The sequence below is a fragment of the Pseudomonas sp. V98_8 genome, assembly GCF_029967975.1.
In the GTDB taxonomy this organism is placed as follows: Bacteria; Pseudomonadota; Gammaproteobacteria; order Pseudomonadales; family Pseudomonadaceae; genus Aquipseudomonas; species Aquipseudomonas umsongensis.
In genome coordinates, this window is sequence record NZ_JASCAE010000049.1 from 1 (window position 1) to 57,671 (window position 57,671).

Genomic DNA, 57,671 nt, shown 5'->3' on the forward strand with positions numbered 1-57,671 from the left:
CCGCCCCGCTCCCACAATGATTGAGCTGTGTCAGAAGCAATTTGCTGATGCAGTGTTGATCCGGCAACAGTTGAGGACGTCATGGTATTAGCGCCGGCCAGTAAATCCACGCGCCAGCCTCCGGCATGGACTGTGCAATCGCTCCTTGCACGAACATCATTTTTTCTGCCCAGCCAAGGAGCTGTTTCCATGACCGAACACCAGGTAATCAACCCGCTGTCCATCGGCACTGACTACGAAGCGCTGGCCGCCCGGTATCGCCCGATTTTCCAGCGAATCGCCGAAGGGGCCCTCCAACGCGAGCAGTCGCGCACCCATGCCCCATGAGCCGATCCAATGGCTCAAGGACGCTGGCTTTGGCGCAGTGCGGGTGCCCGTTGAATACGGCGGTGGCGGCGCCTCGCTGCCGCAGCTGGTTGAATTACTGATCGAACTGGCCGAGGCTGACTCGAACATTCCACAGGCATTGCGCGGTCACTTCGCCTTTGCCGAAGATCGCCTCAATTCCCCGCCTGGCACGGCCCGGGACATTTGGTTCAAACGGTTTGTAGACGGTGACGTCGTCGGTTGCGCCTGGACCGAAATCGGCAACGTGGCGATTGGCGACGTCATCACCAAGGTGTCGCTCCACGGCGAGCAATGGCGGCTGAACGGCGAGAAGTTCTACAGCACCGGCAGCCTGTTTTCCGACTGGATCGATGTGTATGCCCAACGTAGCGACACCGGTGGCGACGTGATTGCCGCGGTGCGCACGCGCCAGCCTGGGATCGTGCAAAGTGACGACTGGGACGGGTTCGGCCAGCGCACCACGGGCAGCGGCACGTCGCGCTTTGTCGACGCCGAGGTGGACGCACAAAACATCATCGACTTCGCTACGCGCTTCAAATACCAGACCGCGTTTTATCAGTTGGTGTTGCTGGCAACACTGGCCGGGATTGGCCGTGCAGCGTTGCGCGATGTGTCCCGGCAGGTGCGCGAACGCCAACGCATCTACAGCCATGGCAATGCCCAGCGCGTCAGTGAGGATGCGCAGGTCCAGCAAGTGGTCGGCGATATTGCCGCGTGGGTGTATGCCGCCGAGGCCGCCACTTTACGGGCGGCGCAGCCGGCACAACAGGCTTATCTGGCGAGGTTCGCCGGCGATGAACAACGGGAGCATGCGGCAAATGTCGCAGCGGAAATCGAATCGGCGAAAGCACAGGTGGTGGTCACGGAGTTGATCCAGCGCGCGTCCACGCAGTTGTTCAATGCGCTGGGGGCTTCGGATATTCGCCAGGGCAAATCGCTGGATCGGCACTGGCGCAATGCGCGTACCGTGTCGTCGCACAATCCGGTGATCTACAAGTCGCGGATTGTCGGAGACTGGGAAATCAACCGGACCGAGCCGCCGTTCGTGTGGCAGATCGGCAATGGGCCTGACCGTAAAATCTGAGCCCGATCCCCGTAGGAGCTGCCGCAGGCTGCGATCTTTTGATCTTGCCCCCTCAAAAACAAGATCAAAGATCGCAGCCTGCGGCAGCTCCTACAGGGGGTTGCGTCAGCGCGGTCGCAGCAAGAGTTGGATATGGGTAAGATACCGGCCCTTCCCTGCAGCCCTTCGCTGCCCCCCGCCGATTAAGCCGATTCCATGCCTTTCGAACTCAGCGTTGACCTCACAACCCTGGCCATCCTGGCCATTGTCGCTTTCATTGCCGGTTTCATCGACGCCATCGCTGGCGGCGGCGGCCTGTTGACCACCCCGGCCTTGCTGACCGCTGGCCTGCCGCCGCACCTGGTGCTGGGCACCAACAAACTCAGTTCGACCTTTGGCTCGGCCACGGCCAGCTTCACTTTTTACCGCCGCAAGTTGTTCCACCCCAGGCAGTGGACACACGCCATCGTCGGCACCCTGGTCGGAGCACTGACCGGTGCGGTCGTCGCTCATTACTTGCCGGCCGAATGGTTGAACAAGATGCTGCCAGTGATCGTGTTCGCCTGTGGCCTTTATCTTTTGTTCGGTGGCACGCCCAAGGCGCCGCTGGACAGCAACGCCCCGATCAGGAAAAAGTGGCAATCGACCCAAGGCTTCAGCCTCGGCTTCTACGATGGCGTGGCCGGTCCCGGTACAGGCGCGTTCTGGACCGTCAGCAGCCTGCTGATGTACCCGATCGACCTGGTGAAAGCCAGCGGCGTGGCGCGCAGCATGAACTTCGTCAGCAACATTGCGGCGTTGTCGGTGTTCGTGTTTTCCGGGCAAGTGGACTGGATCATCGGCCTGAGCATGGGCCTGTCGGTGATGGTCGGGGCGTTCTTCGGCGCCCGCACCGCCATCAGCGGCGGCGCGAAGTTCATTCGTCCGGTGTTCATCACCGTGGTGTTGGGCCTGACCGTCCGGCTAGCCTGGCAACACTGGTTCAGCGTGGCCTAAGCGCCGCGCCACGTAGACGTCGATCAGGTAGCGGGCGATCGAGCGTGAGGCCGGCAACGGCGGTAGATCATGCACATTGAACCACTGGGCGTCTTCGATCTCGTCCTCCTGGCAGACGATCTCGCCACCGGCGTATTCGGCATGGAAGCCGAGCATCATCGAGTGCGGGAACGGCCAGCACTGGCTGCCCAGGTACTGGACGTTCTTCACTTCGATCTGCACTTCTTCACGCACCTCGCGAATCAGGCAATCCTCAGCCGATTCGCCAGGTTCGGCAAACCCTGCCAACGTGCTGTAGACCCCGGCGACGAAGCGCGGCGAGCGTGCCAGCAGCACCTCATCGCCACGGGTCACCAGCACGATCATGCTTGGGGAAATCCGCGGATAGCTGCGTAAATCGCACGGCTGGCAATACATCGCCCGCTCACGCGGCACCTGGATCATGGCCTGGCCGCAGTTGCCGCAAAAACGGTGCTCGCGGGCCCAGGTGCCGATCTGCGCCGCGTAACCCAGGACCTTGAACACCGTGTGATCGCCTTCGAGCATGAACGCCCGCAAGCCTTTCCAGTTACAGCCCGGCACCTCGCTGTGGGCGCGCAACTCCAGCAGATAGACAGGTTCGCCATCCAGATGGCCAATACCGTGCTCGGCGAGTATCGCCAGGTCCTGGCGCTTGAGCCATTCCCGGGGGAACAATGCGCCGTTGTCATCGAACAAAAAGCCTTCGGGGCTGCGCGCTACCGCCCAGCCGCCGGGCTGGTCGGTGTCCAGTACTGCCGTGGTCCAGCGTGGAGTCATTTTTCAATCAATCCAGAAATTCGGGTTTCTGTTTGCTCATATGGGCGGCCATGGCCACGCGCAGATCGGTCGATTGCAGCATGGCGGCGTTCCAGGTGGCGACGTATTCCAGGCCGTCGTCGATGCGATGATCGCGCATATAGCTGATCATCTCCTTGGTGCCAGTAACGGCAATCGGCGACTTGCTCGCAATCTCGCGGGCGATGCCCATGACGCCGTCGAGCAGGCTGGCGGTATCGCTGTAGACGCGATTGACCAGGCCCATGCCTCGCGCTTCTTCGGCGCCGAAAATGCGACCAGTGTAAGCCAGTTCACGCAGCATGCCGTCCCCGATGATCCGCGGCAAGCGTTGCAGTGTACCGACGTCAGCAGCCATGCCGATATCGATTTCCTTGATCGAGAATTGCGCGTCTTCGGCGGCGTAGCGCATGTCACAGGCGGCAATCAGGTCGATGGCACCGCCCAGGCAATAACCCTGGATGGCCGCGAGCACCGGTTTGCGGCATTGGTCGACCGCATTGAAGGACGCCTGCAGATCAAGGATCTTGCGGCGCAGCAAGCGCGCATTGCGTCCAACGTCCTTGCCCAGCTCATTGGCCACGCCAGCCAGCATCATCAGGTCAATGCCTGAGGAAAAATGCTTTCCGGCGCCACTGAGTACCACTACCCGAACTTCGTCGGTGTCGTCGATCCATTGGAAAATCTCGATGATCTCGGTCCAGAAGGCAGCATTCATCGCGTTGATCTTGTCCGGGCGATTGATCTGCACATGAGCGATTTTATCTACCAGTTCGACGCTGAACGCTGTGTACTCAGACATGCTAGTGATCCTTTAGCGGGCAAAAAAGAAGCCTGAACTATAACAAGGCAGCAAGGCAGTGGTTCAGCCAAAAGCGGGACTTGCACACGCACCATAACGGTGCATGCATATTAAGACGTTACGCACAGCTTTGTGACCACCCGGTGAATTTCCAGGGCGAACATTCAAAAAAAACTGCATTTCGTCGGTGCTTTCGCGCCGGTACCAGGCACGTTCGTACCTAAACAACCGATTGTCGAACAATTTTGCCATCAGCACTTTACCGCTCTAAGTTCTGGCCTAGACTGATTTCCCCGAGGGCGACCGGTCAGTCAAAAAGTGGAAAAAAAGTCGAAACTTTTGCCACGCGGGATCGGTCGAGTAAAAAGAAGGTGCGTTGCGACTGGTGCAATCCTTGCAATGGTTAATTCACCCATTTTGCTTCAGCGCATTTGGGGAGCGCTTGCTCGCCGAGGCGTAGCGCTTTGCGCGTGGCCACACCCATTGGCCAGGTAACGTTTTGCCAGACCCAAGAACTAGATCAACAACACGGGAGATTCATATGATTAGTGCGGCTTTGGATGTTCAGGGAGAGCTGGCTCATCAACAGATCGGCGAATCGAGCGCCGCGACTGCTCTCAGTGCCCAACCGATCAGCGTTACCAATACCCGGACGCTGGCGCCGGTGGCCAGTCAGAATCCCAATAAGAAGAAAGTGTTGTTCGTCACCTCCGAAATTGCCGACCTGGTGAAAACCGGCGGCCTGGGAGACGTTTCCGCCGCGCTGCCCCGGGCCATGGCACACCTGCACGATGTGCGTGTCCTGATCCCCGGTTATCCGCAGGTCATGCACAGTGAAAATCCGATTCACATCATCGGTGAACTCGGTGGTCACGCGGCGCTCCCGCCGTGCAAGATCGGGCGCATGGACATGCCTGACGGTCTGGTCATTTATGTGTTGATCTGCCCTGAGCTCTACGAGCGCGAAGGTTCACCCTATGGCGCCAACAACGGCCGCGACTGGCCGGACAACCATATCCGTTTCGCCCGCCTGGGCCTGGCGGCCGCCGATATTGCCGCCAACCTTGCACAGATCCACTGGTGCCCGGACCTGGTGCACGCCCATGACTGGCCCGCTGGCCTGGCCCCTGCCTATATGCACTGGCGTGGGCAGCGCACGCCGACCCTGTTCACCATCCATAACCTGGCGTACCAGGGCGTGACGAGCCTGGGGTCGTGCCCCGAGCTGGGCATTCCGCAGCACGCCTTGCAACAGGAAGGCATGGAGTTCTACGGCAAGATGTCGTTCCTGAAGGCTGGCATGGCCTATTCGAGCCACATCACCACAGTCAGCGCGACCTACGCCCAGGAAATCACCACCCCGGACTTCGGCTGCGGTCTCGACGGATTTCTCGCCGCCAAGACCCAGCAAGGCCTGCTCAGCGGCATTCCCAACGGCATCGACGAAAGCTGGGATTCGGCCACCGACCCGCACCTGTTCTGCCCCTTCAAAATCGGTGACTGGGACGGCAAGGCGGTCAACGCCGCCCACGTTCGCCAGTTGTTCGGCCTGCAAGACAGTGAAGGCCCGCTATTTGCCGTGGTTTCGCGCCTGGTTTACCAAAAAGGCCTGGACCTGACCGAAGCGGTCTCCGAATACATCGTCAAATCCGGCGGCCAGATCGCCATCATCGGTCGTGGCGAGCCGGAAGAAGAACAAGCCATGCGCGAACTGGCCCTGCGTTTTCCAGGGCAGATCGGTGTGCGCATCGGCTTCAACGAAACCGATGCCCGACGGATGTTTGCCGGTAGCGATTTCCTCTTGATGCCGTCGCGCTATGAACCTTGTGGCCTCAGCCAGATGTACGCCCAGCGTTTCGGCTCGTTGCCGGTGGCGCGCAATACCGGTGGCCTGGCAGACACCATTGAAGATGGCGTGACCGGCTTCCTGTTCAATGAATCCACGGTGGACAGTTATCAGCAAGCCTTGAGCCGAGCGTTCAAGGTGTTCGCCTTCCCCGACCTGCTCAATGCCATGCGCTGCCGCGCCATGGCGGCACCGTTCAACTGGTGCAAGGCGGTCGAACCCTATGCCGAACTCTACGAGCAGCTTGTAGCCAAAGCCTTGGGGAAATCGCACAAACAGTAAGAGGCTCACGCAATGCCGTTACGGACCCTTGAGACCTGGCCCCACGGCGCAATCAAACTGGACCCGCAAAACACGCGATTCGCGTTGTGGGCACCCGATGCGTTCTACGTCAGTGTCGAACTGGAAAATGGACAGTCCTTGCCGTTGCTGCCTCAGGCCGACGGTTGGTTCGTGATCAACACCCGCTGCCCGGCGGGTACCCGATACCGCTACAACATCGATGGCGAACTGGAGGTGCCCGACCCGGCCTCCCGCGCCCAGGCCGGGGACATTGACCAGTACAGCGTGGTGGTCGACCCGTTGGCCTACCAGTGGCGGCACAGCACCTGGCTGGGACGTCCGTGGAATGAAGCGGTGATCTACGAGTTGCACGTCGGCGCCCTCGGCGGCTTTCTCGCCGTGGAGGAGCACCTGGCACATCTGGTGGAGCTTGGGGTCACCGCAATCGAGTTGATGCCGATCGCGCAGTTTCCCGGCGAACGCAATTGGGGCTACGACGGGGTGCTGCTCTATGCACCCCAGGCCTCCTACGGTTCTCCCGAGCAACTCAAGCACCTTATCGACACCGCCCATGGCCTTGGCCTGGCGGTGATGCTCGACGTGGTCTACAACCACTTCGGGCCGGATGGCAATTACCTGCACCGCTACGCCAAGGGGTTCTTCCGCGAAGACCTGCACACGCCATGGGGAGCGGCCATCGATTTTCGCCGGCGCGAGGTGCGCGACTTCTTCATCGACAACGCCTTGATGTGGTTGCTGGAGTACCGCTTTGACGGCTTGCGCCTGGACGCGGTGCATGCCATCGAAGACCCGGACTTTCTCCAGGAACTGGCCCAGCGGGTGCGCCAGCAAACCGATCCGTCGCGACATGTGTGGCTGGTGGTGGAAAACGAACATAACCAGGCCAGCCTGCTCGAACAGGGTTTCGACGCACAGTGGAACGATGACGGTCATAACGCCTTGCACGTGCTGCTGACCGGCGAGACCGATGCCTATTACGCCGACTATGCAAAAAATCCCACCGAACAGCTGGCCCGCTGCCTGAGCCAGGGCTTTGTGTTCCAGGGCCACCTCAACCGCCATGGCCAAGCGCGCGGCGAGCCCAGCGGGCATTTGCCACCCAGCGCGTTCGTGCTGTTCTTGCAGAATCACGACCAGATCGGCAACCGCGCCTTTGGCGAGCGACTGCATCAACTGGCCCACCCCGACGCATTAAAAGCCGCGACGGCGCTGTTGCTGCTGTCACCGATGATTCCCCTGATGTTCATGGGCGATGAGTTTGCCGCCGAACAACCGTTCCTGTTTTTCACCAGCCACCACGGCGAACTCGCACGCTTGGTGCGCGAAGGCCGGCGCAATGAATTTGCCGCGTTCAGCGCGTTTGCCGACCCGCATCAACGTGAACGGATTCCCGATCCCAACGCACCACAGACCTTCGAAGCGTCCCGCCCTACCCTCACGGTCAACGGGGCTTCGGCGATGCATGAGTTCTACCGCCAACTGCTGCAGATCCGCCATCGGCACCTCGTCCCGCACTTGCCCGGGACCCGGGCGCGCAATGCACAGGTGCTGGGTTTTGGCGCGGTCAGCGCGTCATGGTGCCTGGGCGATGGCAGTCAATTGCGCATCGACCTCAACCTCAGCGACACGCCGGTCTGCCATGTGCCACAGGTGGACGCAAGCTTGCTGTTCGAACACCCGCCCGGGTCTGGCCAACGGCTGGACCAGGGCACCTTGCCCCCGTATTGCGCAATTGTCAGCCTCACGGCCGCGGCCCCTTTGCTACACCTTGATGGAGAGCGCCAATGAGTGATGCGCAACTGGAAATACTTGCTAGCCGGGCTGGCCTGGCGGTCGACTGGATCGACGCCAATGGTCGTCCGCAAAAAGTCGCGCCTTCGGTACTGCGCAACGTCCTCACGGGACTCGGCCACCCGGCCGGCAGCGCCCAGGAAATCGACGCCAGCCTGCTCGAACTGCAACAAGTACAACAGACCCGGCACCTGCCGCCTCTGATCACCGCCGATGTCGGCGTGGGACTCAACCTGGCGCACTTTTTTGAGCCGCTGACACCCTGCGAGATCCATCTTGAAGATGGCTCGAAACTCAGTCTCAAGCTGGATGCCGAAGCCGTTCTGCCGGGGCTGATCCCGGTCGGTTACCAACACGTCAAGATCGATGGACAAAGCTTTACCCTGGCCGTGGCTCCCGCCCGCTGCTACAGCGTAGCCGATGCGGTGGACAGCCCGATCCCGCGCGCCTGGGGCCTGAGCGTGCAACTGTATGCATTGCGCCGTGCCGGCGATGGCGGCTTTGGCGACACCCAGGCACTGGAAGACCTGGCCCGGGTGGCGGGCGAACGCGGCGCCGACGCACTGGCGATCAGTCCCTTGCATGCCATGTTTGCCAACGACACCCAGCGCTATAGCCCCTATTCGCCGTCAAGCCGTCTGTTTCTCAATAGCCTGTATTGCGCGCCGGGGGCGATTCTCGGTGAGCGCGCGATGCGCACCGCTATCGATGCCACCGGCCTGGCTGCCGAACTTCTGCGTTTGCAAGAACTGCCATTGATCGATTGGCCGGCCGCTGCCGAAGCCAAGCATCGCCTATTACAGGCGCTGTACGACGGATTCGTGCACGGCGAACATCCACTGCACGCCGACTTCAGCAGCTTTCGCCATGCCGGCGGTGAAGCGCTGGAAAATCATTGCCGCTTCGAGGCCATTCAAGAAACCCGTGCCGCCCGGGGCGAAAGCCTCGACTGGCGTGAGTGGCCGCCGCAGTGGCGCAACCCGCGCAGCGCTGCCCTGGCCGAATTCGCCGAAGAGAACGCTGGCCGCATCGGCTTCTTCGCCTTCTGTCAATGGTTGATCACCCGTTGCCTGGAGCGCGCGCAAGCCGCCGCCCGCAGCAGCGGCATGGGCATTGGCCTGATCGCCGACCTGGCCGTTGGTGCCGATGGCGGTGGCAGCCAGGCCTGGAGCCGCCAGGACGAATTGCTCGCTTCCCTCACCGTTGGCGCGCCACCGGACATTCTCAACCGCACCGGCCAGGGTTGGGGCATCTCTGCGTTTTCCCCCGAAGGCCTGGTGCGCAACGGCTTTCGTGCGTTCATTGAAATGCTGCGCGCCAACTTCGCCCACGCCGGTGGCCTGCGGATCGACCATGTCATGGGCTTGCAACGGTTGTGGGTGATCCCCAATGGCGCATCGCCCGCTGATGGGGCTTACCTGTATTACCCGTTTGACGACTTGCTGCGCCTGCTGACCCTCGAGTCCCATCGCCACCAGGCCATCGTCCTCGGCGAAGACCTGGGCACGGTGCCGGACGGTCTGCGGGAAAAACTCAGCGCCCGTTCGATCCTGGGTATGCGAGTGTTGCTGTTCGAACAGGACAACACTCACTTCAAACCGATCCTCGACTGGCCGGACAACGCCCTCGCCACCACCAGTACCCACGACCTGCCCACCCTCAATGGCTGGTGGCATGGCCGCGACATCGACTGGAACGCCCGCCTCGGCCTGGTCGATGCCAGTTCTGAAATCGAGTGGCGCCAGCATCGCGAGCGCGAACGCGAAGGCCTGCGCCGGACCTTGAGCCAAGACCCGCAGAACTTTCGCGAAGAGTCACACGAAACCGATCAGGTCCTCGACGCCAGTGTGCGTTTCCTCGGCCACACCCGCGCCCCGCTGGTACTGCTGCCTCTGGAGGATGCACTGGGCATTGAACAGCAGGCCAACCTGCCCGGCACCATCGATACCCACCCCAACTGGTCCCGCCGGTTACCCGTTACCAGCGAAGCCTTGCTCGATGGCCCGGACGCCGCCAGACGCCTGGAACTGCTCGCCTGCGCGCGACTTCAGGCGGCCGAGCGTGACCAATGAACCCGGTCGCTATCGCGCCGCTGCGGGCCACCCTGCGGCTGCAATTTCACAAGGGTTTTACTCTCGATGATGCCGTGCCGCTGGTGCCCTACTTCGCCCGCCTGGGCATCAGCCACGTATACGCATCGCCGCTGCTGAGCGCCCGCGCGGGCTCCATGCACGGCTATGACGTGGTGGACCCGACCACGGTCAACCCGGAACTGGGCGGTGAATCTGCGCTGCGCCGCCTGGTCGCCGCGCTGCGTGACCAGAACATGGGGTTGATCCTCGACATCGTCTCCAACCACATGGCGGTCGGCGGTAACGACAATCCCTGGTGGCTGGACTTGCTGGAGTGGGGACGCCTGAGCCCGTACGGCGAATTCTTCGATATCCAGTGGCACTCGCCCGACCCCTTGATGGAAGGCCAGTTGCTGTTGCCCTTCCTGGGCAGCGACTACGGCATCGCCTTGCAGGACGGCACCCTGGCGCTGCGTTTCAATGCGCAGCGCGGCGCGTTTCATGTGGAGCATTACGATCATCACTTTCCGATATGCCCCAGTCATTACGGCGAGCTGCTCAAGACGGATGCCGAGCCACTGAAATTGCTGGCGGACCGGTTCAACGCCTTGAGCTATCAGACAGATGCCTACACCCTGGCGACTGCGTTAAAAGAAGCATTGCGCGAACTGGCCAGCGATCCCGCAATACTGCAAGCCATCGAACAAAACCTGCAGGCCTACGATTCTCTGACCAGCGAAGGTTTTCAACGCTTGCATGACTTGCTGGAGCGCCAGAGCTACCGCCTCGCCAGTTGGCGCACCGCTGCGGACGACATCAACTGGCGGCGTTTTTTCGATGTCAACGAGTTGGGCGGTTTGCGCGTCGAGCGCCCAGCGGTGTTCGAGGCGACCCACGCGAAGATCTTCCAGCTGGTGGAACAAGGACTGGTCGACGGGTTGCGCATCGACCACATCGACGGCCTCGCCGACCCACGGGGGTACTGTCGCAAACTGCGGCGACGCGTCGACAGCCTGGCAGCGGGTCGACACCTGCCGATCTATGTGGAAAAGATCCTGGGCGAAGGCGAAACCCTGCATCGCGACTGGTCGGTGGATGGCACCACCGGCTACGAGTTCATGAACCAGTTGTCGCTGCTGCAACACGATCCCGCCGGTCAACCCACCTTGGGTGAGCTCTGGCACCGCTATAGCGGGCGCCCGGCTGACTTCCGCCAGGAAGCCCAACTGGCACGCCAGCAGATTCTCAATGGCTCGCTGGCCGGGGATTTCGAAAGTGTCGCCCAGGCGTTGTTGCAAGTGGCCCGGGATGACCTGATGACCCGTGACCTGACGCTGGGCGCGATCCGTCGCGCGCTGCAGGAACTGATCGTGCATTTCTCGGTGTATCGCACCTACATCAGTGCTCTGGGCCGTTCGGCGCAGGACGAAGTGTTTTTCCAGCAAGCCATGGATGGCGCCCGACAAACCCTTGGGGAAGCCGACTGGCCAGTGCTCGAGTGCCTGGCAGGGTGGCTGGGGGGCGAGAGCTGGCGAAAACGCCCGGCTGGCCGGCTGCGCAAACGGCTCAAGCATGCCTGCGTGCGTTTTCAGCAACTGACTTCACCTGCCGCCGCGAAGGCCGTGGAAGACACCGCGTTCTATCGTTCGGCGGTGTTGCTATCGCGCAATGACGTCGGCTTCAGCACGGAACAATTCAGTGCCCCTGTGGCCGATTTTCATGCTGCCTGTGCCCAGCGCCTGGCCGATTTCCCGGATAACCTGCTCGCCACCGCGACCCACGATCACAAGCGTGGCGAGGATACGCGCGCGCGCCTGTCCGTCTTGAGTGAACGCAGTCAATGGTACGTCGAACAGATCGGCCTCTGGCACGCCCTCGCCCGGCCCTTGCGCGACGATGAGCAGATGCCGTCAGCCGGCGATGAGTTGATTCTCTATCAGGCACTGCTGGGCAGCTGGCCGCTGGACCTGCGCACCGACGACCCCGCGGCCCTGGAGGACTACGCCCAACGCATCTGCCAGTGGCAACGCAAGGCCCTGCGCGAAGCCAAGCTGCAAAGCAGCTGGAGCGTACCCAATGAAGCGTATGAACAAGCCAGCGAAAACTTTACCCGGCGCCTGCTGCTGAGCCCGGAAGGTGATCTATTGCGCACCGCCCTGGGCAAGGCAGCCCGCACGATTGCCTTGCCTGGCGCCCTCAACGGATTGGCGCAAACCTTGCTGCGCATGACGGTACCGGGAGTGCCGGACCTGTATCAGGGCAACGACTTCTGGGACTTCACGCTGGTCGATCCGGACAACCGCCGGCCAGTGGATTACGCCAGCCGCCAGCAGGCCTTGCAGCAGCCATTGGATCTGCCTGATCTGTCGGAGCACTGGCGCGACGGGCGCATCAAGCAAGCCTTGATTGCGCGGACTTTAACCACCCGTGCCGAGCACGCCGAGCTGTTTCGACGCGGGACTTACCAGCCCCTCGAAGTCATTGGCAGCCAGGCCAATCGGGTTTTGGGATTTGTCCGTGAATGGCAGGGTACCCGCGCCATCGTCATCGTGCCGATCCGTTGTTCGGCATTGCTGGAAAACAGTGCCGTGCCTCACGTGGACGCGCCGCAGTGGGGCGATACCCGGATCAGTTTGCCGTTCACAATCGCCGACGAAAATCTGAAGGGACTTTTTTCAAGCGTCGCAGTCACAAAACACAGGGAGCTGATGATCAGCGCCGCGCTGGGGGATTTCCCGGTCAATCTCTTTATCCAGGCTACAAACATTTGAGTTCAGTTCAGGAGCAATGCGATGAGTACCGACGATAAACGCATCCGCGAGTTTGCCTATCAGATCTGGGAATCCGAAGGCAAACCTGAGGGCCAGGAAGCACGACATTGGGAGATGGCGTGCAAACTGGCTGAAGCCGAAGCCCTGGCACCGAAAAAGCCGGCCAAAGCAGCGTCGAGCAAGACAACCGTGGGCAAAGCCGGCGACGGCAAACTCAATGGCAAGGCCGGGGAAGCAAAACCCAAGGCCAAAGCCAAGCAGGCAGCTGCTTCCGCGGTGATACCACCGGGGGAAAAGGCCGCTGAGAAAAAACCTCGCGCACCGCGAAAACCGCCTGCGGTCTAAGCTTTTCTCACGCTGTCCGGAAGATTCCAGTGGCGAGCCCGCTCGCCACCGAGGGATTCGCTCGCCCGCGAAAAAATTTTGAGCCCCTTCACTGCCTGCCGTTACTGGAGCATTTATGACCCGAACCAAGAAAGAAACGCCACCTCCCCGTGCCGAACCCTCGCGCATCCGCGAAGGACTGCCCTTCCCGCTCGGTGCGACCTGGGATGGCCTGGGGGTCAACTTCGCCCTGTTCTCGGCCAACGCCACCCGCGTCGAACTGTGCATTTTCGATGACGCCGGCGAAGTGGAGCTCGAACGCATCGAACTGCCGGAGTACACCGACGAGATCTACCACGGCTACCTCCCCGATGCCCATCCGGGGCTGATCTACGGCTACCGCGTGTACGGCCCGTATGATCCGGCCAACGGTCATCGTTTTAACCCCAACAAGCTGTTGATCGACCCGTACGCCAAACAGCTGGTCGGTCAGTTGAAATGGTCCGAAGCCTTGTTTGGCTACACCATTGGCCACCCCGACGCCGACCTCAGCTTCGACGAACGCGACAGCGCGCCCTACGTGCCGAAATGCAAGGTGATCGATCCGGCGCACACCTGGGGCCACGATCACCGGGTCAGCGTGCCATGGGACAAAACGATCATCTATGAAACCCACGTGCGCGGCTTCAGCATGCGCCACCCCGCCGTTCCCGAAAACCAGCGCGGGACCTTTGCCGGGCTGATGGTCGACGAAGTGCTGGAGCATATCCGCAAGCTGGGGGTGTCGACCGTCGAGCTGCTGCCGATCCACGCCTTCGTCAACGACCAGCACCTGCTGCACAAAGGCATGACCAACTACTGGGGCTACAACAGCATTGCGTTCTTCGCCCCCGACCCGCGTTACCTGGCCAGCGGCAAGATCGCCGAGTTCAAGGAAATGGTCGCGCACCTGCACGAAGCCAACCTGGAAGTGATCCTCGACGTGGTCTACAACCACACCGCCGAGGGCAACGAACAGGGCCCGACCCTGTCGATGCGCGGTATCGACAACGCCTCTTATTACCGCTTGATGCCTGACGACAAGCGCTTCTACATCAACGATTCCGGCACCGGCAACACCCTGGACCTGAGCCATCCGTGCGTATTGCAGATGGTCACCGATTCGCTGCGCTACTGGGCCTCGGAAATGCACGTGGACGGTTTCCGCTTCGACCTGGCGACCATACTTGGGCGTTATCACGACGGTTTCGACGAACGTCACAGTTTCCTCGTGGCTTGCCGCCAGGACCCGGTACTGCGCCAGGTCAAGCTGATCTCCGAACCCTGGGATTGCGGGCCCGGTGGTTATCAGGTCGGCAACTTCCCGCCGGGCTGGGTGGAATGGAACGACAAGTTTCGCGACACCGTGCGCGCTTTCTGGAAAGGCGACGACGGCCAATTGGCGGACTTTGCCAGCCGCATGACCGCGTCCGGCGAAATGTTCAACCAGCGTGGTCGGCGTCCTTACTCATCGCTGAATTTCATCACCGCCCACGACGGTTTCACCCTCAATGACCTGGTGTCGTACAACGACAAGCACAACGAAGCCAACGACGAGAACAACCAGGACGGCAGCAACAACAACCTGTCCTGGAACCATGGCGTCGAAGGCCCCACCGACGACCCGCAAATCAACGACCTGCGCTTTCGACAGATGCGCAACTTCTTTGCCACCTTGCTGCTGGCCCAGGGTACGCCAATGATCGTGGCCGGCGACGAATTCGCCCGGACTCAGGAAGGCAACAACAATGCTTATTGCCAGGACAGCGAGATCGGCTGGGTCAACTGGGACCTGAGCGAGGATGGCAAGGCGTTGCTCAAGTTCGTCAAGCGCCTGATCAAGTTGCGCCTGGCCTATCCGATTTTGCGCCGGGGGCGCTTCCTGGTGGGCAACTACAATGAGGACATCGGCGTCAAGGATGTCACCTGGCTGGCACCCGATGGTAGCGAGATGACCACCGAGCACTGGCACGATGCGCACAATCGCTGCCTGGGCATGTTGCTCGACGGGCGAGCCCAGGAAACCGGGATCCGCCGCAAAGGCGCGGACGCCACGTTGTTGCTGGTGGTCAACGCCCATCACGACATCGTCAACTTCCTTCTGCCGGAGGTACCGGACGGCAGCTTCTGGACCTGCCTGATGGACACCAATCAACCGTCCATACGCGGTCAGGAACGCTTCGATTTCGGGCGCGAGTACTCGGTCACCGGACGCTCATTGCTGTTGTTCGAACTGCAACGTGAGGAAGAGGAGTAGAAATCACCGGCGCAATGAAAGAAATTGAGCCATGCGTGCACTTGCGGCGCGACGAATAGCGATACATGAGCAATACTCGATGCGCGGCTGTCCAGGGTCCGGAGCGCCGCGCTTCGCTATCAACCCGCCCTCATGGCTGTAGCAGCGCTTGCGTTGCGCAGGACTGGGGGCGTATGGAACAAGGACGTAACGCCATGAAATCTGTGTCCATCAGTGACAGCAGCTGTACAGAGCAAATCTGGAACAGCGCCCCGCAACTGGCCAATATTCCGGTCATCGGTACTCAATCCCTTCTCTCCCCGGGCGCGCGCGCCGTGGTGATCGCCCCACATCCCGGCGACGAAGTGTTGACTTGCGGCGGTTTGCTGCAGTTGCTCAGCGCCATGGGACACCCCTTGCAATTGATTTCGGTGACCGACGGCAGCGCCAGTCATCCGGGCTCCCAACAGTGGTCGGAGAAACGCCTGAGCGTGTTTCGCTCCCAGGAAAGTGTCGAGGCCTTGCGCCGGCTTGGATTGCCGATGCACAGCCTGAAATGGATACGCGGCGGCTTCACCGACCATACCCTGGCTGAGCATGAACAGGCGCTCACCCAATTCATCGTCCGTTATCTACGGCCGGGCGATGTGGTGTTCAGCACCTGGTGCGAGGATGGCAACAGCGACCATGACGCCGTCGGTCGCGCCAGCGCTAATGCCGCCACCATCGCCGGCGCCGTCTTCACCGAAATACCGGTCTGGGCCTGGCATTGGCCATCGCGAGACAGCGCCTTGATCCCCTGGCACCGGGCGCGCAAAGTGCGCCTGGACACCTGGACGGTGGCGCGCAAGAGCCATGCTACCCATGCCTATGCCAGTCAACTTGACGGTGAACCGGCCGTCGGGATTGCGCCACGGCTGCCGCGCATTTTGCTGGAGCGGATGCGGTTGCCTTATGAAATTGTGTTTGTCTGAAAGTGCGGTTGTTTGGTGTACATATCCATTGCTGCGGCAAGGCCTGCGTTCGGCCAGCGTGTTTAACGGGGCGCTCGCGATCAACATCAAAGCGAGGCGGCCTTAAAGCCGACCTGACTTTGACGGGTGCACCTGGATCCCCTGTGGGAGCCAGCCTGCTGGCGATGGAAGTCAACGATAACGCGCCCTGTCTGGATGAACGCTGTCTGGACGTTTTTCACCAGCGGGCTGGCTCCCACAATGGCATGGCGGACAAACCTATAATCAGGTCGACTAACAGGCCGCCACCGCTGCGACGCGATTCCCGCTGCGTTCGGACGATTTTTTGGCATCACGGCATAACGCGCTGAACTGCTCGCTCCCCTATCAGTCGCATGCATAAGCAACCCGGATTCAGAGGAGTGAAAGTGAGCAGTGACTCTAATCGGCTGGCAGCAGGATCAGTGCCGTTGAACAGCCCCGAGGCTATCCATCGACTGCGCGTGTTGACCGTCAACACCCACAAAGGCTTTACCGCCCTCAATCGGCGTTTCATCCTCCCGGAATTACGCGAAGCGGTACGCAGTACCTCAGCGGACCTGGTGTTCCTGCAAGAAGTCGTCGGTGAACACGAGCGCCATTCTTCGCGCTACAACGATTGGCCACAAACCTCGCAATACGAGTTCCTTGCCGACAGCATGTGGAGCGACTTCGCCTACGGGCGAAATGCGGTTTATCCCGACGGTCACCATGGCAACGCACTGCTGTCCAAATACCCGATCCGTGAATACCGCAACCTTGACGTCTCCATTACCGGCCCCGAACGCCGTGGGCTGTTGCACTGCGTGCTGGATGTACCGGGCCATGCCGAGGTCCATGCTATCTGCGTTCACCTGAGCCTGCTGGAGAGTCATCGACAGTTGCAGTTGCAGTTGCTCTGCCAGTTGCTCGAATCCTTGCCCGATGACGCCCCCGTCATCATTGCCGGCGACTTCAACGACTGGCAGTTACAGGGCAACGCCGCTCTCTCGCGCCGCGACTACTTGCACGAAGCCTTCGAACGCCACCATGGCCGGCCGGCAAAAACCTACCCGGCTCGCTTCCCGCTGCTGCGCCTGGATCGGATCTACTTGCGCAACGCCAGTAGCCACGATCCGAAAATCCTCGGCCATAAGCCCTGGACACACCTGTCGGATCATTTGCCATTGGCGGTTGAAGTACACCTGTAACACGTCAAACCTGATCTCCAACTGTCATTTATGACAGTAGATACATCCAAAAACACTTGCTACGGTGCTCTCGTCCGTTCGACTGACTCGGATGGACATGCCCGTAGCCGTCGTTGCCTGAAGGGTCTTTTGCCTTCCTGATGATGTCTCGCGACTCGCGCTGCAGATGCACCCCCTACCTTGCCGTTCCTGCAAGGCATCGGGTGTCGAATCTTGAGCGGAGACGCGCATGGACCTTTGTAAAGCACTGCCCAGCTACCGTTACAGCACCTGTGCCATTTCGATCTGGCTGTGCATGGGCTGGTCCCTGCCTAGCCAGGCGGCTTGTACCTTGGTCCCTTCCACTGGCAACGACAACTTCGTGTGCGACAGCGGCAACAACGGGCCGCTGACTGATTTGGCGGGAAACAACAACCTGGCCTTCCCCACCAATGGCACCGGCACGATCACAGGCAATGTGACGTTCGGCGCCGGCAACGATACCCTGGTCATGAATTCCGGCGTCATTACCGGGATCGCCCAACAGGGGGACGGCAGCGACAGCTTCACCATTGACGCCGGCCAGATCACCGGGGCGATGAACCAGGGTAATGGCGTCGACACCGCCCTCATACGTGGCGGGACTATCCAGTCGCTGGCCCAGGGCGACAGTCGCGACGTCTTCCAGATGAGCGCAGGCATGATCATTGGCGCCTTCGAAGACGGTGACACCGCCAAAATGACAGGTGGCAGCATCGGCCGGGTCGATATGAAGCTCGATGACAATCTGTTCGACCTGTCTGGTGGCGAGATCCTCGGCAATCTGCTCACCGGGTTTGGGACTGACACCATCATCGTGTCCGGTGGCCGAATTGGCGGCAACATCAGTGTCAGCGGTGGCAATGACAGCATTACGGTGACTGGAGGCGAAATCGTCGGGGAGATCCGGGCCAGCGCGGGCAATGACAGCTTGACCTGGGATAGCGGTGGCATCATCCGTTCGGCGATCCTGATGGGAGATGGCGATGACCGGGCAACCCTGCGCAATCTCAGTGCCAGCAGCCTGGCCCAGACTCCGACCCTGGATGGGGGCAACGGCAGCGATCTGCTGACCTTCGATAACACCACCACCAGCGGCGTCGCTCGCTACATCAACTGGGAAACCGTCAACCTGAACAATAAGTCGCAACTGGACTTCGACGGCAACTTTGTCCTGGGTGACAGCACCACCGGTAGCGGTGTATTCAACATCGACAGCAGCAGTGTCGTGACCTCGGCCAAGGGTAGCCTCACGCCCATCTCCGCAGACCAGCGGGCGACGCTGAACAACGCCGGGATCATCGACCTTGGTAGCGGCAACAGTCGCACCAGCGACACCCTGACAGTACAGGGCAACTATGCGGGCAACGGCGGCCAGCTATGGCTACAAAGCCCGATGGGCGATGACAGCTCCCCCAGTGACAAACTGGTGGTCAACAACGGTACCTTGTCTGGCACCACGTCCATTACCGTCAGCAACCTCGGCGGCACGGGGGCCGCCACCTTGCAAAACGGTATTCAAGTCGTCCAGGCCCAAGGCACGGCCATCAGCGACAGTGGCGCCTTTAGACTCAAAGCCCCGTTGTCGGTCGGCGCCTTTGATTATTACCTGTTCAAGGGGGGGCGTCACTGCCGGGAGCGAAAACAGCTGGTACCTGCGTTCGTCCGTGGTTGCACCGCCATTGGTTGCAGCGCCAGTGCCCGATCCAGATCCGACGCCCAATCCCGATCCAACCGTGCCGCCCGTCCTGGTGCCGTTGGTGGCGTTACCGGTGGCGGCTGTTGGCACACCGCCCTTGCCGACCCCCGTTGCCGGTGCGGCGCCCGTTCCCCTGTACCGCCAGGAAGTCCCGGTCTGGTCAGTGTTGCCTCCGGCGGCCGCGCAGTTGGCCCTGACGGCACTCGGCACCTTCCATGATCGACAGGGTGATCAACGCCTGCTGAAAGAAACCGGCGCGTTTGGCGCAGGCTGGGGCCGGGTCTATGGGAAAAACATCGAGCAGACCTGGGCCGGCACCGTCACGCCACGGCTCGATGGCTCGCTGAACGGATTTCAGGTGGGCAACGACCTGTTCGGCTCGCAAACTTCCGGTGGGCAAACCCAGCGCACCGGCTTCTTCGTCGGCCATAGCCGCTTGAAGGGTGACGTCGACGGTTTCAACCAGGGGTTCCAGGACAAACGTGCCGGCAAGGTCGAATTGCAAGGCGATAGCCTCGGGCTTTACTGGACACTGACCGACCCCAAGGGTTGGTATCTCGATACGGTGGCGATGTACACCTGGCTCAACGGCGACAGTCACTCCGAGCGTAGCCTGAAAATCGATAATGATGGCCACGCCATGACCCTCTCCGTCGAGGCCGGCTACCCTGTTGCCGTAGCGAACAACTGGGTGGTCGAACCCCAGCTGCAAGTGATCAATCAAAAGGTTGACCTGAAGCATCAGGACGACGGCATTTCAAAGCTGTCGTTCGATTCCGACGCCGCCTGGACCGGCCGTCTCGGCGCCCGGCTCAAGGGCCGATACGACGTCGCCGACCTGCCGCTGGAACCCTACCTGCGCGTGAACCTGTGGCACACCATGTCGGGAACCGACACGGTGACTTTCGACGACAGCACCGAGATCAACACCCGCCAACGCTCCTCATCGGCGGATCTGGGTTTGGGTGCCATCCTGACACTTGCGCCCGCTGTCAGCATGTACGCCAATGCAGATTACAGCAGCAATATCGACAGCAATCCTTTGCGGGGAATGAGCGGTAACCTGGGAGTCAGGATGAGCTGGTAAGACTGAGCAAAGGCTCTAGCTCGAGAGTTTTTTGACGTTTTCACCAATAAACAAGCACTTAAGCATGCGTCGTAAATCAGTCACTTATATGATCTGAAATACCCCTACCACTAGTCGGCCATTTTCTTGACGCAATGCCGGGGGTCCTCTTGACTTCACGTTACTACCCCGGAATTACCATCAGGATCAATCCGATTACTACCCGTAAAAACGGGCGGGGGTCGGCTTGCCCTAATTCATTCGGTCGCCCCTCACTCGGGGTAGGAGAGACGCCACAGCGAGATACCGCATGCGATTGCAAGGTAGACCTCCATGAAAACTTCATTCACCCCTCAAGAGATCCGGATTAGTGTTTGCACCGTCTCCAGTACACTGCTGTTATGTTCATCCATGGAAGTGCAGGCTTCCCCTACAGAGGAAGAAACCACCCCCTGGTACCGCCAGGACGTCCCGTCGCTTTCTTTGTCTGCACCGACAACGTCCTATCCCGGCCACTTCAGCCCGATTGCCGATACGCGAAGCTCGAGCCTGACCGTCGAAGCGGCTGCGCCCGGGGCCTGGGATCAACTGTATGGACAGGCTTCACGCCAGGCGCAAACCGACGCCATGGCCCAGGGGTTTTCCATTGCCGGCTCTGGCGAACTGAAAAGCCCGGCGATCCTGACCCTGCAAAGCAATAGTGGCCATACCCAACGGGTCGGCCTGATCGGCGGCACCGCCGAGTTCCACGGCACCGGCAACGGTTTGCTGACCAATCGCGCACAATCAAACCCGCACACCGACACCCTCAACCTGCAAGGACAGAGCCTCGGCGCCTACTGGAGCCTGACCGGCCCACAAGGCTGGCACGTCGATCTGTCGGCCAGTGGTGGTCGGGTCAACGGTTTCAGTCGCAATGAACAAGGCGCGAGGCAAGCCACCGAAGGCAGCGCAGTGACCCTCTCGGTCGAAGGCGGATTCCCGATCGGCATCAGCGAGAACTGGGTGGTCGAACCCCAAGCGCAATTGATCAACCAGCGAATTACCCTGGATACGCCCTATGCGGGTTCGGGGAATGCATCCTCCAGCGACCTCTCCTCCTGGAGCGGCCGGGTCGGTGCCAAGTTGAAAGGTAGCTACGACATCAACGGCCTGCCCGTCGAACCCTATGTGCGAACCAACTTGTGGCACACGGTGTACACCGGCAATACCGTCACCCTCGACCAGGTCGACAAGATCAGCAGCAGCCGAAACGCCTCGACGGTCGAACTGGGCTTGGGCCTGGTGGCCAGAATGACGCCGACCGTGAGCTTGTACGTCAGCGCCGACTACAGCAGTGATGTGGATGACAATGACTTGAATGGCTTGATCGGCAGCCTGGGCGTGCGGATGCGTTGGTGAATGAGACTTCGGGGGCAAGCCTGATCACCGCGGGATCCGGCTTGCCCACGAAAGCGGCTCTGAATCAGCCCGCCGGCCTCAGCATCAGCACCGCCAACGGCGGCAGATTCAGCGCCAGCGACAGGGCCTGACCATGGCTCGGCGTTTGCTCGGCGGTCACCCCGCCACTGTTGCCATAGTTGGACCCGGCATAGATCGAAGAATCGCTGTTGAACATCTCGCTCCACTGCCCGGCAAACGGCACGCCCACCCGATAACCCTCACGTGGCACCGGCGTGAAGTTGGCGACCACCAGGATCGGCTGGCCGTCCTTGCTCCAGCGCATCCAGGCGTAGACACTGTTGATCGCATCGTCGCCGATCAGCCACTGGAAGCCTTGGGGCACGTCGTCCTGTTCATGCAGCGCCGGCTCCTCGCGATACAGCCGATTGAGGTCACTTACCAGCTTCTGCACGCCTTTGTGCTCGGAGTACTGCAACAGGTACCAATCGAGCTGCTGGTCGTGATTCCACTCGCGCCACTGGCCGAACTCGCAGCCCATGAACAACAGTTTCTTGCCCGGATGCGCCCACATGAAACTCAGGTAGGCCCGCAGGTTGGCGAATTTCTGCCAGCGGTCGCCGGGCATCTTGTCGATCAGCGAGTGCTTGCCGTGCACCACTTCATCGTGGGAAATCGGCAGGATGAATCGCTCCGACCAGGCGTACACCAGGCCGAAACTGAGTTCGTTGTGGTGATGGGCGCGGTACACCGGGTCCTGCTGAATGTAGTGCAGCGAATCGTGCATCCAGCCCATGTTCCACTTATAGGCGAAACCCAGGCCACCCTGCTGTGTGCTCTGGCTGACGCCGGGCCAGGCCGTAGACTCTTCGGCGATCACCAGCGCCCCGGGAGTTTCCAGTGCCACGACGTCATTGAGGTGACGCAGGAAGTCGATGGCCTCCAGGTTCTCACGACCGCCATGGCGGTTGGGCACCCACTCGCCAGCCTTGCGCGAGTAATCGCGGTACAGCATCGACGCCACCGCATCGACCCGCAGGCCATCGACGTGGAAATGCTTGAGCCAGTGCAGCGCTGACGCCAGCATGTAGCCGTGTACTTCGGTGCGGCCCAGGTTGTAGATCAGGGTGTCCCAGTCCTGGTGGAAGCCTTCCTGGGGATTACCGTATTCGTACAGCGCAGTGCCGTCGAACTGGGCCAGGCCATGGGTGTCGGTGGGGAAATGCGCCGGCACCCAGTCGAGGATCACGCCGATTCCCGCCACGTGACAATCGTTGACGAAGGCAGCGAATTCGTCGCCCGTTCCGTAGCGGGCGCTGGTGGCAAACTGCGAAAGCAACTGATAACCCCAGGAGCCGCCGAACGGGTGTTCCATGATCGGCATCAGCTCAATGTGGGTAAAACCCAGCTCCTTGACGTACGGAATCAGCCGCTCAGCCAGTTCCGGCCAGGTGTATTGACGGGCCACTTCACCCAGATCGTCCAGCTCGCACTGCCAGGAACCGGCGTGCAGTTCGTAGATCGACAACGGCGCCGTCGGGCGCTGGCGCTCGCCACGCGACTGCATCCAGTCCTGATCCTGCCAGTCGATCCGTAAAGGTGGGGCGACTTTCGAGGCGGTGTCCGGTGGCAGGCTGGTGGCCAGCGCCATGGGGTCTGCCTTGAGCGGCAGGATGCCGTCCTTGCCGAGGATTTCGTATTTGTAGGCCTCCCCCGCTTGCAGGCGTGGAATGAACAGTTCCCAGACACCGGTGGGATGGCGCAGGCGCATGGGGTGGCGACGACCGTCCCAGACGTTGAAGTCACCCACCACCGACACCCGTCTGGCGTTCGGTGCCCACACGGCGAACCGCACGCCATCGACACCGTCCACGGTCTTCAACTGGGCGCCCAGGGCGCTGCTCAAGTCGCGGTGATTGCCCTCGGCGAACAGGTACAAATCCATGTCACCCAGCAATGGACCAAAACTGTAGGGATCTTCGGAAATTTGTTCGCCACCGGCCCAGCGGGTTCGCAACAAATATGGCTGTGCCCGTGGGAAATGCCCGACGAACAGCCCTGGGGTCTGGGTCGCTTCCAGATTGCCCAGCTCCTCCCCGGATTCCTTGGCCACCACCTGCACGCTCAAGGCGCCCGGTAGATAAGCGCGGATGAATTGTCCGCCGGCACCATCGCCGTGGGGGCCGAGAATGGCAAAGGGATCGCGATGCTCGGCACGCACCAGCGCATCGATATCCCGCGCCCTGGGTAGCAGCGCTTCACTGTGATGATGACCCTGTTCCTTGTTCGAGAAACTCATGACTACTCTCCACCAAGATCGGAAAAGGGTTTAAGCCCACTCAATAATCCATATAAACCGTGCAACGGCACGGGCAGCCAGCCAGGGCGGTTTTCCGCCTCGTAGGCCACTTCATACGCCGCCTTCTCCAGCCCGAACAATGCCAAGGCGGCATCTTCGCCATCCGGATCTTGCCACGCATGGCCAAGCGTAGCTGCCGCCAGCCGATAAGCGTGGATAAATGCCTGCCTCGCCTCACTCAAATAGCGATCGCCGACCCGCCGGCGAGCGTCCTGGGCATGGGCTGTGTTATCAACGTTATGCACGTTGATGGTCATGGCCGCCGCATAGTCGAAAGAGCGCAGTACACCACTGACATCCTTGTACGGGCTGTGCTTGCCCCGACGCTCCGGCAAAGGCCGCGCCGGTTCGCCTTCGAAGTCGATCAGGTACGCGTCACCCTTGATCACCAGCACCTGGCCGAGGTGCAAATCACCGTGTACGCGGATCCGCAGCCCACCCGCGGTCTTTTTGGCCAACTCCTGGACATGACTGAGAATGGCCTTTTTATGCTCCTGTAAACGGCTGACCAGGGTTTTGTCCGCAGGGTTCAGTTCATGTTGATGCTGCTTGAGCAATTTCAATGCATGCTCGATTTGTGCCACGACATCCTTGCCCGTCGCGGACGCATCCTTTTGCGTAGTGATCTGCGGATCAAAGTCAGGATTTTCGCTGGATGCCGCCAGCACTTGGTGCATTTCACCCAGGCGCTGGCCCAGCATGGCGGCGAAATCCTTCAACTCGCCAAGCGCGTTGTAATGCTGTTCCTGCTCGGACATGGCGTCCGCGAGTTCGTCGCGCAACGCCCGCTCCAGATTGTTCTGGGTCCATTCCCAGGCATCGCCCTGATTACTCAAGTAGCCCTGGGCGATCATCAGCAGGTTATCCACGCCTGCCGCATCCCGACGCACCACCGCGCCCAGCAACGGCGAGATATTGCCGAAGCCTGCAGCGGTCAGATAGGCGCTCATTTCCAGTTCCGGGTGCACGCCCGACGCAACCTTGCGGATCAGTTTCAACACCAGGCTGTTGCCGACCACCACCGAACTGTTGGATTGCTCGGCGGACAGGTAGCGCACATCGGACTCTGCCGTCAGGCCCAGTTTGGCGAGCTCGGCGGTGGGTTCGAAACGGATTTCACCGCCATCGGAAGGCAACACCGTGCTGTTCTGCATGCCCTGCAATACCGCGCGGATAAAGCTTTCCAGGCTGAAGGCATCAGTGATCAAGCCAACCTGCGGGCCACGGCGCACCCGTGACAAGGCCAATTGCTGAGGCAATGCCGTGCCGACCTGGTCTTCGGCAATGAAACCAAACGGCAGTTGGTAGCGACTGGTCTGGCCGCCACCGGTGACTTCGATTTCACTCAACAACACAGGGTGCTGCGCATCGCCAAATCGCACACCGTAGGCCAGATTGACCTTTTCGATGGCCGCGTCCTTGCCGGCGAACCAGCGGCGGTTCTGCAGCCAGTTCGGCAGGATGCCCTGCTCCAGCGTGGTGCGTGAAGGCGCTTCGAGCAACTCTTCCATGCGCTTTTTCAGCACCAGCGTGGTGAAGTCCGGCAGGCTTTGCGCCGGTTCCACATGCCAGCTCGGCATCTGGTTCTCTGCGGCGAGACCGAACCAATAGAACCCATAGGGCGCCAGGGTCAGGAGGAAGCTCAATTGGCCGATGGGTGGAAACGCATTACCGCCAAGCATCTCCACAGGCACCATGCCCACGTAGGCCGACAGGTCCAGCTCCACGGCCTGGGCACTGCGCGAAACGTTGGCCACGCACAGGATGATTTCATGCTTGCCGTCAGTCCCGGTGTATTCGCGGGTATAGGCCAGCACCCGGCGATTGGTCGGCGAGAGCATTTTCAAGGTGCCGCGCCCGAACGCCTTGGACTGCTTGCGTACCGTCAACATGCGCCGGGTCCAGTTCAACAGCGAATGCGGGTCGCCGGCCTGGGTTTCGACATTGACCGACAGGTAGCCGTATTGCGGGTCCATGATCGGCGGCAGCACCAGGCTGGCCGGGTCGGCGCGGGAAAACCCGCCGTTGCGGTCGATCGACCACTGCATTGGCGTGCGCACACCGTCGCGATCGCCGAGGTAGATGTTGTCGCCCATGCCGATCTCGTCACCGTAGTACAAGGTCGGCGTGCCGGGCATCGACAGCAACAGGCTGTTGAGCAACTCCACGCGCCGGCGATCACGCTCCATCAACGGCGCCAGGCGCCGGCGAATCCCCAGGTTGATCCGCGCCCGTCGATCGGCCGCGTAGTAATTCCACAGGTAGTCACGCTCCTTGTCGGTGACCATCTCCAGGGTGAGCTCATCGTGGTTGCGCAGGAAAATCGCCCATTGGCAATTGGCCGGGATCTCCGGGGTCTGGCGCAAGATGTCGGTGATCGGAAAACGGTCTTCCTGGGCCAGCGCCATGTACATGCGCGGCATCAACGGGAAGTGAAACGCCATGTGGCATTCGTCGCCGTTCAGGCCTTTTTTGTCGGTGTCACCGAAATACAGCTGCGTGTCTTCCGGCCATTGGTTGGCCTCGGCCAGCAGCATGCGGTCGGGGTAATTGGCATCGATTTCGGCACGGATCTTTTTGAGGACGTCGTGGGTTTCCGGCAGGTTCTCGTTGTTGGTGCCGTCGCGCTCGATCAGGTACGGGATCGCGTCGAGGCGCAATCCGTCGATGCCCATGTCCAGCCAGTAGCGCATGACCGACAGCACCGCTTTCATCACCTGGGGGTTATCGAAATTCAGATCGGGCTGGTGCGAATAGAAACGGTGCCAGAAGTATTGGCCGGCCACCGGGTCCCAGGTCCAGTTGGATTTTTCGGTGTCGAGAAAGATGATGCGGGTACCGTCGTACTTTTGATCGTCATCGGACCACACGTAGAAATCCCGCGCGGCCGAACCTTTCTTGGCCTTGCGAGCGCGCTGGAACCAGGCGTGCTGGTCCGAGGTGTGGTTGATGACCAGTTCGGTGATCACCCGCAGGCCACGTTTATGCGCCTCGGCAATGAACCGCTTGGCGTCGGCCATGGTGCCGTAGTCGCTGTGCACACCACGATATTCGGCGATGTCATAACCATCGTCGCGACGCGGCGAAGGATAGAACGGCAACAGCCAGATAGTATTGACGCCCAGGTCGGCAATGTAGTCGAGCTTGGCGATCAGGCCCGGAAAATCGCCGATCCCGTCGTTATTGGAGTCGAAATAGGATTTGACGTGAACTTGATAGATGACCGCGTCCTTGTACCAGAGCGGGTCCTTGATAAAGGTGGCTGCCTTGGGTTTCTTCGCCATTTGAAACTCCTGTTGAATTCGAAAGAGCGCCCTGACGCGGATCGTTCCCACGCTCTGCGTGGGAATGCCTCAAGGGACGCTCTGCGTCCAGTGACGCGGAGCGTCACGGGCTGCTTTCCCACGCAGAGCGTGGGAACGATCGTGGGCTAGGGGGTAATTCGCCAGATGCCGAATGGCTGATACGCTGGATCGATGCGCATGAACTGGTACTTGCCGTGCCAGGTCCAGCGATGGCCGTTCATCAAGTCTTCGCCCTGGGTGCTGGCATCGTCCGGCAAACCCATTTCCCACAGCGGCAACTCGAAATTCGCCTCCTGCACGTTGTGCGGATCGAGGTTGACCGCCACCAGGATGAAATTGCTGCCATCGGCGCTACGCTTGCCGAAATAGAGGATGTTGTCGTTCCAGGCGTTGTAGACCTTCAGGCCCAAGTGCGTGTGCAGCGCCGGGTTTTGCCGGCGGATACGATTGAGCTGGGCGATCTCGGCAATGATGTTGCCGGGGGCGTTGAAGTCCCTGGGTCGGATCTCGTACTTCTCGGAGTCGAGGTATTCCTCCTTGCCTGGAATCGCCGCGGACTCACACAATTCAAAGCCGGAGTACATGCCCCACAACCCCGAACCCATGGTTGCCAGGGCGGCGCGAATCAGAAAACCGGGGCGGCCGGATTCATGCAGGAATGCCGGGTTGATGTCCGGCGTATTGACGAAGAAATTCGGCCGGTAGCACTCGCGCCACGGCGACTCGTTGAGTTCGGTGAAATAGGTGGCCAGTTCCTGCTTGGTGTTGCGCCAGGTGAAGTAGGTGTAGCTCTGCGAATAACCAACCTTGCCCAGCCGCGCCATCATCGCCGGAGTGGTAAACGCCTCGGCGAGGAAGATCACGTCAGGGTACAGCGCCCGCACATCGGCGATCAGCCATTGCCAGAACGGCAAGGGCTTGGTGTGCGGATTGTCCACGCGAAACAACTTCACGCCCTCCAGCACCCAACCCACGACGATATCGCGCAACTCGACCCACAGGCTGGGAATCGCCTCGACGGCATAAAAGTCGACATTGACGATGTCCTGGTATTTTTTCGGTGGGTTCTCCGCGTACTTGATCGTGCCGTCCGGCCGCCAATTGAACCAGCCCGGATGTTGCTTCAGCCATGGATGATCCTGGGAACATTGAATGGCAAAATCGAGCGCAATTTCCAGACCATGATCAGCCGCGGCTGCCACCAGGCGACGGAAGTCTTCGCGGGTGCCCAACTGCGAATGAATCGCCTCGTGTCCGCCCTCCTCACTGCCAATGGCATAGGGGCTGCCTGGATCATCGGGGCCTGCGGTGAGGGAATTGTTCGGACCTTTGCGATAACTGCGACCGATCGGGTGGATCGGCGGGAAATACAACACGTCGAAGCCCATGTCCTGGATCATCGCCAGCCGCGAATGCACGTCATTGAAAGTGCCGTGGCGCGCGGGATCGTCGGTGATCGAGCGCGGGAACAGTTCATACCAGCTGGCGAACTGCGCCAGCTCACGCTCCACATCGACCGGGTACTCCGGGCTCAGGCTCAGGTAGGCACGATGATTGGCCTGGGCCATCAAATCGGCGCTACGAGGGTGCAGAAACAGTGCAACCTGCTCGGTTTCGAGCAGCCCCGACAGTTCATGATGCAAGGCAGCCAATTGCTCACTCAATTGACCTTCGGTGCGTTCGGCGGCTTGCTGAACGTGAAGGCGACCTTCTTGCAGTTCCAGGCTGACAGGCACGCCGGCAGCGTGTTTTTTCTCCAATTCATAGCAAAAGCTGGCGAATTGATCGATCCAGGCCTCGATACAAAAAACGTGACGCCCCTGCGCCTGCACGCGAAACTGCCCCTGCCAGCCATTATTACCCAGCTCGGTCATGACCTCGCTATGCCAGGCCTCATCGCCATCGGCCTGCCAGCGTATCCGCACGGCCAGTTTGTCGTGACCGTCGGCAAAAACCTTGCTGGTCACCACCACATCCTGGCCTTCCACGGCCTTGACGGCGAACTGCCCGCCATCCAGGGTCGGCATGGTGTTTTCGATTACGATTCGCGGCAATAACAACGCCTGCGACAGTGGAATGTGCGGGTTGTAGCTCAACTCACCAGGTTTTTCAGCCGTCATCGAGCATCTCTCCTTACGCCCCAAGGACGCTCATGTCTGCGATTGTCATCCACATCGGTCAGTCCCTCACCGAATGAACTCACTTAGGTTCCGAGCGACGGGCGTCGGGAAAAGTTCATCGGCAATTGGCTGGAATCAAATCCTTTACACAGTGGTCAACCAACTTAAGCACGACTCACGCCATGTGCCACTGGAGGTATGAACAATGAACAATCCATTCCCGGCAGAAACACCCGATCCGAATATCGACAACCCGGTGATACCACCCAGCGATCCGCAGCCTGTACCTGAGCAGGACCCTCCGGGTAGCAATCCGCCACCTAGGGAAGAGCCGCCGACGACAATGCCACCGGTGATTGTGACCCCTGAATGAAGACAGTTGATCGGCCCCCCTGCCGCGCTGGGGGACCGATCGAAGGAATAGTCCGAATGACGTTTGCGGCGGACAGGTGACTTCGACCATAGCCCGCACGAACTTCCCGACTGTAGGAGCGAGCATGCTCGCGAAGATCGTGAACGATAACGCTGGTAGCCTGACACCCCGAGGCGATCTTGAGTTTTTCGCGGGCGTGCTCGCTCCTACAGCTGATCTTTGTCTTTCTCCAGCACCTTCACGATTCTAGGCATCACGCCAAGAATCACTAACGCCAGCAACGTACTCAGCACCGCCGTGGCTTCCCTTCCCAACCCCGCAGACACCCCGATCGCGGCGGTCATCCACAAACCGGCGGCGGTGGTCAGGCCTTTGACGTGGCCTTCGTCGCCTTCCTGGTTTTTCAGGATAGTGCCGGCGCCGAGGAAGCCGATCCCGGCGATCACGCCCTGGACGACCCGGCTCATGGCATCCGCCTGGGAACCGGACATTTGTGGCACCAGTACGAACAACGCCGCGCCCAGCGCCACCAGCATGTGGGTACGCACCCCCGCGGCCTTGCCCTTGTGCTCGCGTTCGAAACCGAGAATGCCGCCCAGTACCGCAGCCATCAACAGGCGCACAGTGATGCGGGTCAGTTGCGAGGCATCGCCGATGTCGGCGAATTCGGCTTGCAGGGTTACCCAGACTTCATGCCACCAGGCGTTCATGGCGAATTCCCTTGTAGAGAGCCTTGCAATGGGGTCATGGAGGATGGACCGCGCCGACCATTAATCAGTTGCACAGAACGATGGTCGATGCCGAAAGCCTAATGTTTCATCCATCGTAAAAAGCCAGGATTACGCCATGACCGTACGCATTGACAACCAGACTTGTTTCTTTACCACCGCGAACGGCGAGGAAATTCGCCTGTGTCCCGATGTGACCATCATCACCGACGGGGAAAAAGCCATGTCGGCGGTCGATCTCGATGGCCAGCGCATCTACATCACCGAAGCAGAAGCGGACGCATTGACCGTAGCAGGTGCGGTCGATGGTCGCCGGCATTTGAAAGCGACCGACAGTGATTCGGTGATTTGACTGCCCTGGATCAATAAAGCCCGAAAACGTCTGGTATAGGTCTCCCGGCCCCGCTGCGCCAGCTGCTTCAACTTGTCGCAGGCGGGGGCACCGTACCCATCTGATCCGGTTTTTAAAGCAATACCTGAGTCTGTTATGCAAACAGATCGGCGCTCATAGTGCTCCTGCCTGATGGAGGCTGATGAGCGAAAGACCATGAGCGATAGAATCCCCGTCCGAACCCTGGAAAGCGCCCCCGTAGTCAAGACTTTCGAGCCCTCGCGTCCAAAGATGAAGGCCAAGTCCAGCGACAACCTGATCCACACCCGTAGTTTCACCGGCCTGTTCCGTTCCCTGCGCATCAGCGGCGCGGGTTTGCTGTTCCTGCTGTTCTTCGGCACCGTATGGCTGAACTGGGGTGGCCGCCAGGCGGTGCTCTGGGACCTTTCCGAAAGCAAATTCCACATTTTTGGCGCGACGTTCTGGCCACAGGATTTCATCCTGCTCTCGGCGCTGCTGATCATTGCCGCGTTCGGCCTGTTCGCGATCACAGTGTTCGCCGGCCGCGTATGGTGCGGCTACACCTGCCCGCAGAGCTCCTGGACCTGGATTTTCATGTGGTGCGAGAAGATCACCGAAGGCGAACGCAACCAGCGGATCAAACTGCAAGCGGCGCCCTGGGGACTGAACAAACTGCTGCGCCGCTCGGCGAAACACACCCTGTGGCTGGCCATCAGCCTGTTGACCGGCCTGACCTTCGTTGGCTACTTCACGCCGATCCGCCCGCTGGCCGAAGAGCTCCTGACCTGGCAAATGGGTGGCGTCAGCCTGTTCTGGGTGCTGTTCTTCACCGCTGCCACCTACATCAATGCAGGCTGGCTGCGTGAAGCGGTGTGCATGCACATGTGTCCGTATGCACGATTCCAGAGCGTGATGTTCGACAAGGATACCCTGACCATTTCCTACGACGTGGCCCGTGGCGAGCACCGTGGCCCAAGAAAGCGCGAGGTCAAGCCGGCCGAGCTCGGCCTGGGTGACTGCATCGATTGCCAGCTCTGCGTGCAGGTCTGCCCGACCGGCATCGACATTCGCGACGGCTTGCAGATGGAATGCATTGGTTGCGCGGCATGCATCGACGCCTGTGATTCGATCATGGACAAAATGGGCTACGATCGCGGGCTGATCAGCTATACCTCGGAGCACCAACTGCAAGGCGGCAAGACCCGCCTGTTGCGGCCACGATTGATTGGTTACACCGCCGTGTTGCTGGTGATGATCGGTGCGCTGGTCGTTGCGCTGATGGAACGGCCGATGGTGTCGCTGGACGTGAGCAAGGACCGTGGACTGTTCCGTGAGAACAGCCAGGGGCAGATCGAAAACATCTACAGCCTCAAGGTCATCAACAAGACCCAGCAACGCCAGGACTACCGCCTGACGCTGGTGAATGGCGATGGCTTCCAGCTGCAGGGCAAGACCGACTTGAGCCTGGCACCGGGTGAGATTGTTGATGTTCCCGTGTCGGTGGCGATGACCACGGAGCGGCCGGGCAGCAGTTCGCAAAGCATCGCCTTCAAGATCGTCGACAGCGATGAGCCGGGCATCTTCAGCGAGGCCAAGAGCCGGTTTGTTGCACCGATGAATCGTTGATCCCTTAGACTGCAGTGCGCCATTCGCGAGCAGACGCCGCATCGTTCTTGTGGGAGCGAGCCTGCTCGCGAAGAAGTCACCTCGTCTTTTCTGAAAGACACCAATTCGGGCATACGATGAAACGCTACGAAAAATTCGCCGATGACATTGCTGAACTGATCCGCACCGGCGTTCTCGGACCCGGCCAGCGTGTGCCGTCGGTGCGCTATGCCAGCCAGACCCATGGGGTAAGCCCGTCCACGGTGTTCCAGGCGTATTACTTGCTTGAGCGTCGCGGCCTGATTCGCGCCCGACCGCGCTCTGGATACTTCGTCAACGCCCATGCACCGCGGCCATTTTCCGAGCCTGGGATCAGCACCCAGGTCAATGAATCCACCGAAGTCGATGTCAGCGAACTGGTGTTCTCGGTCCTTGAATCAATCAAGGATCCGAACACCGTAGCCTTCGGCTCGGCATTCCCCAGCCCGACCCTGTTTCCGCTGCAGCGCCTGTCGCGCTCCCTGGCCAGCGCTGCCCGGGACATGGACCCGCGCATGGTGGTCACCGACATGTCGCCGGGCAACCCGCAATTGCGCCGACAAATTGCCCTGCGCTACATGGTGGGCGGCTTGATGCTGCCCATGGAAGAATTGCTGATCACCAACGGCGCGTTGGAAGCGCTGAACCTGTGCCTGCAAGCCGTGACACAACCCGGCGACCTGGTAGCCATCGAGGCCCCGGCGTTCTACGCCTGCCTGCAAGTGCTCGAACGCTTGAAACTCAAGGCCGTGGAAATCCCCGTGCACCCGCGCGACGGCATCGACCTCGGGGTGCTCGCGCAAACCCTGGAACGCCACCCGATCAAGGCCTGCTGGTGCATGACCAGTTTCCAGAACCCCATGGGCGCGACCATGCCCGAAGCGAAAAAGCGCGAACTGGTGGAATTGCTGCGCGTCCATCAAGTGCCGTTGATCGAGGACGATGTCTACGCCGAACTCTATTACGGTCAGCAAGCACCGAAACCGGCAAAGGCCTTTGATACCGAAGGACTGGTGATGCACTGTGGGTCTTTCGCCAAGAGCCTGGCCCCGGGTTACCGCATTGGCTGGGTCGCCGCCGGGCGGTATGCACAGAAGATCGAGCGGTTAAAACTCATGACCTCCCTTTGCGCTTCGATGCCTGCCCAGGCAGCCATTGCCGACTATCTGCAGCACGGGGGTTATGATCGGCATTTGCGCAGGTTGCGATATGCCCTGGAGGAACAGCAAAGCGCCATGCTGTCGGCCATCGCCCGCTATTTCCCGGCACAGACCCGCGTCAGTCAACCCGCTGGCGGCTACTTCCTCTGGCTGGAATTACCCGAGCAGATGGATTCTCTGAAGTTGTTCCAGATGGCGTTGGCGCAAGGGATCAGCATTGCGCCGGGACCGATTTTTTCGCCCACGCAGCGCTTCAGGAATTGTATTCGGCTGAATTATGGCAGCCCGTGGGATGAGGCTTCGGAGAAGGCGATGGAGACGCTGGGGCGGATTGTAAGATCCTTCTAAAAGCAAAGATCGCAGCCTGCGGCAGCACCTACAAGTAAATGCAATCCCATGTAGGAGCTGCCGCAGGCTGCGATCTTTTGATCTTGATGTTTACCGGCCGCCGCCAAGGTCGACAAAGGTCCCGGTTGCATAGGACGCTTTATCCGACAACAACCACACAATCGCCTCCGCCACTTCATCCGGGCGCCCGCCACGGGCCATTGGAATTGCCGACTCCAGCTTGCTGACCCGATCCGGATCGCCGCTCAGGGCGTGAAAATCGGTGTAGATATAGCCCGGACGCACGGCGTTGACCCGAATCCCCTCGCCGGCCACTTCCTTGGACAGGCCAATGGTAAAGGTGTCGAGCGCACCCTTGGAGGCTGCGTAGTCGACGTATTCGTTGGGGGCGCCCAAACGCGCGGCGACCGAGGATACGTTGACAATGCTGCCGCCCTGCCCGCCGTGCTTGGGCGACATGCGCAAGATGGCGTGCTTGGCGCAGAGGACCGGCGCCAACACATTGGTCTTGAGAATTTTGAGGATGCGGAATTCGGACATCTCGTCGACCCGGGATTTTTGCCCCACGGTGCCGGCGTTATTCACCAGCGCGGTGACTCGACCCAGCTCGCTGTCCACCCGATTGAACAAAGCGATGACTTCGTCTTCGATGCTGACGTCGGCGCGCACGGCGATGGCTTGGGCACCCAAGGCGCGGACCTGGTCCAGCACCGTTTGCGCCGCCTGCTCATCGGACTGGTAGTTGATGCAGATCCGATAACCTTGCCTGGCGGCCAACAGCGCAGTGGCGGCACCGATGCCGCGACTTCCACCGGTGATGACGATGACTTTGTCCATGCCCACTTTCCCCCTTCAAACCTATGCAGTCGGGGGGAAGAATAACCGCCATTTGCGGATTTTGCATGGCACCGTCATCGGTCCCGCCAGATCAGGCCAGTTCCAATTGCTCGCTGCGGTGGATTTCCTTCATGAAGCGCTCGGCCGGCAACGGGTGCCCCAGCAAATAACCCTGCAGCGAATCGCAACCGAGTTGGGTCAGGAAGTCCTGCTGCGAGCCTGTTTCGACGCCTTCGGCGACGATCCGCAAGCCCAGTGCCTGGCCGAGGGCGACAATGGCTGAAACGATGGCGGCGTCGTCGCTGTCACGCTCCAGGTCACGGACGAAACCGCGGTCGATTTTCAGCTCGTTGGCCGGCAGGCGTTTGAGGTACATCAGGCTCGAATAGCCGGTACCGAAATCGTCGATGGACAAATCAACGCCCATATCCGACAGCTCCTGCAACACCGTCATGCTGGCATCGGCGTCGCTCATGGCCGTGGTTTCAGTGATCTCCAGGGTCAGGCTGTTGGCTGGCAAATGGTGGGTGGCCAGCGCCTTGGCGACGCTCTGCACCAGGCCCGCGTGGCAGAACTGCAACGCCGAGAGGTTAACCGCGATGCGCCAGTGGGTGTAGCCGAGCACATACCATTCGCGCATCTGGCGACAGGCTTCGTTGAGGACCCATTCGCCGATGGGAATGATCAGCCCGGTTTTCTCCGCCAGCTCGATGAATTTGTCCGGCAGCAGCATGCCCTGGGTCGGATGCTCCCAGCGCAGTAACGCTTCAGCACCCACCGGACGGCCATTGTGAGCGTCGAATTTGGGCTGGTAGTGCAGGCTGAACTCGTTCTGGTCCACGGCATTGCGCAGGTCTTGCAGCAATTGCAGCTGCTTGCGCGCGTTGCTGTTCATCGAGACATCGAAAAAACTGTAGCCGTTCTTTCCCGTCCCCTTGGCGTGATACATCGCCGCATCGGCATTCATCAGCAATTCGTGGGCAGTCTGGCCATTGCCCGGATACAGGGCGATGCCGACACTGGCGGATATCTGCAGATCATGCTCGGCCACCCGGAATGCCCGGGCGATCAAGCTCACTTGCCGGGCTGCGAGGCTCATCGCGTCATCCGGCTCGCTCAATTGAACGAGCAGCACGAACTCATCGCCGCCGATGCGTGCCAGGGTGTCCTGGCCACGCAGGTCTTCGCGCAGGCGCAAGCTGACTTCACGCAGCAACTGGTCGCCCATATGGTGACCGAAGGCGTCATTGACCGGCTTGAAGCCATCGAGATCGATGAACATCAGCGCCAGGCAACCACCCTCGTTGTCGACCCTGGAGATCCCCTGATCGATGCGGTCGGCCAGCAACATCCGATTCGGCAGACCGGTCAGGGTGTCGTGCAAGGCCAGTTGGGTCAGTTCGCGGTTGGCTTCGGTCAGCGACTGGGCAAGACTGGCGGTTCGGGCTTCCAGGCGCGCATCGAGGATCGAAGTCAGCAAGGCGATGCTCAATACCGCCAGGGTGGTGATCAGCACCAGGTTGTCGAGGCCGTTGCCGCTCAGGCCATTGGCCGCTGCACCGCAAAAACTGCCTGCGGGAAATTGCGCGGCAGCCATGCCGGTGTAGTGCATGCCGACAATGGCAATGCCCATGATTACTGCCGCGCCAGCGCGAATCAGGCGCACATTAGGCGCGTGCTGACGCAGGCGGAACGCAATCCATAGTGCTGCGCCGGAGGCGCCAACCGCTATGAGCAAAGAGGTGCTGAACAGCGTCGGGTCGTAATCGATTCCCGGCTGCATGCGCATGGCCGCCATGCCGGTGTAGTGCATGGCACTGATCCCGGCGCCCATGACCAGTGCACCGAACGCCAGCTGCCAGGCCGGTAATTGCGCCTGGCTGACCAGCCACAGGGCGAAGCCGCAGGACAGGATGCCGATCAACAGCGACAGCAAGGTGATGGAGAGGTCGTACCCCAGGTCGATGGGTAGCTTGAAGGCGAGCATGCCGATGAAATGCATCGACCAGACGCCGATGCCCATGGCGAACGCACCGCCGGCCGTCCAGCAATGCACCGCCCGGCCGTTGGCCGTGGCAATGCGCCCGGTCAGGTCCAGTGCAGTGTATGACGCGAGAATTGCCACGCAAAGCGAAATGATGACCAGCGTTGGGGAATAACTACCGATGAGCATGAGATGTCTCGCAATCACCCCCGTACTGCTTCCATTCTCGGAGGTGTAAATCCGAGGGATTGTACTGATTCCAAATGAGAACGCACTCAGAAAATTAGCAAAAGGCCAGCAAGGCGATGAAACGCTTGTTTTAAGGTTTTACATTAACTCCATCGGCACATGTTAATCCCTGTAGGAGCTGCCGCAGGCTGCGATCTTTTGATCTTGTTTTTGAAAAGCAACGTCAAAAGATCGCAGCCTGCGGCAGCTCCTACAGTGAGGGGCGGCGTCAGGGGTTATCAGTCACCTGAAGCTGGCCGTCCCAGCCGCCACCCAATGCCGCAATCAACTGCACGCTGGCGATCAGGCGGCTCTGCAACAGGTCCAGGTTACTGCGTTCATTGCTCAACGCCGCGGCCTGGACCACCACTACATCCAGATAAGCGATCACCCCCGCCTTGTACTGGTTCTCGGTCAGTCGCAAGGACTCACGTGCTGCGTCCAACGCCTGTTGTCGCACCACGGCTTCGTCCTGCAGCACCTTGAGCTGGACCAGATAGTTTTCCACCTCCCGGAAACCGTCGAGTACAGTCTGGCGATACTTGGCCACGGTTTCGTCATAGGCTGCTTCGCTACGGTCCACTTCCGCCGAACGCTGCCCGCCGTCGAACAGGGTCATTGCCAGTTGTGGGCCGACCGACCAGAACCGGTTCGGCAGGCTGAACAGGTCTTTCGAGGTGCTGCTGCTGTAGCCACCGTTCAAACTCAGGGTCAGGTCCGGGTAATAGGCGGCCTTGGCCACGCCGATGTTGGCGTTGGCGGCGATGACCGAGCGTTCAGCCGAAGCAATGTCAGGCCGGCGTTCCAGCAGTTGCGAGGGCAGGCTCAGTGGCACCTCGGGCAAGGCCGGGATCGTTTGTGTTTCCGCCAGGCTGAATTCGGCCGGTGGTAAGCCGATCAATACGGCGATGGCGTTTTCCAACTGGGCGCGTTGCCAGATCAGATCGACCATGTCTGCCTCGGTGCCCTTGAGTTGCGTCTGGGCCTGGGCCACCGCGTCCTTGCCGGATACCCCGGCGCGGTATTGGTTTTCGGTCATTTTCAGCGAACGGCGGTAGGCCGCGACGGTCGCTTCAAGCAAGCGTTTCTGCTCGTCGATCACCCGCAACTGCAGGTAGTTCTGCACCAGCTCCGACTGCTGGCTCAGGCGCATCGCCGCCAGGTCGGCAAAACTCGCTTGGGCATTGGCGGTGTCGGCTTCAAGACCACGGCGCAACTTGCCCCAGACATCGGCCTCCCAACTGACCCCGGCCTGGGCGGTGTAGGTGTCTCGAATACCGCTGGACGAACTGGTCAGGCTGGAACTGCTACTGCCGGTACCCTGGCTGGAGCGGTTTTTCCCCAGTGTCAGGTCCACCGTCGGAAAAAACGCGCCACGGGCGCTGCGTACCAAGGCCTGGGCCTGGCGGTACTGGGCTTCGGACTGGGCAACGGTCTGGTTGGCGCTGTTGAGCTTCTCGATCAAGCCATTGAGTTGCCGGTCGCCGTACAGCTCCCACCACGCACCGCGAGCCAGGGAATCGCTCGGGTTGGCCTGGCGCCAGCCGGCCGCTTCCTTGTACTGCGCAGGTTCTGCGGTTTGCGGGCGCTGGTAATCCGGGCCGATGGCGCAGGCATTGAGCATCGCGACGCACAGCGACAGGCTCAGCAACCGCGACCCTCGAGCGCTGATCAGCGGTGCAGCCAGGTTGAATAGCGAACGGTCAGTCATAGCGGAGTTTCCAAAGCAGCATCGGTACGCACCCCACGCCAGTGGTTGAAGCGATGGCGCAGTTTGTCGAGATAGAGGTAGACCACCGGGGTGGTGTAAAGGGTCAGCACCTGGCTGAAGATCAGCCCGCCGATGATGGTCAGGCCCAGCGGCTGGCGCATTTCCGCACCTTCCGCGCGGCTCAGCAACAGCGGCAAGGCGCCGAGGATCGCGGCAAGGGTAGTCATCAAAATCGGCCGCAAACGTTGCAGGCACGCGCTGCGAATCGACTCCAGCGGCGCCATGCCCTGATGCCGCTCGAGCTGCAACGCCAGGTCGATCATCAGGATGGCGTTCTTCTTCACCACGCCGATCAACAGGAACAGGCCGAGCAACGAGATCAGGCTGAACTCACCGCCCAGGGCGTAGATCGACAGCAATGCGCCGACTCCCGCCGAAGGCAAGGTGGACAGAATGGTCAGCGGATGAATGTAGCTCTCATATAGCACGCCCAGCACCAGGTACACCGCCACCAGCGCGCCAAGGATCATCCACGGCTGGCTTTTCTGGGTCGCGGCGAAGGCATCGGCGGTGCCGGCCATTTTCGCGATGACGTCTTCCGGCAGGCCCACCAAAGCAATCGCTCGCTCGATGGCGGCACTGCCCTGCTCCACGGTCACGCCTTCGGCCATGTCGAAGGCGATGCTTTCCGAGGCGAACTGGCCTTCATGGCTAACCCGATCGTCTGCCAGGCTGTTCTCGTAATGGGCGATGGTCGACAGCGGAATCCGCGCGCCGTCCGCGGTGATCACCTGCACCTGTTTGAGCGTGATCGGGTCCTGGGCGTACTTGGGATTGACCTCCATCACCACCTGATACTGGTTGAGGCTGTCGTAGATGGTCGAAATCTGCCGCTGGGCATAGGCGTTGTTGAGCACCGCCGTGACCATGGCCATGTCCACGCCCAGGCGCTTGGCCTGGTCGCGATCGACGATCAGCTTCACCTGCTGGGCGCCCCGGCCTTCGCGGGCATCGATCGCGGTCAGTTCCGGTAGCGCCTTGAGCGCCGCCAGCACTTTTGGATACCATTCGCGCAGCGCGCCCAGGTCACCGCTTTGCAGGATGTAGGAATATTGCGACGAGGTCTGTTCGCGGCCACCGCCAAACTGCAGGTCCTGGTCGGCCATCAGCATCAGTTGCGCGCCGGCGACCTTGGGCATTTCCTTGCGTAGGCGTTCAATGACCTTCTGCGCGGAAAGGCTGCGCTCCTTGATGGGTTTGAGGCGCACCAGCATGAACGCGTTGTTGGTGCCGTTGCTGCCACCAATGAAACCGGCGACGCTTTCCACGGCTTCGTCCTTGAGCACGGCGCGGCGGAACGTCTCCATTTTCGGTTGCATCACGCTGAACGACAAACCGTCATCGCCACGCACGAAACCGATCAGTTGGCCAGTGTCTTGCTGAGGAAGAAATACTTTAGGAACAACAACATAAAGCGCAATATTCACGCCAATTGTCACGAACAAACTGAGCAAGGTCAGGCGACGGTGGCGCAACACCCAGTCAAGGCTGGTGGCGTATTTGCCGACCATCCATTCGTTGGCCTGCTGACTCCAGCGCTGCAGGCGGTTTTCCTGGCCTGGCGTGTGCGGCTTGAGCCAACGGGCGCAGAGCATCGGTGTCAAGGTCAGCGAGACCACCAGCGACACCACGATCGCCGCCGCCAGGGTGATGGAGAACTCGCGGAACAGGCTCTCGATGATCCCGCCCATGAACAGGATCGACAGGAACACCGCCACCAGCGACACGTTCATCGATAGCAGGGTAAAGCCGACTTCCTGGGCGCCGAGGTACGCCGCCTTCATCGGTCGCACACCCGCGTCGATGTGCCGGGAGATGTTCTCCAGCACCACGATGGCGTCGTCCACCACCAGCCCGGTGGCCAGGATCAACGCCATCAGCGACAGGTTGTTCAGCGAGAAGCCATAGAGGTACATCACGGCAAAGGTGCCAACCAGCGATACCGGCACCGCCAGGGTCGGGATCAGCGAGGCGCGAAAGTTGCCGAGAAACAGGAACACCACCAGGATCACCAGCGCCACGGCGATCAGCAGGGTCATCTCCGCCTCGTGCAGCGTGGCCTTGATCACCGGCGAGCGGTCCATGGCCAGGTTCAGCTTGACGCTGGCCGGCAGCACGGCCTGCAACGCCGGCAACTGGGCCTTGATCTCATTGACCGTCTCGATGATGTTGGCACCGGCCTGGCGGTTGATCACCAGCAGTACCGCCGAATCGTCATTGAAGAAGCCGCTGTTGTAGCGATCCTCGACGCCGTCGCTGACCTTGGCCACATCCTTCAGGCGCAGGGCTGCGCCGTCCGCGTAGTGGATGATCAGCGACTCGTAGTCCTTGGCTTTTTCCAGCTGATCGTTGGCCTGTACCTGCCACAAACGTTGATCGTCTTCGACCGAACCCTTGGGCCGGCGCACGTTGGCATTGGCGATGGTGTTGCGCACATCATCCAGGGCCACGCCGTACTGGTTGAGCGCCTGGGGCTCAAGTTCGATGCGCACCGCCGGCAGGGAGCTGCCGCCGATCTGCACTTCGCCAACGCCCTGCACCTGCGACAGGCTCTGGGACAGGATCGTCGAGGCCAGGTCGTAGAGCTGGCCTTTTTCCAGCACGTCGGAGGTCAGCGACAGCACCATGATCGGTGCCTGGGACGGGTTGACCTTCTTGTAGGTCGGCATGCTGCGCATCCCGCTGGGCAGCAGGTTGCGCGAGGCATTGATCGCCGCCTGCACTTCCCGCGCCGCGCCGTTGATGTCGCGGTCGAGGTCAAATTGCAGGATGACCCGGGTCGAACCCTGGCTGGAGCGGCTGCTCATGGTGTTGACCCCGGCGATGGCGCCGAAGGAACGTTCCAGCGGGGTCGCCACCGTCGAGGCCATGACCTCGGGGCTGGCGCCCGGCAAGCTGGCCTGCACCACAATCACCGGGAAGTCCATTTGCGGCAGCGGTGAGACCGGCAACAGCCCGAAACTTACGCCGCCCAGGAGCATAATGGCCAAACTCAGCAGCATGGTTGCGACCGGGCGCTTGATGAAAGGTCCGGAGAGGTTCATTGACCCACCTCTGTGGGAGCGAGCCTGCTCGCGAAGAGGCCTGCACGTTCAACATCGAAGCTTACCGACCCACCGCTTTCGCGAGCAGGCTCGCTCCCACAGGTTGTGCATGCCGTCATACCGCCGTCTCCTGAACGTCGGTTTTGCCAAAACGTCGACCGAGGCGGTCGAAGTACAGGTAGATCACTGGCGTGGTGAACAGGGTCAGCACCTGGCTCAACAGCAAGCCGCCGACCATCACCAGGCCCAGCGGCTGGCGCAGTTCCGCGCCGGAGCCAGTGGCCAGCATCAACGGCACCGCGCCAAACAAGGCTGCCAGGGTGGTCATCAGGATCGGCCGGAAACGCAAGAGGGCCGCCTGGTAGATCGCCGTTTGCGGGTCCATGCCCTGATTTCGTTCAGCGTCGAGGGCGAAGTCGATCATCATGATCGCGTTCTTCTTCACGATACCGATCAGCAGGATTATGCCGATGATCGCGATCATACCCAGGTCATTGCCACTGAGGATCAGCGCCAACAGCGCGCCGACCGCCGCCGAGGGCAAGGTCGACAGAATGGTAATCGGGTGGATATAGCTCTCGTATAGCACGCCCAGCACGATGTACATGGTCACCACCGCCGCCAGGATCAGCAGCAAGGTGCTCGACAGCGACGCCTGGAACGCTTCGGCCGCGCCCTGGAACTGGGTCTGCACACCGATCGGCATGCCGATATCCTGCTGCACCTGCTCGATGATCTCTACCGCATGCCCCAGCGCCACGCCGGGGGCCAGGTTGAACGACATCATCACCGCCGGGAACTGGCCGATGTGGGTGATCGCCAGTTGCGCCTGGCGCTCTTCGACGTGCGCCAGGCTGGACAGGCGCACCTGCCCGCCATCGCTGGTCTTGACGTGGATCTGGTCCAGCGCCTGCGGGCCGATCTTCTCGCCGGACTGCGATTGCAACACCACGCGGTACTGGCTGGCCTGGGTGTAGATGGTGGAAATCTGCCGCTGGCCGAAGGCGTCGTACAGCGCGTCGGTGATGTCCGACACCGATACCCCGACCCGCGACGCGGCGTCGCGATCAATCACCAGGTAGACCTGCAAGCCTTTGTCCTGCAAGTCGCTGGCGACATCGGTCAATTCCGGCCGCTGGGCCAACGCTTCGACCAGGCGCCCGCTCCACAGGGTGAGAAGTTCGGAATCCGGCGACGACATGCTGAACTGGTACTGCGTTCGGCTGACCCGATCCTCGATGGTCAGGTCCTGCACCGGTTGCATGAACAGGCGAATGCCGACCAGTTTGTCCAGTTCCGGCTGCAAGCGAGCGATCACTTGCGTCGCGCTCAGGTCTCGGTCGCTGTGGGACTTGAGGTTGATCAGCAGACGGCCGCTGTTGAGCGTCGAGTTGTCACCGTCGACGCCGATGTAGGACGAAAGGCTCTCCACCGCCGGGTCAGCCAGGATCACCTTGGCCAGTTCCTGCTGACGTTCGCTCATCGCCGCGAAGGAAATCGACTGCGGCGCCTCGGAAATGCCCTGGATCACCCCGGTGTCCTGCACCGGAAAGAACCCCTTGGGCACCACCATGTACAGGAACACGGTCAACGCCAGGGTGGCGACGGCCACCAGCAACGTCAGCGGCTGATGCTTGAGAACCCACGTTAACTTTCGCCCGTAAGCTGCGATCATGCAATCAATTGCCGCGCCACTGGCTCGATAGAAACGGCCCTGCTCCGCTTCCTTGGGTTCACGCTTGAGCAGTCGTGCACACATCATCGGCGTCAATGTCAGCGACACCACCAGGGAAATCAGGATAGCCACCGCCAGGGTGATGGCGAATTCGCGGAACAGCCGCCCCACCACGTCGGCCATGAACAGCAGCGGGATCAGCACGGCAATCAGCGACAGGGTCAGGGAGATCAGGGTAAAACCGATCTGCTTGGCGCCCTTGAGCGCAGCGTTCAAGGGGCTGTCGCCCTCTTCGATGAATCGGGAAATGTTCTCCAGCATCACGATCGCATCGTCCACCACAAAACCGGTGGCGATGGTCAGGGCCATCAGGGTCAGGTTGTTGACCGAGAAGCCGGCGAGGTACATCACCCCGAAGGTGCCGATCAGCGACAGCGGCACGGCCACCGACGGAATGATCGTGGCACTGGCCCGACGCAGGAACAGGAAGGTCACCATCACTACCAGGGCGATGGCGATCAGCAGTTCGTGCTGTACGTCCGTGACCGAAGCGCGGATGGTCTGGGTGCGATCGGTGAGCACCGTGACGTCAAGGCCGGCGGGCAGGTTGTCGGTGATGCTCGGCAGCAAGGCCTTGATCCGGTCAACCACCTCGATGACGTTGGCCCCGGGCTGACGCTGGATGTTCAGCAATACCGCCTGGTTTTCGTTGGCCCAGGCTGCAAGACGTTCGTTCTCGGCACCGTCGACGATCTCCGCCACGTCCTTGAGCCGCAGCGGCGCGCCATTGGCGTAGGCCAGGATCAGGTTGGCGTAGTCTTTGGGCGAGGTCAGTTGATCGTTTGCATCGAGCATCGAAACCCGGGTCGGGCCGTCGAAGTTGCCCTTGGGCTGGTTGACGTTGGATGCGCCGATCAGGGTGCGCACGTCCGCCAGGTTCAGGCCGTTGGCCGCCAGGGCCTCGGGATTGACCTTGATCCGCACGGCCTGGCGCTGGCCGCCCGCAATGCTGACCATGCCGACGCCGCTGATCTGGGCGATTTTCTGCGCCATGCGGGTGTCGACCAGGTCATTGAGCTTGGGCAACAGCATGGTCTTGGAGGTGATGGCCAGGGTCAGTACGGGGGTGTCGGCCGGGTTGACCTTGTTGTACACCGGCGGTGCCGGCAGATCCTTGGGCAGCAAATTGGTCGCGGCATTGATGGCCGCCTGCACCTGCTGTTCAGCGACGTCCATGTTGATGTCGAGGCTGAAACGCAGGGTCAGCACCGAAGCGCCGCCGGAGCTGGTGGACGCCATCTGGGTCAGGCCGGGCATCTGCCCGAATTGTCGCTCAAGCGGCGCGGTCACGGCGCTGGTCATGACATCCGGGCTCGCGCCGGGATACAGCGTCATGACGCGGATGGTCGGGTAATCGACCTGAGGCAGGGCCGACACCGGCAACAAGCGATAGGCGATCACGCCGGCCAGAATGATGGCCAGCATGCTCAGGGTGGTCGCTACCGGGCGAAGGATGAACAGCCGCGAGAGATTCATGCGCCGCCCTTTTTCGCCTTGTCCACAGCAGCCGGCTCAGGCGCGTTGGCCGCCGATTTACCCTGCAGGTGGCCCGCGGGGCTGGTCGGGACTTGCTGCGGCTCATTGACCACTTCCACGTCGCTGCCATCCTTGAGGCGGTCGGTGCCTTCCAGCACCACACGATCACCGGCGGCAAGGCCTTCGGTGACCACGGTGTTTTCGCCGTCGCTGGCGCCGATCTTCAGTTGGCGGATCTTGACCTTCTTGTCGCCGTCCAGGGCATAGACGAACGTTCCGTTGGTGCCGAACTGGATCGCCGCCGATGGCGCAAGCACCACGCCTTTGAGGGTGTCCGCCAGCAGGCGCACATTGACGAACTGGTTGGGGAACAACGATTGGTCGCGGTTCTCGTATCGCGCCTTGAATTTCAGGGTACCGGTGGTGACGTCGATCTGGTTGTCCAGGCTCTGCAGTACGCCGGTGGCTTGCAGCTTGGTATCACCGCGATCCCAGGCTTCGGCCGGCAGTTTGGCGCCGCTGCGATAGCGTGCCAGCACCACATCGAGACTGTTTTCCGGCAAGGTGAAAACCACGCTGATCGGTTGGGTCTGGGTGATGATCGCCAGCGCCGTGGTGTCGTTGGCCGCTACCAGGTTGCCAACATCGAGCTGGCGCAGGCCGACGCGTCCGGTGATGGGTGCGCGGATCTTGGTGAATTCGAGATTGAGCTTGGCGTCGTTGACCGCTGCCTGATTGGTCTTGACCGTGCCCTGGAACTGACCGACCAGCGCTACGGCGGTGTCCAGGGTCTGCTTGGCGATGCTGTCCTCGCGGTACAGACCGGTATAACGCTCGACATCCACCTGGGCATTCTTCAACTGCGCCTGGTTCTGCAGCAAGGTACCTTCAGCCTGGAGCAAGGCGTTCTGGTAGGGGCGCGGGTCGATTTCGGCCAGCAAGTCGCCCGCCTTGACCATCTGCCCTTCCTCGAAATAGATCTTCATCAGCTCACCGCCGACACGGCTGCGCACGTTGATGGTGTTCAGCGCCGTCACCGTACCCAGCGCCTTGTAATACAGTGGGAAATCCCCCGTGACCGCTGGCGCAACGCGCACCGGAACCGGCCCTGACGCACCGCCAAAGCCCGGCCGCATCCCACCCGATCGGCCGGTGTGCCCCGCCACGGCTTTTTGCCCCGCGCCCTCTTTCGGCGCAGCGCTGCCAGGCCAGAATTTCCAGCACAGGGCGGCGATGACCAACAGGACCAGCAGGCCAAACAGCCAGCGACGGGGACTACGGGAAGCGGAGGATTGCATTGAGTGATCAACCATTGGGCGCGTGGGCTTTATTACATGAGGCTGAACGATAAGCACTGGCGGGTCTGAAGCAAAGCGCCTTTACCGGCAATTTACCTTCGGCTTACGTAACAGGAGATATATCCAAGACACTGAAACACAAATGAAAACGGCCTGGACAGGGCCAGGCCGTTAACAATTGTAAAACCGTACTTATTTCAAGACAGCGAGTGCAGCCTCGTAGTTCGGCTCATCAGCGATTTCCTTGACCAGTTCGCTGTGCAGCACGTTGTCGTTCTCGTCCAGGACCACCACGGCACGGGCGGTCAGGCCCTTGAGCGGACCGTCGGCGATGGCAACGCCGTAGTTCTCGATGAACTCTGCACCGCGCAGGGTCGACAGGTTCTGCACGTTTTCCAGGCCTTCGGCGCCGCAGAAACGGGCCTGGGCGAACGGCAGGTCAGCGGAGATGCACAGCACGACGGTGTTGTCGACGCTGCTCGCCTTGGCGTTGAACTGGCGCACGGAAGTGGCGCAGGTCGGGGTATCGATGCTTGGGAAGATGTTCAGCACTTTGCGCTTGCCGGCAAAGTCTTTCAGGGTGACGTCGGACAGATTGCCGGCAACCAGGGAAAAGGCTGGCGCCTTGGAACCGGCTTGAGGCAGTTGGCCGTTGACTTGAACCGGGTTGCCTTTAAGAGTGACTTGAGCCATGAACGGAGTCCTTCTGAACGTTGGTGTAGAGAATCTTGAAGAGGCAGAAGTTAACCACGAAATGCTCCGGCGACCTATGGGGTGGATACAAATTGTCATGAGTCCGTGGACAAAACCGGCCTGGGTGCCTGCGAACACTGAATTCGGAAAATTTGTTGACGCACCGCTGTCGATTCAACCGCAGATCATTCGACTATAAGTGAAGCATCCACATCCAGCGGAGACTACACCATGCGTTTCATGATCATCATCAAGGCAAGCAAAGACTCCGAAGCCGGCATCATGCCGAGCACCGAACTGCTGACGGCCATGGGCAACTACAACGAAGAACTGGCCAAGGCCGGCATCCTCCTCGCCGGCGAAGGCCTGCAGCCGAGCAGCAAAGGTGCCCGTGTACGTTTCGAAGGCGACAAACGCACGGTGATCGACGGCCCCTTCGCCGAAACCAAGGAACTGATCGCCGGCTATTGGCTGTGGCAAGTGAAATCCAAAGAAGAGGCTATCGAATGGGTCAAGCGCTGCCCAAACCCGATGCCAGGCACCGAAGCCGAAATCGAGATTCGCCAGGTGTTCGAGCTGGAGGATTTCGGTGAGGAATTAACGCCCGAGTTGCGCGAGCAGGAAGAGCGGGCATTTGGGCAGGGGAAAAAGTGCTGAATGTTGGGCTTCTCCCCCCTGTAGGAGCGAGCATGCTCCTCCTACAGGGATACAAACGGTCTCCACGGATCGGCGTTCTTGTTTCTATGTTTCCCTGGATTTCGTGAACAACCTTCTGGTTCCAGTGCCTTGATTCGTATTGACTATTTAGTTCACAACGCTCTCGAAAAACTTGTACAAACCACCAACGAATTAATCCCTTGGACTGGCTAACGTCGATTTAGCTGCTAGGTTCAAGAGACGTGTCCTACAGACTTGATAGCAAAGAGACTACGTCGTTACGGCCACCAAGTGCCGGGTTGTCCAAATTAGCCACCATGGAATTGGGGAATCATGACAAACAAAATGGCGATCCGCGCCTGTCTTTTGGTGGCTTCGTTTGCGCCTGTCGTGTGCGCCCAGGCGGACAACGCCGAGACCGCCAACAAAAGCAACAACCCGCTGAACTTCGCGCCAGGCATGAGCGCTCAGGACTACTACACGCCCAGGTACTACGACTCCAATATTCACACCAATGACCTGCTGATACGCGGCACGCTGCCGATTGCGCCCAACGATTACATTGGCGTGCCGCAATTGATCCGCGCCACGGCGCCAATCAGTACCCACCCGGATCCGAACAGCGGCTACAGCACCGGTGAAGGTGACCTGAACCTGTTCGATATTTTCCTGGTGAAGACTGAAGGCGTGCAGTTGGGCATCGGCCCGATGATAACCGCCCCCACTGCCGATCAGGACGAACTCGGCACGGGCAAATGGCAGGGCGGCCTCGCTGCAATCGCCATCGACTCTTCGCCACGGGGGCTGTTGGGCGCGCTGATGCAATACCAGAGTTCGTTCGCCGGTGACAACGACCGGCCCCACGTCGAAAGCGCAACGATGCAACCCTTCATCATCCATAACCTGGAAAAGGGCTGGTACCTGCGTTCCACCGGCATCTGGACGTTCGACCTGAAGAACGACACCCACTACATCCCACTCGGCTTGGGTGGTGGCAAAGTGTGGAAAGACGGGTCCAATATCCTCAACGCCTTCATCGAACCGCAATGGACCGTCGAGAAGAAAGGCGATGGCATGCCGCAATTCACCCTGTTTGTCGGCCTCAATGCCACCTTCGGCAAATAAGGAATTCCCCCTATGCATGGAGCCATTCGCGCAGCGGGTTTCAGCCTGATGACGATGTTCGTCAGTTGCGGGGTCGGCGCCCAGTCGGATACCCGAATCGGCCAGATCGTCATGGAAGGTGAACTACCGGCCCATGAATCCATCGCCAAACTCTATGCCGAACTGGATTTCCAGCAAGCCACGCAGAGTTATCTGTGGGCGTTGCCGCTGGTGTCGTACGCGCAATGGCAGGAGGAGTTCCGCGACAAGCTGGGTGCCCGCAGTGGCGACCTGATGGTGCTCGACAGTTACGAAGACAAGCTCGGCGTCATTACCGCCAACGCTACCACGCCCTACATCCTTGGTTTCGTCGATCTCAATGAAACCGGTCCGCTGGTGATCGAGTTGCCCGCCGGACCGACCGCGGGCGGTGTTGGCGATTTCTGGCAACGGGCGATCATCGACATGGGCCAGACCGGCCCCGACAAAGGCAAGGGCGGCAAGTACCTGGTGCTGCCACCGGGCGCCGAGCCACCGGCCGATGCTGGCAAGTATTACCTGGCCAAGTCGCAAACCATGAACGTGCTGGTCGGATTTCGCTTGCTCGATCCCGACCCCGCCAAAGGCAAGGCGCTGGTCGAGCAATTCACGATGTACCCCTACGCCAAGCGAGCCGAGCCTGGCCAGACCAGACTACTCTCCCCCGGCGGCAAAGCGTGGTCCGGCACCCCGCCACGGGCAATGGCGTACTGGGAGCGCTTGCATCAGATCATTCAGAAGGAGCCGGTCAATGAACGTGATCGGTTCTACATGGCCATGCTTGCCAGCCTGGGCATCGAGAAGGACAAGCCTTTCAACCCTGATGACCATCAACGCCAGGCCCTGGAACAAGGTGCACAAATCGGCGAGCTGATTGCCAAGGCCAATACCTTCGCCAAGCGCTTTCCCGACGCCCAATACTGGCCGGATCGCCAGTGGGACAAGGTGTTGAACGTCACCGATCCGTCCCAGCGCTTGGCCTATTACGACCAGCTGTGGGAACGCAGCGCCTGGTTCTACGAGGCGGTAGGCAACTCCAAAGGCATGGTATCGAAAACCCCGGGGTTGGGCCAGACCTACCTGGGTGCCTATACCGACGCCAAGGGCAACTGGCTCGACGGTGCCAAGAACTATCGGCTGCACGTCGGCGCCAACCCGCCGGCCAAGCAGTTCTGGTCGATGACCGTGTACGACATCGACAGCCGCTGCCTGATCGACAACCCACAGCGCAAGGCCGACTTGTCGTCGCGCCAGGATCTGAAAATGAACGCTGATGGCTCGGTGGACCTGTATTTCGGCCCCACCGCGCCCAAAGATTTTGAAGCTAACTGGGTGCAAACCCTGCCCGGCAAATACTGGTTCGGCTATTTCCGCCTGTATGCCCCGACCCTGCCCTATTTCGACAAGAGCTGGAAACTCGACGACATCACGGCGGTGGAATAACGCCGTGGGTTGATTCAAACAAAACAAGCAAGTGGAGTTGTTGATGGTCAGGGCTTTTGTTGTACGTCCGTTGTTGGCCTTGTGCATGGTCGGCGCCAGCCCGTTGTTGCTGGCGGCTGAAAGGGGTGGCAATGGTTTTTCGATCAACCTGACGTTGGCGTTTCTCTAGGAGCAAGCATGAGCGCACTCACTGACCTCAACGCCCTGCAAGCCAGCATCGCCGAAGCGGTGCTCGGCCAGGACCAGGTGATTCGGCAGATCCTCGTCGGCCTGCTGGCCAACGGGCATTTGTTGCTGGAGAGCCTGCCGGGGCTGGCCAAGACTCGCACCGTCAAGGCACTGGCCAAGCACCTGGACGCGAAGATGAGCCGCATCCAGTTCACCCCTGATCTACTGCCGTCCGACATCACCGGCGCCGAGGTGCTGCACCAGGTCGAGGGCCGGAACGAGATCCGCTTTCAGCCGGGGCCGCTGTTCGGCAACCTGATCCTGGCCGACGAAATCAACCGCGCCCCGGCCAAGGTCCAGGCCGCGCTGCTCGAAGCCATGGAAGAACGGCAGATCACCGTGGCGGGTAACAGCCACGCGCTGCCGGAGCTGTTCATCGTGGTTGCGACGCAGAACCCGATCGAACAGGAAGGCACTTATCCGTTGCCGGAAGCGCAGATGGACCGTTTCCTGATGAAGGTACTGCTGGATTATCCGAGCGCGGAAAACGAGAGCCAGGTGCTGCGCCTGTTGCGCGAGGAAGAACAGGCCCTCGGCGCCAGGAGCGCAGCGGTGCCAGGCTTTACCCTGGCCCAGGACGTGATCTTCGCCGCACGCCGGGAAGTCAGTGCCGTGCACGTGTCCCCCGCCATCGACCGCTACCTGATCGACCTGATCAACGCCACCCGTCACCCCGCCGACTACGACGCCGACCTCGGGCGCTGGATCGCCCTTGGTGCCAGCCCGCGCGGCGGCATCGGCCTGGACCGTTGTGCCCGCGCCGATGCGTGGTTGCAGGCCCAGGACTTCGTCTCGCCAGACAACGTGCGCGCCGTGGTGCACCCGGTGCTACGCCATCGCCTGCAGCTGAGTTACGACGCGGTGGCGGACGGCGTAACGGCCGATCAGGTGCTCGACCGCCTGCTCGACAAGGTCGCGATTCCAGCATGAACATTGACGGCCTGGTCTACGTCTCTCTGGCGCAATTGATGGCGCTGGAGTTCAAGGCCCGTGACCTGAGTTTTCTCGCCCGTCAGCCGCAAGGCAGCATCCTCGCCGGCAACCATGCCTCGCGCCTGCGTGGCCGTGGCTTGAACTTCGATGAACTGCGCCGCTATCAGCCGGGGGACGATTTGCGCCACCTCGACTGGCGCGCGTCACTGCGCACCGGCAAACCGGTGGTGCGCACCTTCACCGAGGAGCGCGACCGTCCGGCGTTGATTCTGGTGGACCAGCGCATGTCGATGTTTTTCGGCTCGCAACGCAGCTTCAAATCCGCGGTGGCCGCTGAACTCGGCGCGCTGGCAGCGTGGATGGTGTTCAACTCAGGGGACCGAGTCGGCGGCCTGGTGTTCAACGACCAGCGCATCGACGCCATAGCCCCCCTGCGCAGCCGCAAGCGAATCGAAGCGCTGTGCAGCCGCATCGCCCAGCAGAATCAGGAACTGAACGCGGCTAATGCGGACGCCGAAGGCGAAGATCAGCTCGACAAGGTCTTGCAGCAATGCCTGGCGCTGGCCGGCCATGATCATTTGATCTGCATCGTCAGCGACTTCTCCGGTGCCGGCGAGCGCACCTTGCAGTTGATGCGACAACTGGCGGCGCACAACGATGTGATCACCATGCAGGTCTACGATCCCTTGGCACTGAACTTGCCGAAAAATGGCCGTCTGTTGATCACCCAAGGCCAGTTGCAGGTGGAGCTGGCGGTGGAACGGCGCCAGGTGCACCAGCCGTTGGGCGATTTCCTGAGCGGTCGCCTCAAGGACGTGGCCACGCTGCTGCGGCGCAGCCAGGTGCCTTTGATGATGTTCAGCACCGCCACCGAGGCACACGAACAATTGCGGGCCGAGTTGGGCAAGCACGCTGGAGCGCGGCGATGAATCCGAATGTCCCGAGCATCGAACAACTCAAGGAGATCGCACTGCCAGCGCCGGTCAGTTACGCGCCGCAGACCTGGGGCTGGTGGTTGTTGCTCGCGGTGTTGGTCGTGGCAATTGTGCTGCTGAGTGCACGGCGTTACTGGCAATGGCGCCGGGACCGTTATCGGCGTGAGGCGTTGCTGCGGCTGGCACAGTTGCAAAAGCGCAGTGATGACCTGAATGCGTTGCGCGAGCTTCCCGAGTTGCTCAAGCGTGTGGCCATTTCCCTACCGACCAGAAACCCTGTGGGAGCTGGCTTGCCAGCGATGGCGTCCGCAAGGACAACGCAACATTCAAGGACCCCATCGCTGGCAAGCCAGCTCCTACAAAACCCCGGCGCGCTTGGGAATGCGGATTGGCAAAACTTCTTGCAGCGGCACAGTAAACACCCCCTCCCCGCCAACTTCAGCCAACAACTGGCGCAACTGGCCTACGCACCTGATGCGGTGTTGCGCGCCATGCCGAACGAGCAACGCCAGCAACTGTTCGACACCTGTAAATGCTGGGTGGAGCGTCATCATGTGGCAGCTTGATTACCCTTGGCTGTTGCTCCTGCTGCCGCTGCCGTGGATCGGTTATCGCTACCTACCCGATTACCGTGAGGCGCGCAGCGCCGTGCGCGTGCCGTTTTTCGCCGCCATGAGCCGCGCGGTCGGCCAGGCACCGAGTCAGGCCGGCACGCGCACCAACCATTGGCAATTGCTGCTGAACCTGCTGGTGTGGGCACTGCTGCTATTGGCAGCGGCCCGGCCGGTGTACGTGGAAAAACCCATCGAACGCCAGCAACCGGTGCGCGACCTGATGCTGGCCATCGACATTTCCCAGTCCATGGAAACCACCGATTTCACCGCCGCCAACGGCGAGAAAATCAATCGACTGGCAGCGGTCAAGGAAGTCGTGCATGGCTTTATCGACAAGCGTAAAGACGATCGTCTCGGTCTGATCGTGTTCGGCAGTGGTGCTTACCCGCAAGCACCATTGACCCTTGATCACGCCAGTCTTTCGCTATTGCTGGACGACACCGGCATCGGCATGGCCGGTCCCAACACCGCGATTGGCGATGCGATTGGCTTGAGCCTGAAACTGCTCGATCAGGCCCATGAGCAGGAAAAAGTGGTGATCCTGCTCACCGACGGCAACGACACCAGCAGCGCGATCACCCCGGACCACGCGGCGCAAATGGCGGCGGCCAAAGGCGTGGTGATTCACACCATCGGCATTGGCGATCCAGATGCCGCTGGTGAGGCCAAGGTCAATTTGCAGGGCTTGCAGCAGATCGCCGACGCCACCGGTGGCAAGTTCTTTCGCGCCGAAGATCGCGACGCGCTGGACCAGGTCTACAGCACCCTCGACACACTCACCCCGCATCAAGTGAAAACCCTCAGTCATCAGCCCAAGCGCGACCTGTTCTGGTGGCCGCTCGGGGCTGCGATCGCCTTGCTTGCGCTCTACCACTTGTGCGCCATGCTGCGGCCTCGCTTGTCCATCGCTCGTCAGCGCCAGGAGGCTTGAGATGGACATCAACCTCGGCGACTTCCACTTCCTGCGCCCGCTTTGGCTGTTGCTGCTGCCCTTCGCCGCACTGTTGCCACTGCTGTGGCGCCGCAGCCGCGACTTGCAACGGCGTTTGCGCAGCAACATCGCCGAGCACCTGTTGCAGCACTTGCTGATCACCCCCCGGGACCAGCAACGGCTACGACCGGTGCATCTGGTCTGCGCGCTGTTGATGTTGGGAGCGGTTGCCGCCGCCGGGCCGACTTGGGAACAGGATCGCCCGGAGTTTCTGGAAAACCATGCGCCGCTGATCATCGCCATTGACCTGTCACCGTCGATGGACGCCAGCGACGTGCAACCCAGCCGGCTCGAAGCGGCCAAGCACAAACTGCATGACCTGATCCAGCGTCGTTCCGGCGCCCGCAATGCGCTGATCGCCTATGCAGGCAGCGCACACCTGGTACTGCCGCCGACCGACGATACGGCCCTGCTCGACAGTTTCATTCAGGCCTTGGGCACCGATCTGATCGGCAAACCGGGGAAAAATGTCGGGGGGGTGATCGATCAGGCCAAGCGCCTGCTGGCGGCGGAAAAAACCCCAGGCACCCTGCTGCTGATTACCGACGGCGCCGATACCTCGGGCCTGGCGGGCCTGGACCAGCAACTGGCCGACAGCGCGCTGCAGGTGCTGATCCTCGCAGTCGGCAGCGAGGACGGCGGTCTCATCCACAACGCCAACGGCCAGCCACGCACCGACAGCAATGGTCGCCCGGTACTGGGCAGTTTTGATCAGGCAGCACTCAAGCAACTCGCGTCAGCCATGGATGCGCCGCTGGGCAGCCTGACGCTCAATGACGACGACCTGGATTGGATCGAACTGCACGCTCAACAGCATTTCCAGAGTGCCAGTGACGAACAGCGCGAACTGCACTGGAAGGACGCGGGCTACTGGCTGTGCTGGCCGCTGCTGTTGATCGCGTTTTTCAGTGTGCGCAAGGGCTGGAGCCTGAACTGGATGGCCGGTTTCCTACTGCTCATCGGCATTGGCCTGCAACCTGCACCGGCGCAGGCGAATGCGCTGGTCGACGCGTTTTTCACCCCGGACCAGCAAGGTCGCTGGGCCTTCGAACATGAGCATTTCCCGCAGGCCGCCGCGCATTTCGTCGATCCGTACTGGAAAGGCATCGCCGCCTACAACGCTGCCGATTTCGACTTGGCCCTGGCCAGCTTCGCGCGGCTGCAGACGCCACAGGCCTATTTCTACCTGGGCAACATTTACGTGCGCCGCTTCAAATTCGACGAGGCCATCGCGGCCTACACCCAGGCGTTGAATTTGCAGCCGCAATTCCCTGAGGCGACGGCGAATCTTGCCTTGGCGATTGCGTTGCAGAAGGACACCGAAAGTGCCGAACAAAATGCTCCCGAGGTCAAACCGGACGAAATCAAGATGGACAAGGCGCCGGGCAAGGGCCAGAGCAAAGCGCTGCAAACTGAACAGGCAGCTTCGGATGAGCTGTGGTTGCAGAACCTGACGACATCGCCGGCCAGGTTCCTGAAGCAGAAATTCAGTTTGCAGGATCAGGCGGAGGGCAAGCCATGATCATAGACCGAGTTGCGCCCTTCGCGAGCAAGCCCGCTCCCACATGGGATTCGCGGTGCACACAAATCAAATGTGGGAGCGGGCTTGCTCGCGAAGGCGGCCGCACAATCACCACAAACCTTGTCGCCTTGTTACTTAGCATGATCAGCACCACCACCCTCGCCGCCGAACCCGAGCTTCGCGTCCAGGCCAGCCTGGAACCCGCCGATTCCGCCATGGTCGGCAGCCTCATCGAATTGCACCTGGATGTGCTCACGGACACCTGGTTTACCAGCGCCCCCACCCTGCCCGACCTGAATTTGCCGGGTGCACTGGTGTTGCCGCCAGACGGCCACGCCGAACACCTGAACCAGACGCTCGATGGCAAATCCTTCAACGGCATGCGCTACAGCTACTTGATCACACCCAACGTCGCGCATGCTTTCGATATTGCGCCACTGACAGTACGGGTCACCCCGGGCCAGGCGACGACTGAGCTCAGTGCGCAAAGCCAACCGTTGCACTTCACGGCGACACAACCGCCGGGGTTCGCACCCGCAGAGCCGGTACTGGTGGCCCAGGGGCTGCGTTTCACCCAGAACATCATCAAGCCGGCCACTGCGTTGAAAGTCGGCGACAGCCTCACCCGCCAATTGACCCTGCAAGCCGACGGCGCCCTCGCCATGTCGTTGCCGACGCCAGCGCTGGGGGATGTCAGTGGACTCAGCCGTTACCCGAAAAATCCCCAGGTCAGCACACTGGACGACGGTCGCGGCCACTTCACGGGTGGTCAGCGCATCGACAGCGTGACTTACCGGATCGACTCCGAAGGCCATCACAGCTTGCCTGCCATCGAATTGAAATGGTGGGACGCAAGCAGCCAGCAGGCCCGCACCGCGCACGTCCCCGCCGTGGACTTCGACGCCGTGGCCAATAGTAGTTATCGGCCGGTGTTCTCCCTCAGCGATGACCTGAAAAAACTCGGCCAGCAAAACCGCCTGCACCTCTCGGGGTACGCCTTTGGCCTGCTGGCGCTGCTATTGGGCGCGGCGCTGCTTGTGTGGTTGGCTCGGCCGTTGATTCATCGTGCGCGGCTCGGCTGGCAGGCTCGACGCGCTGCACTTCGCGCAGCCTGGCTTGAATCTGCCGAGTACGCCTGGCGGCAGATCCCGCCACAACTGCAGGGCCAGCCCGCGCAGTTGAGCGCCCTGTACCTGTGGACCCGGCGCCGGCGCAAGGGCTTGAAACTGACCGCTTTCGGCCCACGCCTGCAAGCGTTCCTGCGTGCGTGCTACGGCCGGCAGCCGGCAAAAGACCAGGCACTGCTCCAACTCAGGCAATCCTTGGCTACGCTGCATAGTCAGGCCGAAAACAATCAAGAATCAGTTGCTAGCGCACTGCGACCACTCAACCCCGTTCACGAGAAGGATTTCCCATGACGAGCCCGAAAGCACACCGCCAGTTCCACGGGTTAAAGCTGCTGCTGGCATTGGCTCTGAGCCTGCCAATGCTGGTCCAGGCCGCTGAACCATTGCCGTCATGGAATGACGGCCCGTCGAAAAAGAACATCATCGAATTCGTCCAGGCGGTGACCGATCAAGGCAGCAAGGACTTCGTCAAACCCGAGGACCGTATCGCCGTGTTCGATAACGACGGCACCTTGTGGAGCGAGCAGCCGATGTACTTCGAACTGCTGTTTGCCCTGGAAGAGGTCAAGCGTACGGCGGCGCAGCATCCGGAATGGAAAACCACCCAGCCATTCCAGGCCGTGCTGGAAAACGATCACCAGGCCCTGGCCGCCAGTGGCCTTGAAGGCATGATGAAAATCTTCGGTGCAACCCACACCGGCATGACAACAGAAGCCTTCGACGATTACGCCAAGACCTGGCTGAGCCAGGCCCGCCACCCGAAAACCGGCAAGCCGTACACCGAAATGATCTTCCAGCCGATGCTGGAAATGCTCGACTACCTGCGCAGCCAGGACTTCAAGACCTACAT

38 protein-coding genes and 3 pseudogenes (1 of these 41 running past the window's edge) are annotated in these 57,671 nt (G+C 60.9%); 27 read left to right on the forward strand and 14 right to left on the reverse strand.

Annotation, left to right across the window (positions count from 1 at the left end):
- The coding region (locus QLG10_RS16150; RefSeq protein ID WP_282487670.1) for a hypothetical protein at positions 1 to 191 on the reverse strand (191 nt) is incomplete at its 3' end.
- On the opposite strand from QLG10_RS16150, the pseudogene QLG10_RS16155 reads away from it, so the two are divergent.
- Positions 190 to 1,432, forward strand: a pseudogene (locus QLG10_RS16155) (acyl-CoA dehydrogenase family protein). The gene QLG10_RS16150 and the pseudogene QLG10_RS16155 sit on opposite strands and share 2 nt — an antisense overlap.
- A gap of 195 nt (positions 1,433 to 1,627) precedes the next feature.
- On the forward strand, positions 1,628 to 2,407 hold the full coding sequence (locus QLG10_RS16160) for a TSUP family transporter (protein WP_020799193.1): 780 nt from the start codon (positions 1,628 to 1,630) through the stop codon (positions 2,405 to 2,407).
- Here the strand turns inward: QLG10_RS16160 and nudC are convergent.
- Both nudC and QLG10_RS16170 read right to left on the reverse strand, forming a co-directional pair.
- On the reverse strand, positions 2,375 to 3,205 hold the full coding sequence (gene nudC / locus QLG10_RS16165) for an NAD(+) diphosphatase (protein WP_020799192.1): 831 nt from the start codon (positions 3,203 to 3,205) through the stop codon (positions 2,375 to 2,377). The genes QLG10_RS16160 and nudC overlap by 33 nt on opposite strands.
- Positions 3,206 to 3,212: 7 nt before the next feature.
- Positions 3,213 to 4,025: a crotonase/enoyl-CoA hydratase family protein gene (locus QLG10_RS16170; protein ID WP_020799191.1), complete on the reverse strand. Its 813-nt coding sequence runs from the start codon at positions 4,023 to 4,025 to the stop codon at positions 3,213 to 3,215.
- Between the two features lie 541 nt (positions 4,026 to 4,566).
- Between QLG10_RS16170 and glgA the strand changes: the two genes are divergently transcribed.
- From glgA to QLG10_RS16220, 10 genes and pseudogenes are all read left to right on the forward strand, one after another.
- On the forward strand, positions 4,567 to 6,153 hold the full coding sequence (gene glgA / locus QLG10_RS16175) for a glycogen synthase GlgA (protein ID WP_282487671.1): 1,587 nt from the start codon (positions 4,567 to 4,569) through the stop codon (positions 6,151 to 6,153).
- Positions 6,154 to 6,165: 12 nt separating this feature from the next.
- Positions 6,166 to 7,962: a malto-oligosyltrehalose trehalohydrolase gene (gene treZ, locus QLG10_RS16180; RefSeq protein WP_282487672.1), complete on the forward strand. Its 1,797-nt coding sequence runs from the start codon at positions 6,166 to 6,168 to the stop codon at positions 7,960 to 7,962.
- Positions 7,959 to 10,037, forward strand: coding sequence for a 4-alpha-glucanotransferase (malQ, locus tag QLG10_RS16185; protein WP_282487674.1), 2,079 nt, complete (start codon positions 7,959 to 7,961; stop codon positions 10,035 to 10,037). Before treZ ends, malQ begins: the two co-directional genes overlap by 4 nt.
- Entirely contained in the window at positions 10,034 to 12,808 is a 2,775-nt protein-coding gene (locus tag QLG10_RS16190; RefSeq protein WP_282487675.1) for a malto-oligosyltrehalose synthase, read from the forward strand. Before malQ ends, QLG10_RS16190 begins: the two co-directional genes overlap by 4 nt.
- 21 nt (positions 12,809 to 12,829) lie before the next feature.
- Positions 12,830 to 13,153, forward strand: coding sequence for a DUF2934 domain-containing protein (locus QLG10_RS16195; protein WP_282487676.1), 324 nt, complete (start codon positions 12,830 to 12,832; stop codon positions 13,151 to 13,153).
- A gap of 115 nt (positions 13,154 to 13,268) precedes the next feature.
- Positions 13,269 to 15,428, forward strand: a complete 2,160-nt coding sequence (gene glgX / locus QLG10_RS16200; RefSeq protein WP_188264747.1) for a glycogen debranching protein GlgX — start codon at positions 13,269 to 13,271, stop codon at positions 15,426 to 15,428.
- A gap of 194 nt (positions 15,429 to 15,622) precedes the next feature.
- Positions 15,623 to 16,381: a PIG-L deacetylase family protein gene (locus tag QLG10_RS16205; RefSeq protein ID WP_110752237.1), complete on the forward strand. Its 759-nt coding sequence runs from the start codon at positions 15,623 to 15,625 to the stop codon at positions 16,379 to 16,381.
- Between the two features lie 407 nt (positions 16,382 to 16,788).
- Positions 16,789 to 17,589 carry an endonuclease/exonuclease/phosphatase family protein gene (locus tag QLG10_RS16210; protein ID WP_020800631.1) on the forward strand — a complete coding sequence of 267 codons (801 nt, stop codon included), beginning with the start codon at positions 16,789 to 16,791 and terminating at the stop codon, positions 17,587 to 17,589.
- Between the two features lie 229 nt (positions 17,590 to 17,818).
- Positions 17,819 to 20,393 (forward strand): annotated as a pseudogene (locus QLG10_RS16215) (autotransporter outer membrane beta-barrel domain-containing protein).
- A gap of 312 nt (positions 20,394 to 20,705) precedes the next feature.
- Positions 20,706 to 21,773 (forward strand): autotransporter outer membrane beta-barrel domain-containing protein, encoded by a 1,068-nt coding sequence (locus QLG10_RS16220; protein ID WP_110752233.1) that lies wholly within the window; start codon positions 20,706 to 20,708, stop codon positions 21,771 to 21,773.
- A gap of 64 nt (positions 21,774 to 21,837) precedes the next feature.
- Here QLG10_RS16220 and glgB read toward each other — a convergent pair whose 3' ends face one another.
- The 3 genes from glgB to QLG10_RS16235 all read right to left on the reverse strand — a co-directional run bounded on the left by glgB (position 21,838) and on the right by QLG10_RS16235 (position 29,557).
- The gene (gene glgB, locus QLG10_RS16225) at positions 21,838 to 24,072 is read right to left on the reverse strand and encodes a 1,4-alpha-glucan branching protein GlgB (protein WP_110752231.1); all 2,235 of its coding nucleotides are present in this window, start codon (positions 24,070 to 24,072) and stop codon (positions 21,838 to 21,840) included.
- 2 nt (positions 24,073 to 24,074) lie between these two features.
- Positions 24,075 to 27,416, reverse strand: coding sequence for a maltose alpha-D-glucosyltransferase (gene treS, locus QLG10_RS16230; protein ID WP_248677416.1), 3,342 nt, complete (start codon positions 27,414 to 27,416; stop codon positions 24,075 to 24,077).
- Positions 27,417 to 27,562: 146 nt separating this feature from the next.
- Positions 27,563 to 29,557, reverse strand: coding sequence for an alpha-1,4-glucan--maltose-1-phosphate maltosyltransferase (locus tag QLG10_RS16235; RefSeq protein ID WP_248677415.1), 1,995 nt, complete (start codon positions 29,555 to 29,557; stop codon positions 27,563 to 27,565).
- Between the two features lie 497 nt (positions 29,558 to 30,054).
- On the opposite strand from QLG10_RS16235, the pseudogene QLG10_RS16240 reads away from it, so the two are divergent.
- Positions 30,055 to 30,141, forward strand: a pseudogene (locus QLG10_RS16240) (outer membrane lipoprotein carrier protein LolA); the annotation flags it as partial.
- Here the strand turns inward: QLG10_RS16240 and QLG10_RS16245 are convergent.
- Positions 30,137 to 30,640 (reverse strand): MgtC/SapB family protein, encoded by a 504-nt coding sequence (locus tag QLG10_RS16245; RefSeq protein ID WP_110752225.1) that lies wholly within the window; start codon positions 30,638 to 30,640, stop codon positions 30,137 to 30,139. The pseudogene QLG10_RS16240 and the gene QLG10_RS16245 sit on opposite strands and share 5 nt — an antisense overlap.
- A 136-nt stretch (positions 30,641 to 30,776) precedes the next feature.
- Here QLG10_RS16245 and QLG10_RS16250 point away from each other — a divergent pair, with 136 nt between their 5' ends.
- The 3 genes from QLG10_RS16250 (at position 30,777) to mapR (ending at position 34,162) form a co-directional block, all read left to right on the forward strand.
- Positions 30,777 to 31,010: a DUF3203 family protein gene (locus QLG10_RS16250; RefSeq protein WP_110752223.1), complete on the forward strand. Its 234-nt coding sequence runs from the start codon at positions 30,777 to 30,779 to the stop codon at positions 31,008 to 31,010.
- Between the two features lie 195 nt (positions 31,011 to 31,205).
- Entirely contained in the window at positions 31,206 to 32,636 is a 1,431-nt protein-coding gene (gene ccoG, locus QLG10_RS16255; RefSeq protein ID WP_110752220.1) for a cytochrome c oxidase accessory protein CcoG, read from the forward strand.
- 116 nt (positions 32,637 to 32,752) lie between these two features.
- Positions 32,753 to 34,162 carry a GntR family transcriptional regulator MpaR gene (gene mapR / locus QLG10_RS16260; RefSeq protein ID WP_110752218.1) on the forward strand — a complete coding sequence of 470 codons (1,410 nt, stop codon included), beginning with the start codon at positions 32,753 to 32,755 and terminating at the stop codon, positions 34,160 to 34,162.
- Positions 34,163 to 34,252: 90 nt separating this feature from the next.
- On the opposite strand, the gene QLG10_RS16265 is transcribed toward mapR, so the two are convergent.
- The 7 genes from QLG10_RS16265 to tpx form a co-directional block, all read right to left on the reverse strand.
- Positions 34,253 to 34,999 (reverse strand): SDR family oxidoreductase, encoded by a 747-nt coding sequence (locus QLG10_RS16265; RefSeq protein WP_110752216.1) that lies wholly within the window; start codon positions 34,997 to 34,999, stop codon positions 34,253 to 34,255.
- 91 nt (positions 35,000 to 35,090) lie between these two features.
- Positions 35,091 to 37,172, reverse strand: coding sequence for an EAL domain-containing protein (locus QLG10_RS16270; protein WP_110752214.1), 2,082 nt, complete (start codon positions 37,170 to 37,172; stop codon positions 35,091 to 35,093).
- Between the two features lie 268 nt (positions 37,173 to 37,440).
- Positions 37,441 to 38,922: an efflux transporter outer membrane subunit gene (locus QLG10_RS16275; RefSeq protein ID WP_282487677.1), complete on the reverse strand. Its 1,482-nt coding sequence runs from the start codon at positions 38,920 to 38,922 to the stop codon at positions 37,441 to 37,443.
- Entirely contained in the window at positions 38,919 to 42,026 is a 3,108-nt protein-coding gene (locus QLG10_RS16280; protein ID WP_110752210.1) for an efflux RND transporter permease subunit, read from the reverse strand. The genes QLG10_RS16275 and QLG10_RS16280 overlap by 4 nt, the downstream gene beginning before the upstream one ends.
- A gap of 115 nt (positions 42,027 to 42,141) precedes the next feature.
- The gene (locus QLG10_RS16285; RefSeq protein WP_282487678.1) at positions 42,142 to 45,237 is read right to left on the reverse strand and encodes an MdtB/MuxB family multidrug efflux RND transporter permease subunit; all 3,096 of its coding nucleotides are present in this window, start codon (positions 45,235 to 45,237) and stop codon (positions 42,142 to 42,144) included.
- Positions 45,234 to 46,550 carry an MdtA/MuxA family multidrug efflux RND transporter periplasmic adaptor subunit gene (locus QLG10_RS16290; protein ID WP_110752206.1) on the reverse strand — a complete coding sequence of 439 codons (1,317 nt, stop codon included), beginning with the start codon at positions 46,548 to 46,550 and terminating at the stop codon, positions 45,234 to 45,236. The genes QLG10_RS16285 and QLG10_RS16290 overlap by 4 nt, the downstream gene beginning before the upstream one ends.
- Before the next feature lie 177 nt (positions 46,551 to 46,727).
- A complete protein-coding gene (gene tpx / locus QLG10_RS16295; RefSeq protein WP_020800095.1) occupies positions 46,728 to 47,228 on the reverse strand; it encodes a thiol peroxidase in 501 nt (166 codons plus the stop codon).
- Between the two features lie 231 nt (positions 47,229 to 47,459).
- Between tpx and QLG10_RS16300 the strand changes: the two genes are divergently transcribed.
- From QLG10_RS16300 to QLG10_RS16350, 11 genes are all read left to right on the forward strand, one after another.
- On the forward strand, positions 47,460 to 47,885 hold the full coding sequence (locus QLG10_RS16300; RefSeq protein WP_110752202.1) for a YciI family protein: 426 nt from the start codon (positions 47,460 to 47,462) through the stop codon (positions 47,883 to 47,885).
- A gap of 333 nt (positions 47,886 to 48,218) precedes the next feature.
- A complete protein-coding gene (locus QLG10_RS16305; protein ID WP_282487679.1) occupies positions 48,219 to 49,010 on the forward strand; it encodes a hypothetical protein in 792 nt (263 codons plus the stop codon).
- Between the two features lie 12 nt (positions 49,011 to 49,022).
- The gene (locus QLG10_RS16310) at positions 49,023 to 50,471 is read left to right on the forward strand and encodes a DUF1254 domain-containing protein (protein WP_248677408.1); all 1,449 of its coding nucleotides are present in this window, start codon (positions 49,023 to 49,025) and stop codon (positions 50,469 to 50,471) included.
- Between the two features lie 43 nt (positions 50,472 to 50,514).
- A complete protein-coding gene (locus tag QLG10_RS16315; RefSeq protein WP_020800091.1) occupies positions 50,515 to 50,640 on the forward strand; it encodes a hypothetical protein in 126 nt (41 codons plus the stop codon).
- 8 nt (positions 50,641 to 50,648) lie between these two features.
- The gene (locus QLG10_RS16320; RefSeq protein ID WP_020800090.1) at positions 50,649 to 51,629 is read left to right on the forward strand and encodes a MoxR family ATPase; all 981 of its coding nucleotides are present in this window, start codon (positions 50,649 to 50,651) and stop codon (positions 51,627 to 51,629) included.
- Entirely contained in the window at positions 51,626 to 52,561 is a 936-nt protein-coding gene (locus tag QLG10_RS16325) for a DUF58 domain-containing protein (protein ID WP_248677407.1), read from the forward strand. Before QLG10_RS16320 ends, QLG10_RS16325 begins: the two co-directional genes overlap by 4 nt.
- Positions 52,558 to 53,133 (forward strand): DUF4381 domain-containing protein, encoded by a 576-nt coding sequence (locus QLG10_RS16330; RefSeq protein ID WP_282487680.1) that lies wholly within the window; start codon positions 52,558 to 52,560, stop codon positions 53,131 to 53,133. Before QLG10_RS16325 ends, QLG10_RS16330 begins: the two co-directional genes overlap by 4 nt.
- Positions 53,120 to 54,112 (forward strand): VWA domain-containing protein, encoded by a 993-nt coding sequence (locus QLG10_RS16335; RefSeq protein ID WP_248677406.1) that lies wholly within the window; start codon positions 53,120 to 53,122, stop codon positions 54,110 to 54,112. Before QLG10_RS16330 ends, QLG10_RS16335 begins: the two co-directional genes overlap by 14 nt.
- 1 nt (position 54,113) lies before the next feature.
- Entirely contained in the window at positions 54,114 to 55,694 is a 1,581-nt protein-coding gene (locus QLG10_RS16340) for a VWA domain-containing protein (protein WP_248677405.1), read from the forward strand.
- Positions 55,691 to 57,112, forward strand: a complete 1,422-nt coding sequence (locus tag QLG10_RS16345) for a hypothetical protein (protein WP_248677404.1) — start codon at positions 55,691 to 55,693, stop codon at positions 57,110 to 57,112. Before QLG10_RS16340 ends, QLG10_RS16345 begins: the two co-directional genes overlap by 4 nt.
- Positions 57,109 to 57,671 carry the 5' portion of an HAD family hydrolase gene (locus QLG10_RS16350; protein WP_282487681.1) on the forward strand. Its footprint extends 466 nt past the window's final position, so only the first 563 of its 1,029 coding nucleotides appear in the window; it begins with the start codon at positions 57,109 to 57,111; the stop codon falls past the right edge of the window. The genes QLG10_RS16345 and QLG10_RS16350 overlap by 4 nt, the downstream gene beginning before the upstream one ends.

Coding starts and splice junctions, on each gene's coding strand:
- QLG10_RS16245 (WP_110752225.1), bottom strand. CDS start 30,640: ATGAACGCCTGGTGGCATGAAGTCTGGGTAACCCTGCAAGCCGAATTC.
- QLG10_RS16190 (WP_282487675.1), top strand. CDS start 10,034: ATGAACCCGGTCGCTATCGCGCCGCTGCGGGCCACCCTGCGGCTGCAA.
- QLG10_RS16235 (WP_248677415.1), bottom strand. CDS start 29,557: ATGACGGCTGAAAAACCTGGTGAGTTGAGCTACAACCCGCACATTCCA.
- QLG10_RS16315 (WP_020800091.1), top strand. CDS start 50,515: ATGGTCAGGGCTTTTGTTGTACGTCCGTTGTTGGCCTTGTGCATGGTC.
- QLG10_RS16285 (WP_282487678.1), bottom strand. CDS start 45,237: ATGAATCTCTCGCGGCTGTTCATCCTTCGCCCGGTAGCGACCACCCTG.
- QLG10_RS16275 (WP_282487677.1), bottom strand. CDS start 38,922: ATGACTGACCGTTCGCTATTCAACCTGGCTGCACCGCTGATCAGCGCT.
- glgX (WP_188264747.1), top strand. CDS start 13,269: ATGACCCGAACCAAGAAAGAAACGCCACCTCCCCGTGCCGAACCCTCG.
- QLG10_RS16310 (WP_248677408.1), top strand. CDS start 49,023: ATGCATGGAGCCATTCGCGCAGCGGGTTTCAGCCTGATGACGATGTTC.
- QLG10_RS16195 (WP_282487676.1), top strand. CDS start 12,830: ATGAGTACCGACGATAAACGCATCCGCGAGTTTGCCTATCAGATCTGG.
- QLG10_RS16330 (WP_282487680.1), top strand. CDS start 52,558: ATGAATCCGAATGTCCCGAGCATCGAACAACTCAAGGAGATCGCACTG.
- QLG10_RS16160 (WP_020799193.1), top strand. CDS start 1,628: ATGCCTTTCGAACTCAGCGTTGACCTCACAACCCTGGCCATCCTGGCC.
- malQ (WP_282487674.1), top strand. CDS start 7,959: ATGAGTGATGCGCAACTGGAAATACTTGCTAGCCGGGCTGGCCTGGCG.
- QLG10_RS16250 (WP_110752223.1), top strand. CDS start 30,777: ATGACCGTACGCATTGACAACCAGACTTGTTTCTTTACCACCGCGAAC.
- QLG10_RS16270 (WP_110752214.1), bottom strand. CDS start 37,172: ATGCTCATCGGTAGTTATTCCCCAACGCTGGTCATCATTTCGCTTTGC.
- QLG10_RS16205 (WP_110752237.1), top strand. CDS start 15,623: ATGAAATCTGTGTCCATCAGTGACAGCAGCTGTACAGAGCAAATCTGG.
- QLG10_RS16265 (WP_110752216.1), bottom strand. CDS start 34,999: ATGGACAAAGTCATCGTCATCACCGGTGGAAGTCGCGGCATCGGTGCC.
- QLG10_RS16290 (WP_110752206.1), bottom strand. CDS start 46,550: ATGGTTGATCACTCAATGCAATCCTCCGCTTCCCGTAGTCCCCGTCGC.
- QLG10_RS16220 (WP_110752233.1), top strand. CDS start 20,706: ATGAAAACTTCATTCACCCCTCAAGAGATCCGGATTAGTGTTTGCACC.
- QLG10_RS16320 (WP_020800090.1), top strand. CDS start 50,649: ATGAGCGCACTCACTGACCTCAACGCCCTGCAAGCCAGCATCGCCGAA.
- ccoG (WP_110752220.1), top strand. CDS start 31,206: ATGAGCGATAGAATCCCCGTCCGAACCCTGGAAAGCGCCCCCGTAGTC.
- nudC (WP_020799192.1), bottom strand. CDS start 3,205: ATGACTCCACGCTGGACCACGGCAGTACTGGACACCGACCAGCCCGGC.
- treZ (WP_282487672.1), top strand. CDS start 6,166: ATGCCGTTACGGACCCTTGAGACCTGGCCCCACGGCGCAATCAAACTG.
- QLG10_RS16345 (WP_248677404.1), top strand. CDS start 55,691: ATGATCATAGACCGAGTTGCGCCCTTCGCGAGCAAGCCCGCTCCCACA.
- glgB (WP_110752231.1), bottom strand. CDS start 24,072: ATGAGTTTCTCGAACAAGGAACAGGGTCATCATCACAGTGAAGCGCTG.
- tpx (WP_020800095.1), bottom strand. CDS start 47,228: ATGGCTCAAGTCACTCTTAAAGGCAACCCGGTTCAAGTCAACGGCCAA.
- QLG10_RS16280 (WP_110752210.1), bottom strand. CDS start 42,026: ATGAACCTCTCCGGACCTTTCATCAAGCGCCCGGTCGCAACCATGCTG.
- QLG10_RS16340 (WP_248677405.1), top strand. CDS start 54,114: ATGGACATCAACCTCGGCGACTTCCACTTCCTGCGCCCGCTTTGGCTG.
- QLG10_RS16325 (WP_248677407.1), top strand. CDS start 51,626: ATGAACATTGACGGCCTGGTCTACGTCTCTCTGGCGCAATTGATGGCG.
- treS (WP_248677416.1), bottom strand. CDS start 27,416: ATGGCGAAGAAACCCAAGGCAGCCACCTTTATCAAGGACCCGCTCTGG.
- QLG10_RS16335 (WP_248677406.1), top strand. CDS start 53,120: ATGTGGCAGCTTGATTACCCTTGGCTGTTGCTCCTGCTGCCGCTGCCG.
- QLG10_RS16300 (WP_110752202.1), top strand. CDS start 47,460: ATGCGTTTCATGATCATCATCAAGGCAAGCAAAGACTCCGAAGCCGGC.
- mapR (WP_110752218.1), top strand. CDS start 32,753: ATGAAACGCTACGAAAAATTCGCCGATGACATTGCTGAACTGATCCGC.
- glgA (WP_282487671.1), top strand. CDS start 4,567: ATGATTAGTGCGGCTTTGGATGTTCAGGGAGAGCTGGCTCATCAACAG.
- QLG10_RS16170 (WP_020799191.1), bottom strand. CDS start 4,025: ATGTCTGAGTACACAGCGTTCAGCGTCGAACTGGTAGATAAAATCGCT.
- QLG10_RS16305 (WP_282487679.1), top strand. CDS start 48,219: ATGACAAACAAAATGGCGATCCGCGCCTGTCTTTTGGTGGCTTCGTTT.